We start from the raw sequence: 50,524 nt of genomic DNA, 5'->3' as shown, positions 1-50,524 counted from the left end.
TTTACCCGCGGCGTCCGGGCCGGTATGGCCTTCGGTCAGCACGACGCGGGTGGAGGCCACGTTGAGCGACAGGCGCAGCATGGTGGACACCAGCAGCACCGCCGGGAAGGCGATGAAGTCGAGCGGCTTGACGGTATAGAGGGCGGTCATCAGGACGATGACCGAGAGCGAAATGTTGAAGCTGAACAGCAGATCCAGCATGAAAGCCGGCAGCGGCAGCACCATCATCGCCAGCATCATGACGATCAGGATCGGCGCAGCCAGCGCCTTGCCGTTTTTCAGCGGCACCCAGGCCGGCAGTTTCAAGGTGTTCAGTTTTGCCATAGTTACTGCAGTGTTCTACTTTGTGGTCCGCGCGGCTTCTTGGTCGCGGTGACCGGGTCCATTTCCTTGGGCACGTTCAGGTCGGTCGGCTCGACCGGCCTGTTGCCGCCAAACTGGCCGTAGGTGCGAAGCTGGAAGATGTACGCCAGCACTTCGGCCACGGCGGTGTAGAGCGCCTCCGGAATCTCGTCGCCGATTTCGGTATGGGTATGCAGCGCACGCGCCAGCGGCGGCGCTTCCAGCAGCGGCACCTTGTTCTCGCGCGCCACCTCGCGGATCTTGGCGGCGACATCGTCGAAGCCCTTGGCCACCACCTTGGGCGCGCCCATCTTGCCTTCCGTGTACTTCAGCGCGACGGCATAGTGGGTCGGGTTGGTGACCACCACGTCGGCCGTCGGCACCTCCGACATCATCCGGCGGCGCGCCATGGCGCGCTGCATCGCGCGGATCTTGCCCTTGATGTGCGGGTCGCCTTCGGACTCCTTGTGCTCCTGCTTGACCTCTTCACGCGTCATGCGCAGCTTCTTGCCGTAATTCCAGATCTGGTAAGGCACGTCCAGGATGGCAATCAGAATCAGCGCCGACACCATGGTGATGAAGCTGATCCACATCAGATGGGCCGAATGGCTGCTGGCGGTCTTGAGCGACTCCACGCCCAGGCCCATGACGGCATCGATCTGGCCGCGGATCACTATCCAGGCGACGGTGCCCACCAGCAGCGTCTTGAGTACCGCCTTGACCAGCTCCGCCAGCGAATTCAGGGAAAACATGTTGGTGATGCCGCTGATCGGATTGAGCTTGCTGAACTTCGGCGCCAGCGACTCGACGTTGAACAACCAACCTCCCAGCATCAGCGGAGACGCTATTGCAGCCAAAGTCATCAGGAATGCGAGAGGAATTGTCGCCACGACAATTTCCATGAAATGCGCGCTGAACATGTTGAACAGCACGACAGGATCGAAAGCGGCCGCGCGCTCGAAGCTCATGGTGGCGACCATCAGGCGGTTCAGGCTGGTCACCAGGGGACCGCTGAACATCCAGACGCAGCTGCCGCCCACCAGCAGCAGCACGCAGGTCGCCATTTCGCGCGAACGAGGTACATCACCCTGCTCACGAGCACGCTCAAGGCGTTTACTCGTGGCGGGTTCTGTCCGCTCCATGTCGCTGTCGTCGGCCATCTGCCGAATCCCCCTGCAAAATCATCGTTCCCGGTTGATAGACGGATTTCGAGAACAATAGGCAGGATTATTGGCGAGCGGGCTGCGGAATCATCAGGGGAATAGGAGGACAAACGTCCCCCATTTCGGACTAGGCAAAAACGCAATGCTCTGCCTGTGGCAGAACGACGCGTATCGAAATGGCAAGATCGTTTGGCAGAAAAACGGGCGGCGGCCGCACCAGCGGCAATTTCCCCAAGGAAATCACCCCGGCGCCGTCCTTGATGCATTCAACACAACAACATGGGGCCGCCCTTGCGGACGGCGCCCCGTCAGAAGCCCAGGCTTTCCAGCAGGTCGTCGACCTGCCCCTGGTTGGCGATCACGTCCTTGCCGGCCGGATCGATCTGGGGACCGTTCAGCAGGCCGGTGTCTTCGCGCTTGAGGTCGCCCGGCGAGTAATCCACCAGCAGTTGCACCAGTTGCGACTCCAGCTCATGCGCCAGCTGGGTGACGCGCTTGATCACCTGGCCGGTCAGATCCTGGAAGTCCTGCGCCATCATGATGTCGAGCAATTGCTGCTTGGTCACGCTGCTGTCTTGCCCGACCTGCGCCAGGAAAGCCGACGTCCTGGCGCCCAGGGCGCGGTAATCGGCTTCCGAGAAGCTGCCGGCGCCGGCCGCATCCCATTGCGCCTTGAGCTCGGCCGCGCCGTCGCCGATGCGTTCCTGCAACGGGCTGGCCAGCTCGGTGGCGGTCAACACACGTTGGGCCGCCTGTTCGGTCATGCGCGCCACGTACTCCAGGCGATCGCGCGCGTCCGGCATGTCGCTCGCGGCCCGCTCCAGCAAGCGGTCGAACCCCAGGCCGCGCAGGCTGTCGTGCAGGTTGCGCGTCATGTGGCCGATGCGGGCCAGCACCACGTCGCTCATGGCGCCGCCTTCATCAGCCTGGACAGGCTTCACGCTGGCGTCCATATCAGCCACCTGCGGCCATCTTTTCGAAGATCTTGCCCAGTTTCTCGTCCAGCGTCGCGGCAGTGAACGGCTTGACAACATAGCCGTTGGCGCCGGCCTGGGCCGCCGCCACGATGTTTTCCTTCTTGGCCTCGGCGGTCACCATCAGCACCGGCAGCTTGGAGAGGGCCGGATCCTTGCGGATTTCCTGCAGCATGGTCAGGCCGTCCATGTTGGGCATGTTCCAGTCGGAGACGACGAAATCGAACTGGTCGCTGCGCAGCTTTTGCAGCGCCTGCACGCCGTCTTCAGCCTCATCCACGTTGGTATAGCCCAATTCCTTGAGCAGGTTGCGCACGATGCGGCGCATAGTCGAAAAGTCATCGACGACTAAGAACTTGGTATTGGGACCCGCCATGCTAAGACTCCATCTATTCAATTGATCTTGGTTAACGGCAAGCGCACATGCAAACTTGAACCGTCCACCGTCTTCTCGCGTACGTGCGCACCGCGCCCGCACGCCCCTCTCCTGCGCCACGGCATTGTAGTGCAGCGACCGTGAAAATGGCAGCGGAATCGGCGCCGCCAGGTATTTCACACCCGCAAGGCGCGGCTTCCGTGTTCCGCCAGCCACGCCAGAACCCGGCCCGGCATGGCCTGCAGCGACAGCACTTCATGGGCGGCGCCAATCGCGATGGCCTCGCGCGGCATGCCGAACACGACGCAGGAGGCCTCATCCTGGGCAAAGTTGTAGGCGCCCGCATTCTTCATTTCCAGCATGCCCTGGGCGCCGTCCTTGCCCATGCCGGTCAGGATCACGCCGACCGCGTTCTTGCCGGCGCAGGCCGCGGCCGACTGGAACAGCACGTCCACCGAGGGACGGTGACGGTTCACCGGCGGCCCCTGGTCGAGCTGGGTCATGTAGTTGGCGCCGCTGCGCACCAGCTTCAGGTGCGAGTGGCCGGGAGCGATGTAGGCATGCCCCGGCAACACGCGCTCGTTGCCGGCGGCCTCGATCACCGAGATCTTGCACAGGTTGTTCAGGCGCTGGGCGAAGGAACGGGTGAAGCCCTCCGGCATGTGCTGGGTGATCAGGATGCCCGGACAATCGGAAGGCATGCGGATCAGGAATTCCTTGATGGCTTCGGTGCCGCCGGTGGAGGCGCCGATGATGATCAGCTTTTCGCTACTGGTCAGCGGATTGCGGATCTGCGGCAGCGCCTCGCCGGGCGTAGCGCCCTGCTCGCCCGGACGCGGCGCGCGTGCGCGCACACGCGCCTTGGAGGCGGCGCGGATCTTGTCGGCGATCATGTCGGCATACTCCTGCATGCCGCTCTGGATCGAGATCTTGGGCTTGGTGACGAAGTCGATGGCGCCCAGCTCCAGCGCGCGCAGGGTGATTTCCGAACCGCGTTCGGTCAGCGAGGACACCATCACCACCGGCATGGGCCGCAGGCGCATCAGTTTTTCGAGGAAATCCAGGCCGTCCATGCGCGGCATTTCGACGTCCAGGGTCAACACGTCGGGATTGGTCTGTTTGATCATCTCGCGGGCGATGATCGGATCCGGCGCCACGCCTACCACTTCCATGTCGGGTTGGCTGCCGATGATTTCGCGCATCACGCTGCGAATCAGCGCGGAGTCGTCAACGATGAGAACTTTTATTTTCATAGTCATGCTTTCGTATTGCCTGCCACACTTGCGTGTCGTGGCGTCCTGCGCACACCGACAAGAAGATGCCGTCGTTCAGAACAGGTCGACCTCGCCGCCCACCGGTTTGGTAACCAGTTTGCTTGCGTAGGCTTTTTCCCGATCCGCCAGTGTGTTGTTGTGCAGCTGTTTGAGTTTTTTGACCAGCACCTTGCCAGTCCGTGGAAAAAAATAGACCTTGCGCGGCCACACGTCATTGAGATCCTCGGCCACGACGCGGATGTGCTCGTCCTTCAGGTAGCGGCGCACGAACTCGGCGTTGCGCTCGCCTACGTTGATCGCTGAAAAACCGCGCAGCACGTTGCCGCCGCCGAACACCTTGGCCTCCAGGTTGTCGCGCCGGGCACCCGCCTTGAGCACGTCGTTGATGAGGATTTCCATGGCGTAGTTGCCATAGCGCGCCGACGCCGACACCGGGCTGCCCTCATCGCCGCCGCCATCGGGAAGCATGAAGTGATTCATGCCGCCGATGCCTGACACGCGATCGCGGATACAGGCCGACACGCAGGAGCCCAGCACGGTCACGATCATCATGTCCTTGTGGGTAAAAAAATATTCTCCCGGCAGGATCTTGGCGGCATCGCAGTCGAACGTGCGGTCGTAGTAGAGGTTGGACGCGAACTGGTCCGGCGCCTGGCTCATGCCTTGCTCCTCGCGCCGCGCTGGGCCGCATTGAGCTCATAGACCGTCTTGCCCTTGAGCTTGAGCGAATCCGACACGTAGAGGAAGTTCTCCGAATGGCCGGCGAACAGCAGGGCATGGGGCTTCATCAGCGGCACGAAGCGCGACAGGATCTTGCTCTGGGTCGGCTTGTCGAAATAGATCATCACGTTGCGGCAGAAGATCACGTCGAACTGGCCGCTGATCGGCCAGCCGTCGGCCAGCAGGTTCAGCTGCTTGAAGGTGATCAGCTTGCGCAGCTCGGGGCGGATGCGCACATAGCCCTCATGGCTGCCTTTGCCGCGCAGGAAGAATTTCTTCACCCGTTCGGGCGACATCTTCTCGATGCGCTCCATGGGATAGACGCCATTGGCCCCGGTGGCCAGCACGTTGGTGTCGATGTCGGTGGCGACGATCTGCACCGGCGGCGTCAACGTTCCGTAAGCCTCGCAGGCGGTCATCGCGATGGTGTAGGGCTCTTCCCCGGTGGACGCGGCCGAGCACCAGATGGTGGCCGGCTCCTTCAGCGTCTTGAGGAAGTCGCCCAGGATGGGAAAATGGTGCGCCTCGCGGAAGAACGACGTCAGGTTGGTGGTCAGCGCGTTGGTGAAAGCCTCCCACTCCTCCGAATCCTGGGTGCGCTCGAGCATGTCGAGGTACTGGTTGAAGGATTGGATCCCGGTGGCGCGCAGCCGCCGCGCCAGGCGGCTGTACACCATCTCCTGCTTGCTGTCGGCCAGCGCGATGCCGGCACGTTGGTAGATAAGTCCACGGACTCGTTCGAAATCACGGCCGGTGAAATCGAACTCCTTGCCGGATGATTCGCCCTTGCTTGGCACCGTAGGCTTCACTGTGTTTCCTTCAATCGCGCAGCGCGCCAACCGGCGCGCTGCATAGTGTCTGCCGCCGGCTGCTGCAGGCGGTCCCCCCTTTGTCGAATAATCTATCAGCCGCCGGACGGGGTCAAGCGATCGAGCCTTGGAAATGAAACGCTTTTACCCCGCTATTGCGCCAAGTCAACTGGCCCTTGCCGTGCCTCGCTCAGGCGCGCGAGATGCCGCCGCGGGCAATCCGGCAGAATTCCTGAGCGCTGCGGGCAGAGGCTTGGCCGGCGCCGGCGTCGCCACCGGTGCGGCGGCAGGCGCGTGGCTGGAGCGATAGCCGACGCGGAAACCGCCCCAATGCTTGCCGTTGACGTACACCGGAACAGACAGGTCATGCATCACTTCGCCGGTGTCGCGCTTGTAGGTCTGCAGCAGGAAAGGCTTGGTGTTGGAACCGCAGCGCCTGCCGGTGCGGTCGGTGAAGATGCGCTTGGTGCGGTTGTTGACCAGGTCGACGTCGTAGTTGCCGGTCAGCGGCTGGGAGAACTTCTTGTTGTGGGTCGGGAAGTAGCCGTTGTTGTCCACCGCGCCGGCGTAGGCCAACTGCGGCATGCGCTCCAGGATGGCCTCCTGGATGGCCGGCAGCACACGGTCGGTAAAGGCGTCGAACTGGGTCGAATGCTTTTGCGGGGAGGTATTGGGGATGGGCTTGTAGGTGCGGTCGAACAGCGCCGACTCGGCAATGCGGCCGGCCTTGATCGACTCCTCGAACAGCCGCCCCACTTCGCGCGCGCCCTCGGCGGCGGCAATGCGGATCGCGTCATGGGCGCTGCGCGCGCCGCTCTCGGCAATGGCCTCGAACACGGTCTCGGCGCGCTCCGAGAGCGTCATCGCCGACGCCGCCACGCGCGGCAATTCCTCATCGGTCTGCAGCATGCCGTTGCGAATGGCGGTGATCGACTCGGCGATGTTCTGCGTGGTCTGGACATGTTCGCGCGACGCCAGCGCGATCTCTTCGATCTGCTCCTGCGACTGCCCGGCGGAGCGCTCGATGCTGTTCAACAGCACGTGCACCTTCTCCACGTTCTGCGCGGCCTCCAGCACGCGTCCGCTCAGCGCATTCATGCCGGCAGCTGCGCGTTCGGCCTCTTCGCTGATCCCGCGCACCATCACGCCGATGTCGTCGGTGGCCTCCTTGGTGCGCTGGGCCAGCTGACGCACCTCGCCCGCCACCACCGCGAAGCCGCGCCCCTGCTCGCCGGCGCGCGCCGCCTCGATGGCCGCGTTCAGCGCCAGCAGATTGGTGCGCGCGGCGATCTCGCTGATGACCTCGGTGATGCCGTGGATGCGGCGCGATTTTTCCTGCAACTGCGCCATCATGCCCGAGGCCGATTGCGCGTCGGTGCGCGCCTGCCCGATTTGCTGCAAGCCGCGATCGACTTCGGCGCGCCCGCTCACGCTCTCCGAACGCACCTCGGCGGCGATCGCCGAAGCGCGCTCGGCGTTGGCGGCGATCTGCTCGGTGGTCGCGGCATTCTGCTCGGCGCTGGCGGCGATATTGTTAGCGGAGTCGACGTCCTTGCTGATCTTGTTCTTGATGGAGTCGACGAAGAAAGAGGTCTCTGCCGCGCCGATCATGATGTGGTCGATCTCGTTGCCGACCTTGTCCACCAGTTGCGCGTCGCCCGCGTTGCCGCGCCGCTGCGTCAGGGCGAAGCCGAGCAGCGCCAGCAGCGCGGCCGCCGAGGATTGCAGCGGGACGCCCACGGCCTTGCCGACGCCGGCAGCCTCCAGCGCGAACGCCGCGCCGCAGCCCAGCGCCGCCCCCGCCAGCCACGGCAACAACCTGATGCTCCAAGTCCGCGCACCGGCGGCGGACGCCCCTGCCTTCAACTCTGCCATCGCTTGTCTCCTTGCGGGTATCCCGCTTGTATGCGCCTGCTTCGTGACAGGCATCGCGGCGTGCGTAATGAGCCGCATTGTCCGCAATGTAGATGACTTAGCTTACGCATAGCTTAAAAACGCACGCTTGTTCGAATACCAAGATTCGCCGCAGGAAGGCGCAGGCGGCGCCATCCGGATTGTCGCGATGACATCGCGAGCAGTCCGCCGGCATCGCCGGGCTCAAGCATTTCACGCTGGCGATCCCAGGCGCGATGCGGCTCTCCCTGCCAAAGAAAAAGCGGCCTTCGGGCCGCTTTTTCTGGAACAGATGCGCGCTCAACGCCAGCCGCGATGCCAGCCGTACTGTGGGTGGCGCCAGCCCCAGCCGTAATGTTCATGATAGGCCCAGACGTAGCCGGGACCGGGCGACACATAGGTCGGGGCAACGTAGACCACTCCCGGCGGCGCGACGTAAGCCGGATGAACCGGCTGTACCGGCTGCACGATGCAGCCGCTCAAGGCAAGTGTCCCGGCGATGACGGGGATCAATAAAAGGGATTTCATGCGATGCTCCTGATCTTGTTTGGCGATGGGCTGGGCCGGATTGCTCCGGCATCCACGTTGTATGCCGTGGTGATCAGGTAACGCGCCGGGCCGCCGGACTGGGGACGTGAAATTGTGTGTTTATGTAACGCCGCGCCTGCGAATGATGGCATTCGCATCGCGATAAGGCAGCAGGATTCGGCCGCGCAAAACAGAAAAGGGTTACAAGCAAATTTGCTTGTAACCCTTCGATTTTCTGGTCGGGACGGAGTGATTCGAACACTCGACCCCTTGCACCCCATGCAGGTCTGAATTCGCCGCAAACTGGCTTAAATCGGGACTTCATCACTATTCTGTCTAATATACAGTGCGCAAGCAGAGGGTCGGTAAGGCACATCCTGCGCGCCTATCGTCTTCTATATTAGACAGCGCGGACAGGCCGCCAGGGCTCATGGTCGCCTCTTTTCCTTGGGCTTCACCAGGCGGCGCCCTATCCCGAATGGCGTCTCCACCTCGACCGTTTTCCACTGGCGCCTCTCGGCCGGCGTTTCCTCCGGCGGCTTTGGCGGCTTCTTCTCCTGCAGCTCCCGCTGCTCCCGGTATGGTTTCTTGAAATCGCTCAAGCCGGTCGGATTGGACTGAAAGTACAGGTATTCGATCTGCTTTATGTCCCGGTACCGCTGTGCAATAAAATGGTGCAGCCGCCGAATTTCCCACAGCGCGGCCCGCATTTCCGGCGAAGGCGCCCGCTTGTACAGCTCCGCCAGCTCCTCAACGGGCAGCGGATGCAGGTCCTTCGGATAGTCGGGCGGCAGTTTCATGACTGGAAAACCACTGTATGGCTAGCCAGTATATTCCAGCCTTTCCATCTGCTCAAAGGCTAGTTGCCAAATGCCAATCTGAACGCCTCGGCTAAAATAATGGGGAAAATGTAAAAGTTGGCAAACATGAAAAAAATAATCCTTGTGACACTTCTGCTTTCCATTGGGCTTGTAGCTGGCTGCCAGGAACCATCTACTCAGTTATCGGTACCGGCCTCGACGTTGAAAGAAATTGCGAAGGTCACCAATACAACTTCCTGGTGGGGCGGTCGGAGCAAATCGGAGGCATTTATTGTCAGGGCTGGAGGGGATCGCTGGTTTAAAAACTACCGCAAGCAATTCGCTCATCCTGGCGAGGATAAAGGCTACATTGCCGAAACCGTCGATGTGACAGGGCCCAAGCTTGGAAATTATTACGTCCGTGGATCGGGGCAGCGGGAAAAGAGCGACCACATGATACCGCCGCAATGTGCAGAGCTTTCCACGATGGCCCCGACCACGCAGATTTATTGCGGATTGTCGGCGTGGAATGCTTATTTGGTGACGTCCGACCCGGGCCATAAAGCCACCCTGCTAGCCATTGCTGACCACGTCCTCAAGGAACAGAAAGACGGAAAATTCGAGTGGACGAAGGAAATCCCCTCACGCGACTTGAAGGCGCCATGGATTTCTGCCCTCACCCAGAGCGTGGCCACTTCTCTCTTCCTGCGCGTCTACCAGGAGACCCGTGACCAGCGCTACATGGATGCGGCAACCTCTGCATATCGCTGGCTGACGGTTCCATTGGAGGAAGGCGGGGTTTTATCCATAGACCACGGAAATCTCTGGCTGGAGGAATATCCCAACATTCGCACGCCGAGTCACGTCCTCAACGGGCACATGCTGTCGCTGTTTGGAGCATGGGATTACTATCGCGTGACCGGTGACCAGCAGGCAAAGTCGATCGTTGAACGCGGGCTTGCATCGGTGCCGCCGAGCATCAACAAATACGATACCGGTTACTGGCTAACCTATGACCAAGTGAATCAAGGCGATTTCATCAACGGCGACTATCTGGCCTGCATTATCGCGATGTTTGACGCCGCCGCCGCGATCTCAAAAAATCCATTTTTCAGCGACACAGCAACTCGCTGGAAGGATTATCAGACGAATGACCGGCTGTTTGTCCATCTCGCAGCCGAGGCCTACAAAAATTCCCTCAAAAAATAAAAAAGCCCCCGAACCCCACCAATCACGGTGAAGTTCGGGGGATAGTCAGGGCGGCGCCATGCCATTCTGGCGGATGAACGCCTGCGCGGCGCGCGCGGTGCCCGCAGCGTCCTCGGCCTGGTTGATCAACGATTTAACAGCTGCGTCCAACTCTGGAGAAAGTACCCGGCCGCCGGCACCGGCTGCATCGCTGCCGGCGGCGCCACTGGCTTGGGCGGCTCCGGCAGCACCGGCGCCGCACCATTGGGGGCCGAGGCGCAACCGCTTAGGCTTGCGCAAATCAGCGCGCACTTGTGCCATTTCATCATCATGTCCTTTCTGGATGTTGGCCGAGACCAGCGCCTGCTCGGCGCCGATGGCCCTGTTCTGTTCGCGCCGCAGCTGGATCGCGGCATCGTTGGCGTCCTTCTGCTGCTGCACCTGCAGATCCCACTTCTTCTGGATCCGGCCGGCGCCATGCAGCTCGCAGCCCAGGCACAGCGCCGCCAGCAGCAGGATCCAGTAACACCAGGATGGGACGATGCCCAGCAGCCCCTTGATCGCCGCCCAGGTCATGGCAGCACCTTGAGCGCGCGGTCGTAGATGGCCTTGCGGTCGGTGAAGCCGTTGGCGTCGCCGATGGCCACCGTCTTCTTGCCGCGGTTGACCACGTCGCTCACGCCATCAATGTCGCCGGCATCGGCCCACTTGGCCAAACCATGGGTCTCCCAGAACCAACCGGCGGCACGGCAACCGTTGACGGGTTCGCACAGCAAGCGCGGCTGCTCCACGCAGTCCACGTGTAGCGCCAGCATGGCGGCCAGGTGGTTGTTGTAGCCGGTAATCTGGATCGGGCCGTGGCCCTTCCAGAACTTGCCTGGCGTGCTACCGTGCGCGGCCGCGATGCGCACGGCCTCCGGGTTGGTGTTGCCCAGGTCGACGCGCCCGTCGTAGGCGGCGCCGCTGGCCAGCTCCTCCATGAACTGGAACTGCCCGGATTCGTGGCCGACCTGCGCCAAGAAGGCGGCGACGCGCAGGCGCGTGTCGATGCCGAATTCCGCCATTGCGGCATTCAGCGGATCCAGAAACAACGATGCCCGCGCGGCGGCGGGCATGATGGTCTTCAACTGCTGGAGGGTCAGCGTCATGGTGTGCGCTCCTTCACGTCGCTGGCGCGCCGGTTGCGGTAGAACCAGCCGCCCCAGAGCAGGCCAGCGGCGCCGATGTTGGAAATGACTTCGGCCGGCTGGGGCCGCGTGTAGGCATAGAGCGGCCCCAGCAGAACGCCGGCGGCGCCCACGCCCAGCAGGATGTAGAACACCCGCACGGCGTGGTTGCTGCTCCGGTCCATCTTGTTGATTCGGAAAAGGCAGTGCGCCAGCAGCAGCACGCTCGCCAGCAGGTTGATGACCAGCAGCGGGTTGGCCTCGACGTAGTCGAGGATGGCGATGATGTGGGCGATCATGGGGCGGTCTCCTGTCCTGGTTTCCCCCCTCCGAAGCGCGTGCGCAGCTGCTCCAGCGCCAGCGGCACGATGGTCTGCGCGCCGATGCCGCAGGCGAAGGCGCTGAACCATCGGATCTGGTCCGGGATCTTCGCCGCCCAGGCCAAATACTCCGGTGCCGCGGCGGCCAGCACCGGGCCGCCGTATCCGCCGACGATGGCGCTCGTGAAGATCGAGACCAGCATGCGGCCCGGCGACACCTGACGCATGAACGACAGCGCGACCAGTCCGCCGGCCAGGCCGACCAGCAGCAGGTCATACTGCAGGCCAAGGAACGAGCCGGTGATCGTGATGGTGCCGACGGCGAAAGCGCTGGCCCCCGCCATGGCGCTTGATGTTGGTTCCGGCATTGAGCCCCCAAAAAGAAAAGGCCCTCAATGGGGCCTCGATGCTATGGTGATTTATACAACTCGCTGGAAAATTCTCCGGTACCAGCTTTCCCCACCAGATGGCAGGTAGCGAACGTAACAACTCATGTCGATGTTGCCGGCTCGGGAATGACTGTCGAACTTGGGCTCCAGATCGCCATCAAGGGAAATCTTTTGGGGGAAGGCTCCTCCGTTCGCGATCTGTGCAATGAGCGCCGCGGCCGACATATGAGCTCCTGCTGCATCGACGAAGTAACATGCATTCGTCATGTCCCACATGCGCCAGGCACTTCCATGAAGCGTTTCCAGAACAAAGTGGCCATCATCGAAACCGTTCTGCGCTCCATTCGTGACGACATTGACCGCTCGTGCGGTCTTCCCAAAAATTCCGATGTACCAGGCCGCGAGACTGGCGATGACGCCACACCGGTTCCGCCACTTGCCGTTGATGCCCCTATTGCTGATGACCTGATAGTCCCAGTCCCCATCACGGGTCGACAACATCTGTTCATCTTCCGAGCCATGCAGGTGGTTGTGGCACATGCCGCTTATGAACGAGTAGTAGTCGAAATTCGGGCTGTCCCATGAAAGCTTGTTGATGGAGATGCCGGTGTCCAGATCTATGAATCGATAAAGCCCCTGTTGCGAGCAGTCATAGGAAACGCCCCCAAAAACATAGCTGCCGGCCCGCATGAGCGCGCTGGTCGAAGAAAGCGCCGCCCCATTGGCTGCCATCGGAGCCGGAGCTTCGACCCCGTTGGCGAGGTATCTGACGATCTTCATAGGCTATCAACCTTTCGGCGCCTCTGGCCAATCAATGTCCATGGGATAAGTGGCCTGTTGACCGATACGGCTCAGGGCCACGCGATATTGCTTCCATGCAGTCAGCTCCGCCTTCTCGGCATCGGTCGCGATCTCCAGGTCCACGGCGTCCTGCAGCGGGGCGATCGCGTTAGCGGCCGCCGCGAGCAGCGTTGCACGCTGCAGCAGGGCCTGCGCCGCCAGCTGTTCGCTGGTCGGGGGCAGCTGGTCGGCCAGCACCGGCATGCCGTCGGCATCAGCCACGATCCGCTTCCCGGTCGCCTGGCCGGCCATGACCTCGTTGTACCGCTCCTCGGTGATCGCCTTGGCGTCTGCCGGGATGTCGGTGCCGTTGATAGCTTCGCAGTAGAAGCCGCTGGTGGTAGCAGAATAGAAATAGTCCATGTCAGTTTCCGATGGCCATGAAGTAGTGGCTGCTAGCAGCAGATCCTGTAAATCCAGTAAAGCCGTTGTTAGTGGGGCTTACGCCAAGTGTGGTAGGCGGATTTCCCGAGTTGGAACCCGTGCTCATGGCGAACACGTTGTTCGGGAAGGTGATAGGAAAGCTGTTGACGAAACCGCCATTGTTGAAATTCCCGACGCCCCATTGAAGAATCAGGCCGCCGGGCAGCCTCTTCCATCCGTTTGCGGAAATGGATCCCCCAAACACCGTTGAGGCGCTGAGCTGCGCCGTCCCCCCCACCGCATACCAGCCGTTCGTGCCGTTGCTCTCCAGCGTCAGGGTGTCCCCGGCCCCCAAGGCCAAGCTCGTGACCGATGAAGAACCGGTGGTGATCGTGTCGCTGCCGGCCCGCGATACCGTTCCGGTGCCGGCGTTGATGTTCATGAACTCGATGCGGCGCCCAGCTGCTACGGCCGACGCCGCCGGCAGCGTCTGGGTGGTGGCGCCGGCAGCATTCAGAATCACCGAGCCCCCACCAATTGATGCCGCTAGGGTGCCGGACGCGGTGATGATGTTCACCGAGCTGGCCTGCAAGTTGTTGTACAGGGTGTCGGCCGTGGCCTTGCTGATTTTTTGCTGCAATGTCTCAGAGAGGATCGGCGCACCGGGATAGGCGCTGATGTTGCCGGAGACAATGGTGGTCTGGCCGTTCGCCACGGTCACGACATACAGGCCGACAAAGCCCGCATCCGGCGCCGGGGTCACCTGGCTGCCGGTGGCGGCGGCGATACCCGGCTTGGCGTTGAGCGCCACGGATCCCTGCCGGAAGGTGTTGCTCGTCTGTCCGGAGTTGTTGGGGCCGCTCCAGGGCTGGGACGGGTTGCTCGAGTTGTAGAACTGCAGCACCACCGGCGTGCTGCCAGTCGTCGGGTCAACGCTGATGTCCTGCTCGGCGAAGGAGGCTTGCACCAGGTAGTTGATAGATTGGCCGGCGGTGGGCGGCGCCGCGCACGTCAGCTGCGTCGTATCCAGCTGGATGCCCTGCTTCACGATCTGGTGCGTGGTGTCCACAGGGAGGGTGCCGTAGACCGTGCTCTCCAAGGCCGCCAGCGCGTAGATCTCGCCAGGCGCGACGTTGACCTGCATCGACGCTGGAGAGGTAGGCGTCACCGCCATGCCGCTCACGGTGGTGCTGGTGCCGATGACGGCGGCAGTCAGCTTGCCCAGGGCGACCATGTTGTCTTGGGCCTGGCGGGTGAACAGCCATTCGTAAATCGATTGTCCGATCTGGGTAATGACGCGGCGCATTTGCTCTCCGGAATAAAAAAAGCCGCCCGGAGGCGGCTTGTCGTTCATAAAATCTGAGGGGTCTACTGGATGCTGACCCACATCACGGTGCCGACTGGCTTGACCGCCTCGACCGCGGCGTAGATGTCCTCGTCGGTGGCGGACTGGTTGACCATGCTCAGCGACGCTGTATAGGACGTGGCCAGCGGCGTGTTCAGCGCGGATACTTTCGGCGCAGAGCAGAATGCCCCGCCGGCGGCGACGCCGGTTGCCTGCGGCCGATACGCCGTGATCATGGCCGTGTAGGGCACGGCCATCGATCCCATCCTGGCCACGCCGCAGTACCCGCCCGACTGGGGGGAGTTCAGGGCGCCGGTATCCAGCGGACGGTTCGGCTCGAAGATCACGGGCGTGCGCCCGGTGATGTCCTCAAGCACGCGCACCATCGCTGGCCGCGTACCGCGCCCACGGAACATGTTGATGATGATCCGGTTGCGGAAAGAGGCGTCGCTCTGCCCCAGCTTGCGCTGCAGCGCGGTGCCGAAGAAGTCGGCGGCGATCATGTCTAGCCATCCGTCGGTGGCCCACAGGATCCGGGTCTGAAGCTTGGCGTAGGCCCACAGCGAATAGGCGAAGCTGAGCGCATAGGCGACGCCATACAGAACCGCATCGAGGATCGGTGTGGTGTCGCCGAACCAGGGCGGCAGCAGCGCCTTAAGGCGCTTGAAAACATCGTCTTGATCGCCTGTCATTAGGTCACCGTGATGGTTCCGGCCTTCGCCGTTTGCTTCGCCGAGATGGCCAAGTCGGTGGTCGCGCCGTTGAGCAGCACGCCGCTGACGTTGGTCACGCCGGCCGAGGCCGCATAGGCGACGTTCGCCAGCTTCGTGTAGCTCAGCGAATTGCCCAGGCCCAGCGTGTTGATGTAGTTCTGCAGCGCCGCCGTCACCTGGGCGACCACATCGGCGTGGATATAGCCTGCCGCGGTGGTGATGGCCATGACCACGTTGGCGGTCACCGCGGAAGGGCCGAACACGCCGTAGGTAACCGAGAGCGGCCTCGCCGCCTCGATCGCGTTGGCCGCGCTGGCCAGGAATGTGCTGCTCGGATTGCCGGTGCCGTCGTCGACCACCGCGTAGAAGTAGCCGTTTTGGGTCAGGTTGCCCGCATAGGTCAGGTTTTCCACGATGACGGCACTGACGTTCTGCTGCAGCGACAAGACCGCGTACAGCACAGCCGCCTTAGTGGCCTTGGACAAGCTGTTGATGTACTGGATGAAGCGCGCACGTAGGGCCTCATCGCTTTCAGCGTCTTGGCCAGTGGTCAGCGCGGCGCCGTTGGTCACTGTGTCGATGCCGGGAATAGCCTGCGCGATGGTGTTGATCGAGCCGGCCGTGACGTTGCCGGCACTCCCTGCCACCACCGCGGCCACGGTCAGGCTGATCGAAGCAACCCCGTTGGCCAGCACATAGCCGCCCTGCGCGGCGCTGTAGGCCGGATTGGAGGTATCCAGCTGCACGGTGAACTGCTGGCTGCCGTCACCGGTCTGGACCAGCGCCCCTACCGGCACCAGCGCGGCGCCGCTGGCGGTGAAGCGCGAGAAGGTCACCGAGCCGCTGGCGGCCACTGCGGGCAGGCGCACCACGCCGTAGTCGGCCATCCAGGTGTCGAGGTCGGTGCCGCTGGCCGTTGCCGCCCGGGTGGTCACCAGCAGCGTCAGGATCAGGCCTTGCAGCCACAGCGCCACGCCGGCCGTAGCCTCCAGAACGGCGCGCAGCAGCGAGCCAATCGTGAGGTCGACCAACGCCGACGCCTTGCCTTGCACCGCGGCGACCTGTTCCTGGACCAGGGTGACGAAATCTTTGCTGGAAATGCTCATTGGTTCACGTCGAAGCTAAGAAAAACTGGTTTCTTGGTCTGCGAGTCGTTGTAACGAATCGACACGCTCATACCGCCCGAGATGGGCGCCACATCAATCTCCGGCGCCGGGGAGCGCGCCACGGCCGCCTCCATCAGGATCTGGCCCCGGATCAGCGCGCGCACCTTGGCAACGTCCACCAGCCGGCCAACCTGGCGCGGCAGGCCGGCGCCATAGGTCAGGTGGAACAGATAGTCGCCAGGGTCGTTCGGCGCGCCGTTCAGGCCCTGCACCGCCGGATTGGTCAGGAGGCGCCGCAGGACGCGCTGCTGGCCCAGCACCGTGCCGTCGACGGGCAGCAGGTCGCCCGAGGCGGAGACATCGAGGTCGCCGCCCCAGTAGTGGTAGAGATCGGGCATCAGGAGGCCTTTACAGTGCTGGTCATGTGCGCCGCGCCCGCCTGCTGCAGTGGCGGGTCGGTCTGCACGGCGGTGCCGTTGCTCTTGTGGGTATGGCTGTTGAACAGCGTGGCGAAGGCGGAATTCAGGATGTTCAGCAGCGCAGCGCCGGCGGCGCCCAAGTTGATCACCGGCGCCGTCACGTTGGCCTGGCCACCGGCCATCACGTTCACGTTGCCGGTGGCCTGGATCATGATGGTCGGCGCCGTGACGTCGACCTCCGCCTGGCCGTTGATGCTTGCCTTTCCGTCGTTGGTGGTCTTGATGAAGCCGCCTGACTTGTGCACGAGCCAGAATTCGCCGGACGGCACCGACATCGGCCGGTCAACGTCGTTGAAGAAACGGCCGCAGGCGATGGGCGTCTCGGCGTCGCCTTCCTGGAACTGCACCTCGATCTGGTCGCCGATGCCGGGCGCGAAAATCATGCCCCAGCCCTGCCCCACGCCCAGCGCGGCCAGCGGCAACCATCCGGTCTCCGTGTCATCGGGCTGCAGCTTCACCTTGACGGTGTAGTCGGCCGGGTTGTAGCTGCTGACCGTTCCCATCCTGGTCGCGGCGCGCGTGCCGTTTGCCAGTTGCGCTTGGCCGAGAATGGCGTTCTTCAGGTCTCCCATGCTCATAGCGTCACCACCGAGTCCGGAGCGTGGTTTTTGGCGTTCACGTGCATCACATAGCCCTCATCGAACGACATGCGGCGCACCACGCTGTCCGGGAAATAGGTCTGGTCCCAGGCGGTCGCCGTGCCCACCATCTGCACCATGTTGGTCACCTTCAGCACGTTGTCGGCCGGCATGGTCGCTGTCATCTTCATTTCGTGCGCCACCAGCTCCGCATAGAGCGACTGCGCGCGCTGGAGCGCCTGTTCTTGAGTCAGGCCCGGGATGGTGTAGCTGTAGATCTGGGCATCGCCGAAGGGCTTGGCCTGGCCGGCCTGGGTGCCCTTCCCCTTGTTCGGATAGGAAACCGTGAAACCCTTCTTCTGCTTGGAGTTCCACGACCGCACGACCACCTGGATGCCGCGCGATACCGTGAGCCCGCGCGAGAACTGCAGGGAGATGATGTTGGCCTCCGGCGAACCGCTGGTGTCCGTCGGTGGGATCCACTGGATCACGTAGGGGACGGAATTGACGTCCGGCTTCGGCCCGAAATACAGCGTCTTGCCGCTGACGTAGACGGAAAATTCTTCCAGATGCGCCAGATAGGTCAGGAGATCCCACTCGCTGCGCTGATCGGTCAAGTTGACGTGGTCGATCTCGTAATACTTGCCCACCTTTTCGGTGGTCTTAGTCACCTTGGGCGTCAGGCCATGCCGCACCGCTAGGTCGGTGGCGATCTCGGAGGCGGTCTTGTTGGGCCACTTCTCCGTCGTCTTGGCGTCGATGAATTCCGATGTCAGGTCGCGGCCGATCAACTCGATGCGGCCGGTCACTATGTCGTAGTCGATGTTGTCGACCCTGCCGTAGAGCACACTGTCGAGATCGGAGCAGCCAAAATTCGCGGGATCAGCGGGAAATCCGCCGAAGATCTCCACGAAAGCCGTCTTCTGCTGCGAGAACCAGTCAGCGCCGCGCGCCGGCGGCAACCGATTGGCCAGGAAGGTAATGCGGAAGGTGTCGGCGGCGTAGAAAGTATTGTTCTCCGCCTCCCAGCTCAGCCAGCCCTCGATGAGGGTATCGTTCAGCCGCACGGCGCCGCGCGGGCGCGACGCCCCCGGGACGACGGGCAGCACGTTCAAACTACGCATTCATCACCCCACCGGTGTTCTGGTTGTACGGCGGGATCACCACCGTCTGCACGTCGGCCACCACCGGATCCACCATCCCGTTGGCGCCGGCGATATTCGTCCAGCCCATGGCGTCGTTGTACTCGTTGGCGGCTACCCGGTAGAGGTTGCCGCCGGCCATGGTGATCGACTTCGTGCCCGAGTTGATCGTGCCCAGGTTCTTGCCCATGCGGCCGGACACCACGTCCAGCTGCTGGAGTATCGGCAGTCTGGTGGCCGCGTTGACCTGGCCCAAGATGCGCGCCGCATTCGCCGCGATCGGGTTGTTCGGCAAGATGCCGCCCAGCGTCGTGACGTTGCGCACGGTGTTGTTGACGGAGGCCATCAGGAGGGTCACGCGCGCGCGCACTGCGTTGAGCGGCTTGAGCACAGAATTGATCGTGCTCTGGGCTGCCTTGGCGAGGTCGGAGACCGCCGCGATGGCGCTGTTCAGTCCATCCATCAGCTCGGAGAGCTCGCTGTCGCCGATTTCATCGCACATGCCGCTCATGTTGATGGCGTCCTCGTTGATCATGTCGTCGACGTTCGCCGCAGCGATCTCGGTGACCGGCGTGGACAGGTCTTCCACCACCTCCACCGTGATCTGGTAGGGGATCTGGTAGAAGCGCTCATAGTCGGCCCGGAATTCCTTGATCACCACCCGATAGAAGAATTCCGACCACAGGAGAATGACCTCCTGGCCGGTGTCCTTCAGGGTGTTGACGTAGCGCGCGCGATCGAGCGCGGTTTCGCCGAAGAACAGGCCGCTCCAGCTGATGGGCGCGGGATCAGCGCCCAGCGCCTGCACCTCGCGCTTGCCGCCCACCATCTTGTGGATCACCAGGCGCTGCTCGCCCCCGAATGGAATCTTCTCCGGCACCTCATACCGGAAAAACTCGAAGTCCCCGAGCTGGACGATGGTGTCAGGAGTCATTTTCTGTTCCGAAAAGAAAACGGCCGCCCGAAGGCGGCCGCTGATGGCGCGGTGCTGCTTATTTCGTGTAGTTCATGCCCGGCTGCGGCAGCTGGCGGTTGAAATCGAAAGAGGCGCCGCTGGTGGGGCGGGCCATTTCCTTCGCCTGGTACTGCGAAACCACGCTGGCCAATTGACGGCCATCGAGGTTGATCTTGGTCTCTACCTGAATGGGGCGTTGCGTACCGCCGCCGCTCAGGTCTTTCTGGAACAGGCCGACGGCGCCCTCGCCGGCCTTGCCGCCCAGCCAGTTGCCCAGCATGCCGCCGATGACGGCGCCGGGAATCGCCCCGACACCGCCGAAGAGTGCCCCGATCGCGCCGCCAAGCGCTGCGCCGCCCATGCCACCAAGCGCGCCGCCGGCGACGCCGCCGTAGCCGCGGGCCTTCTGCTGCGCGGTGAGCTGGTCGTTGCTGGCGATCTGATAGGCGCCCAGCGCACCGTCGGCGAGAGCGACGATGCCGCCCAGCTTGAGGCCAGATATCGCGCCGGCGCGCGCGCGCCCGGCCATGCCAAGAGCTGCGGCAGCGCCGCCTGCGCCTCCAGCTGCGCCGCCGCCAGCCGCTGTTCCGATTGCACTGATTGCAAGCCGCAAAGCATTCAGCCCGGCGACGGCTACCATGATCGTTCCACCGATGGCCATGGCGGCGGATAAGGCGATGAACCCGCCGATCAGCAGCTTTGCCTTAGTCTGGTTCTCGCGGATCCAGTCGGCCGCCGCGCGCAACATCGGAATCAGGGTCTCTAGCGCCTTGTTCACGCCCGGCAGCACCACCAGGCCCAGCTCCACCATGAGGTTTTGCGTCTTGGCGAGGTAGTCCGCCACCCGCGAGTTGGGATCCTTCTTGAACTGGTCGATGGTCTGTTGCGCACCCATGGCGTTCTTGGCCAAGTTGGCGTCCCGCAGCAACTGCACCACCTGGGTGGTCATGATCGAGGCCTGCCCGGAAGCCGTCCGGTTCGACAGCAGGTCGTTGACCACCTTGATGATGGTGTTGTTGTCGACGTCCTTTCCGTGCTTGTTCTGGATCGCCGGAATCACAAACTGGCGCAGGGCGCTGGCCGGGTCGGCCTGCAGCATGGTTGCGAAAGCCTCATTCAGCTGCAGCCGGTTGCGCGTCTGCGGCTTTCCGCCGGTGGTGCCGATGTTCTGCTGCACAATCGTGCCCAGGCCCAGCTCGGCGATCTCGGACATGGCCGTCTTGGTGGTGCGGCCTGCGATCAGGTTCTGGTACATCGACATCATCGCGGTACCCGCGCGCGCGCCGCCCTGCTCCTGCAGCAGCAATGCCATGTTCAGCACGCCCTGATCGGACAGGCCCCGGAAGGCTGTGCCGCCTTGCTGCGAGAACTGGTCTAGATCCCGGAACTTCACGAAGCCGCCCGAGCCGGTGACCAGGCGCTGGGCCAGGTCGAGGTTGCGCAGGAAGCTGGCCTCGTCGTGCGTACCGCCGCGGCGGTCGATGAACTTCATGAGGGAGCGTGTCGCGCCCTCGTCGATGTGGTCGATCTTGCCGCCGAAAATGGCGCTGTTGGCCTTGTTCAAGGCCGCAATGTGCGGGGCCAGCCGCTTGGCGATATCGAAGTCACCGAAGAGGCCCACCGACTCGCTCAGGGTGTTCATCAGCTCTTTGGCCGAAACGCCCATCACGTTGGCGCTGCGCGCGAACTGGTCGGCCTGCCGATTCACCTGGTCGCCCAGGTTCATGGTCTTGAATTTCGTGAAAGCCAGCTCGTACTGGCGAGCTGCTTCCAGAGGGGCCTTGAACAGCGACAAGCCCAAAGTGCCCACGCCGGCGATCAGGCTGCCGGCCAGCGCCATCTTTTTGATAGACTGGAGCCGTTTTTCCAGCTTGGCAGCATCGGCCTCGGTGCGGAGGAAGTCCTTCGACAGCGCGGCCAGACCGAAGCTGGCGGCGTTGATGATCGAGATCTTGACACCGATCTTGTAGGCTTCAAACACTGGAAATCCTTCGAAAATATTGCATCAGAGGAAAGCTATGGCCCGTCGAATGTCGTTGCGCTACCGCGCCCAGGAATTCCTGGCTGATCGGGTTTCCTTTATCCAATACCCCGACGTGCGCGCCAGCGACGAGCGCGGCCGCCTGGCGCTGCCTTTCCGCTTCGTGGAATCGATGCCCTGGTATACCCGGGCGGCACTCATCTGCGTCGGCGTTGCCACCTTGTTGATCTGCAGCGCAGCCGCGCTGCTCGGCATTTATCTGCTCAAGGCCTTCATCAGCGGCATGCTGGGCGACTAGACGTCGTGGTCATATTCCAGATGCGCCGGGATCGCGCCTCCTCCTAAGATTCCCCGTACCGCTGCCGCGCCCAGCACCTTGACGATCTTCTCGTGGTTGTGCTCGACGGCCGGGCCCAGCACAGGGCGCGGCGGCTGCTTGTCGGTGCCGATCTCGAAATAGACCAGGTTCTGGTCATCCGAACCAACGACGCCCTCCAGCAGCGCCACCTCCTTCTTGATGGAATCGCGCATGTCGCCGCGACGCAGGCCCGGGTCGTCTGCCGTGAAGCCCCTGCGCACGCGATCAGCCTGCGTCGAGGCGGCCAGCGGCGCCCACGCCGGGAACGGCCCCACCGCGCCCTGGTAGTGCCCGACTTCTTCCTTGGCGGTCTTCTGGATGGCCGTGACCACTTCATCCAGCCCCTTGTGCAGCGACAGAGCCATGCCGGCCTGCAAGGTCAGGAGGTGGGTGGCCATCTTGCCGAAGCTGTCGAATTCCTTCATGGCCGCTTGATCTCCTCGAACTCTTCCCTGTCGAAATTGAAGCGCGTGCCGCCTTCCAGCTCCTGGAAGATGATCTGCATGGCGGCCATTTCCACCTTATCCAGGCGGAAGCCTGGCATGTCGCGCTCCAATATTCCAAGCGCAACGTGGAACGGAACCCCGTTCTTCATCAGCCAGCAGCGGCCTCGGAAGACGGGGTTCCGGACGAGTTTTTTACGTCTTCCTTCGCGGCCTCGGCCTCGACCTGCTCATTCAGGTATTGCAGCACGGCGGTGATGCCGTGGCGCCCCACCCGCTTGATCGCGCCCTCAATCTCCAGCGCTGTTTTCGGCTGAGCGCAAGGCTCGCCATCGATCGAGCTCACCATCACCGCCGGCATCACATAGGCGGTCAAGTAGGAGGCGTTCTGCGCGGCGTCGCCCAGCGCTCGGATGATGCGGCTTTCCGCAACGATGTCCGGCTCTTCGATCACCAGCACGCGGCCGAGGGCATCCACCACCGAGTTTTCCGGGCGCGAAGTCGGTGCTGATGCTGCTTTCGCCGGGGCTTCGGCGCCGGGCGCCGCGGTCTTGACGTTGGAAATTTTTGCCATCAGGCCACCTTGATGCGGCGCGCGGCCACGAACGAGAGCTTCTGGGAAATGGTGTTATCGCCAGCCTTGTCGCCGGCATCGTCGAACTTGAGCAGCACGCCCAGGTAGCGATACTGGCTGATCGAGCCATCCGGCTCCGCAATGGTCTCGGTCATCGTGCAGCTCTGCTCGTTGAGACCGTCGTAGTAGTCGGCCTCCAGCTGCGCGAAATAGTCGTCGAGAGTGCTGTTCTGGCGTTCGATGTCGAAGGTGCCGGACCAGCCATCCGGGAAGCGGACGTGACGGGTGATGCCGTCCAGGCCCTTGATCTTCTTGTCGGTGATGTCCTGCTTGGACGTAAATTTGGTGATCAGGCCAAAGGTCAGCGGACCGGTGGCCGACACGATATCGAGCGATACGTCGCGCCCGACGCTGAAACCGTTCAACGGCATGGTTTTCTCCAGGGGGAAAAGAAAAACCCCGCCGGGGCGGGGTTCTCAGGGTTGGCGCGCCGATCAGGCGGGCGTGGTGCTTACGCGGGTGACGGTTACCGACTGGCCGCCTTCCAGATTGACGATCAACTTCTCCACCACGCCGAGGTAGCGCGCCTTCACGTCCGCTTGCATGTAGCCGAGCGCGATGCGGTCTGGCGGATTGTTCTTGTCATCGCACTGGACGGAAAACTCGTCCAGCATCCCCTGATCGACCATGCTCTGCAGGAACTTGCTGATCGTGGAGCCGGCTTGGCGCCGCAGCGGGTCATCCTTCTTAACCGATTGCAACTTACCGATGAACATGCCCATCGCGCTGTTCAAGGTGAAGGCCAGGTAGTTCGTCATCCGGGTGTAGTTGTCGCCGTTGATGACCGGATTACTGCTGGCGTTGTGGCCGATCCGCGCACCGAAAGAGGCGCCTGCCGGGATCGGATTAGTGATCACGTCGATGCCAGCCTGCGCCAGTTGCTGCAATTCAGCGCTGCTGTATTGCAGGTTCTGCATACTCTTCTGGGTCGCCACGATGCCGTACATCGGCTTGTTCAAACTGGATTGCTCCGGCGACAAGTTAGCCAGGCGACCAGCCGAGAAGCCCTGCGGCGAAATCAGACGCAGCTGGTTGTTGGCGGTGTCCTGCCAGTAAATCCAGTCACCGAACAGCGGCTTGACGGCGTAGCTGTCGATACCTGCCGATGCCTTGACGGTCGCGGCATTCGCAATGCCATCGCCAGAGGGGCCGACGAGCACCATGTAGATGCCCTCGTCGAGGCCGAAGGCCACCTGGGTGGTCCAGCTGGTCGAGTCGTCACAGTCCGCCAGCAGCGCCACGCTGGTGTAGGTGCTGCGCAGCGCGTACATGCCCTTACGCGGGATGGTGTCCACGCCCAGCAGCACGCTGCTGGTGATTGTGGTCGCGCCATCGGTACCGCCTGCCAGCGAGCTCGTGCCGGCGGTGGGCGCCGTGGTGCCGGTGCCAGCCGTGGCCACGATCAACTGCGAGGGCCCGCGCAGGCCCGACTGGCCGGCATTGATCGCGGCGGCGATGTTCGCCCACAGCGCGGCGCCGGTTCCGGTGATGTTGTCGAAGGTCTCGGGCACGCGGTTGGGCATCGAGACCACGGCGCGCCAGGAGTTGGCAGCCGAGCCAGGCGACAGCGTCACCTGGGTGGTGTTGCCCAGCGTGCCGGTGTACTTGGAGGTGAAGGTGATGTTGGTCGGCGAGGTGCCGAGCGCGATCGTGGCGGCCAGGTCGGTGCCATCGGTCACACGCACGCAGCGGAAGTTGTTGGCGCCCTGCAGCGCCGCGACGGCCACCTGCGTGCCCATATCGTACTTGCGCGGCATGATGGCGCCGAACTGCAGGGCATAGCCTTTCATGTCCCCGATGGTGGTGGGCGCGTTCACCGGCCCCCATTGAGCGGTGCCGACGATGCCCAGGATATTGGTGGGCAGGCCGTTGATCAGGGTGTTCTGCGGCGGCAGGATCTGGACATAGACGTCCGGGACGATCAGCGCCGTGGTGTTGATCGCGCCCGCTTGGGAAACCGGCATGGAAGCCTCCGAAAAAGAAAAAGGCCGCACGAGGCGGCCTTACGGTGATTGCTGGAAAGAATTACTTGGTCTTGCCGCCGTCGCCGGCGTCGACGGGTGCAGGATCGTCCGGCACCTTCACGACGAAGGCGACCTGTTCGCCGGCCAGGATCTTGGTGATCGCGGCCGGGTCGGTGATCTGCGCGCCAATCGGGTAGTCGCCGAAGGGCTGGGTGGTGATCAATTTCATGGTGTTCCTCAGGGAGTGGTGTCCACATCGACACCGCCGACCACGAAGGCCTGCGGAGCGATGACGCTGGTGCCGCCGGTGGTCTGCGTGGTCGAGTAGTCGATCGCGTAGAACACGTCGCGGCGATAGATGCGCTGCTTCTGCATGCTGTCGTCCTGCAGGCTCTTCCGGTAGTGGAAGATGGCCAGGGAGCCGTCGGCCAGCATGGCGCGCAGCAGCGGCTCGATCGCCTGGTCGATGGCCGCGCCGAGCTTGTCGCGCTCATCGTGGCAGCTCGCCCAGGCCGTGATCTGGAAAACCTTCTGCTGGCGCCGCAGCTCGCGGATCATCGTGCCGCTCACGCCGACCCGCGCCACCAGCTCATGTGCGCCGGGCACCGTGACGACGGCGCCGGCGGCGGTCGCCGGCTGATCGACGCTGATCAGAGTCGCCAGCGCGGTGGCCAGGCCGGCCAGCGTGTTGCCCTCCTGCGCGGCCACGATGTACGGCTTGCCGTCGGCCAGGATGGCAACGTTCTGGCCCGCGCCCGGCACGCCCGAGAGCGTCACCGTCTGGCCGGTCACCTCGGCCTCGATGGTCGGATCCGGCAGGCTCAGCACTTGCCAATCCCGCAGCGTCACCGTGAGCACCTTCTCGGTGCCGCTGGGATAGACGCTGATGTGCCCCATCCCCGCGCCCAAGTCCTGCGCGAGGCTCTCCGGCTGCGGCCAGCCGGCATACACCTTGACCGGGAAGCCGACCACCGGCGACACCGGGTTGCTGGTGCCGCTCGGGTAGAGATAGGCCGCGATCTGGGCCACCAGCATGTTGCTGACGTCGGAAAGGTCAGCCATCTTTGATCTCGCCTTGCAGCTCCACGATCGGGTGTGCAAACGTGATCTTCGCCTCGCCGATCCTGCCGGTAGCGTCGATGCACCACTCGATGCGTTTGATCGGTGCCTCGATCTTCGTGCCGTCAGCATCAAGGACCTGGGTTCCGCATGCCGTACCGTCGCTGATGATTCGAATGTTTTTCATGCGTGCAACTCCGTGGATGTGATGCGCCAGCCCATGTCGGTGAGCTCCGCGCCCTGGCAGGCATAACGCCGGCCGAGGTCGTCGGTGATGATGTCGCCGGCGTTGATCACCACCCCGGGCGGCACCGAGGCCGGCAGCAGGATGCGCCAGCCGATCTGCTGCACGCTGCCCGGCAGCCCGGTTGCCGACCGCTCGCGCTGGCCGAACAGCAGGATCGAGGCCGGCCAGCCGGTGTCTGCGATGCTGCCGCCGGGTTCACCGACGACAACCTGGTCACCGGCGGTACCGCACGGGCCGCCGTAGCCGACGGCCCCTACTCCGCTCTGCGTCGCCGCGCGCGACAGCGCGATCCGGCGATTGCACTGCACGCACTGGATGGGCAGGTGCAGCTGCTGGCTGGCGATGAAGAACGTGCCTTGCGGGCCGACCAGGTAGTCGCCGGCCTGCGTCAGGCGAGCGTCGAAGAGGCCCCACCAGACGGCATTGCCGTACTTGTTGGCCTTTCCATACTTCATGTCCTCGGCGTTGAAGCTGGCCTTCAGCGTCACGCCGGCGGTGGCCAGCGGGTTGCCGGCGCCGGCCGGGCGAAACTGGACGTTGTCCATTCCCAGGCGCAGCGCTGCCTTGCCATAGCCGGCATAAATCTTGTCTTGGAGCTTCTCAGCGTTCATGGATCCCACCATTCGACCGTCTGCATGCGCTTGGTCATGCCGCGCTCGAAGAGCATGTTGGTGCCGTAGTCGTGGCACACGAAGGTGTGCGACGGCTTGCCGGTAGCTTGGTCGATCAGCGTCGACAGGCCGAAGTTATCGCGCTTGAAGTCGCACAAAAACACCGGCATCTTTTCCGGAAAATCGGCAGGACTGGGGCGCGCGGTGCGTTCCATGATCAGGATCTGGCCGTTCGGGCTGATCCAGCGACAAGCCGCGAACCAGCGCGAGAACGGCGTATCCATGACCCGGCGCCAGGTTTCCCACTCGACGATGTTCTGGAACTGGCCTGCGCCGTCCTCGATCTTGATCACGCAGTCGGGCAAGATCTTGCTGGAATAGACCTCCCTGCTCATGCCGCCGCCGATCTTCTCGTGACAGAGCAGGTGAAAGGCCTCCCGGTGGTTGGAGGCGTCGCTCATGCGCGCACCAGCGAGACGACCGGACCACCGCCGCACAAGCCAGGGCCGGCCGCAAAGCCGATGAAGCGGCACAGCTCAAGCCGCACGCGCTTGTACAGCGCGAAGCGGTCAGCGATTTCCAGGCTGTTGTGCTTCCAGACGGCGGCCTGGTCCGTGTCCAGGTTCTCGCGTGTGGCGAAGGTGTCGTCTTCGAGCTCGTTGAGGCGCGTCAGAAACTTGTCCGTCAGGACGGTCTCCTCGCTGGGCGTCAGGGTTGTCAGGCGCTTGTGCAGCGACATGATCACCATCCCGAACTGGCCGTAGACGATGTCGTTGTCGTCGGTGATGGGCATCGAGGTGCCGGCGAGCTGATAGCCCATGAAGCGGCGCGTGTCGGTCAGTTGGGCTTCTGTCAGCGCCATGGTCTTTCCTTTGTTACAGCAGGCCCCCGCTGCCGGTTTGAATCCAGGCGCTGCCGTTGTATTCGAAATCTGCCCAGCCGTTGATGGAGATGCCAACCAGGCCGGCGATCAGCGAGCCGAGCCCTGTTGCCTGGCGCACCACCCTGAACTTGGCACCCGGGTAGGCGTTCGCAGTGCCCAAAGACACCGTGCGCGTTACCGCCGTCCCGATGGTGCCGGTGACGATCTGCGTAGGCGCGTTCACCAGTGCTGAAATAGTCATATCGGCCGCCACAGGCGACTGCACTGCCAGCGGTCGTACCGGCTTCCAGTTCGTGCCGTCGCTGATCACGTAGTCGCCCGGGCCGCCGAAAAGGTCGGTCACCCACATGTATTTGCGCGGGTACAACGCCGCGCTGGGCAGACCGGCAATATTCACCTGGCCGGGCAGGATCAGGCCAAACGGGGCTTCGTTGATGTCCATCAGGTCTCCGTTGCCGAGAAAGCCTGTCCAGTGGTCGCGCCGTAAATGCTGATGGCGCGGTTCGTGCTGATGCTGAACGTCGCCCCGGCGGCCACGCGGTAGGAGCCGGCGGTGTCCGGTGCCGCATTGGCCCCGATCTCATTGATCCAGAGATCGGCCGAGCTGATGTTTTGCCCCTTCAGGCTCAGGCGCGCCGCGTTCGCGGCGGCCAGCGTCTGCGCGGTGCCGCCGGCGGCGATGGATCCGCTCCGGCTCGTTCCAGCCGGCAGCGGGTTCTGCCCCGTTGAAGTCATCAGCGTGGCATTGCCCGCTGCATCGATGGTGTATGGCCCGGAACGGTCCGACAAACGGTAGTAGCCGCCCGGGCCGGGCGAGTACCCTGTCGAGATGTCCGGCATGGCTTAGGCCGCCGGGGCAGCGTCCAGCAGCGCCTGCAGGTCGGCCTTCAGCGTCACGCCCGCGGGGATCTCGATGTTCTTTTCGGCCAGCGCCGCCTTGATCTGCTCGACCGTGTTGGGCTTCAGCGTCACGCCCGTGGGGTCTTCGACGAACAGTTCGTGCTCGCCGTCCTTGAAATCGCTCTTGTTGATGATGATGAAGCCGAGGGGATTGTCCTCGGAGGTCTCCGCCTTGATGCGGACGGTTTCGACTTGGCTCATGGTGGTCTCCAGCATAGAAAGGGCGGCCGAAGCCGCCCTTTCCTGGTTGTTGATGAAGCAGGCCTTGGATCAGCCCTGCATCACGGCGATGTGCGCGCGCTTGATAGCCTGGAAGCCCCAAGCCAGGCGCACGTGGTAGACCAGTTGCATGAACTGGCGATACACGGCCACATCGAAGACGATGCCCGACACCGGATCGGTGATCTGGATCACGTCATCGGCCATGTCCATTGCCTTGCCGTCCGGGCCGATCGGCATCTGCGGTGCGCGGGTGATCAGCTGGATGGCCGACTTCGAGAACGACAGGTTCGGAGTCGCGGTATTGCCCACGGTCACGTTGGTGGCGGCGGCCGGAATGGCCTGCAGCAGACCCGGCTCGGCCAGGGTGATCGTGCCCGGCGCCGAGATGCCCGTCGCGACACCGTACTTGTTCGAGTCGCCCGCAAACTGCACGGTGTCGCCGGCCAGGATAGTGCCGCTGCCGGTGATCAGGGGAATCTGGGTGGTTCCCACGGCGAAGCCGGCAGTGCTGGTGGTGTACGCGGTGCCGGTGCCCTTCGCCACCGGCACGATAGCCGCCGACTGGTGGAGATCCTGGCCTTCCAGACGGCCGATGATGCCCTGGCGCAGCAACTCGTCGGTGCCCGCCTCGTTCACCTTGAACAGCACGCTCTGTTTGCCGCGCAGGTTTGCGATGCCGGCATTGCCCAGCACCAGCTGCAGGTCGGTCTGCGGCGCGCCGTTGTCGTCCAGGATCTTGCGGGTCTGGGCGATATCGGACAGATCACCCGACGTGCCAAACGGCGCGGTTCCGGGAGTGCCGTAGGCACGCGAGGCGTTCTGGTAGCCGGTGGTGAACAGGTCAACCTCGACCTGGTTGGCCAGCGAACGGAAAGCCTGGGTGAACTGGTTGCGCAGAACGCCCATGTAGGTACCCGCGTTCAGCATGCCCTTTTGCTCTTCACCGTTCCAGCGCACCGGCGCGTGCTTCGACTTGCTGATGGTCATGCTGATGCTGTTCAGCGTCTGGTCACCGGTGTTGGGCGCGGTCACGCCCGGGGTGTTGTCCGCCAGGGTGGCCGGCGGAGTGATCGGGATGGTGATCAGCTCATTCAGCGCCGCGCGCTCCGCGCTTGAGTTGCGCGAGACCGCCGGAATCATCCCCACCATCTCGCGGGACACGATGTCCAGCGACTCGTACAGGGTCGGGATCAGGCCGGTCAGCGTGTTGGCACCCAGCATCGCGCCGGTCTTGTCCAGGTAATTGACCAGGTGTGCGTGGCCGATCTCGCCGAGGGCGCGCGCGTAGAGCTCCACATTGAAGCGAGCCGCGCGCGCCGCCTGCGCGACGGCCTCCAGGGGGGCGCTGGCCGCATGGGCGGTCCAGCTGATGGCAGCGACGGCCAGGGCCGCCAGCGAGAGGAAGATCTTTTTCATGGTGGGTGATTTCCAATAAAAAAAGCCGCCCCGAAGGACGGCTTGCAGTGCGAGGGATCGAGCCTCAGTCGGTGATCGTGACCTTGTCGCGCACGGTCTGGGCCTTGGCGCTGGGGTCGAGAGCATCGAATGCGGCTCGGGTCATGGTCTTGCCGGCTTGCTGGCGGTGGTTACCGCCGGCGCCGCCACCGCCGCCGCTGTTCCCGGTCGGGAACCAGTGCGGTGCGGTGTCTTTCATGCTGTCCAGCCATTCGGCAGGCGTAAACGGGGACTTACCGTCCTTGCCCAGCACCGGATGACCGTCTTCCCCCAGCTGGACGGCCTTGCCATCCTTGTCCAGGGTGAACAGCGTTCGACCGCGGAAGAGCGCGTCCTCGATGGCGTGCGGGTGCAGGCCAGCGGTGGAAGCGGCTGCGCGGATCGTGTCGTCGAGGACACGACCTTGGAAGGCGCTGGCGCGCTGCTCGGCGGCTGCGACCTTGTCGTCAGCTTCCTTGAGGCGGCGATCCGATTCCGTGCGCAGTTTCTCGGTGCGACGCTCGATTACTTCATTGATCTTCCCGTCAGCGATCAGCTGGGCCTCTTCGTCGTTCTCGAAGCGCGCCATCAGCTCGCGGATCTTGGTTGCGTCCAGGCCATCGAACTGCTTCAGCGCCTCCTTCAGCTTCTTCTGGTCGCCCAGAAGCTCGCCATTCTTCGTCTTCAGGCCGGATGTGGCATCGGCCACCGCGGCGTCGATCACGGCCTGAATTTCAGGCGTGATTTCAAGGCCACCGCTACCGCCACCGCCGTCGCCGGCCGCGTGGAAGCGGAAGAAGTTGAACAGGAGATTCTTCAGGAGCTTGCTGACGGAAAAGAAATGCATGGTTTATCCCCTTGGGATGGTTGAAAAAGCGGCCTCGCCGCGCAGAAACGAAAAAGCCCGGCCTGGCCGGGCTTGAAACAAAGGAGTGCAGCCCCGCCAGGCGGCGCTACGTGGTTGGTTCTGGTGTCTTGGCCGGCGCCGGCACGTCCTTCTTGCGCGCGGCGTCCTCCTCCTCGACGTTTCGGCTCGCCGCGATGACCTCGCCGGCCTGCAGCTGCGCGAAATAGGTCTCGAAGCTGATGGCGCCGCTTTGCAGCGCCGTGGTCAGTGCGAGCAGGTCGTCCGAGGACATGGGCATGGGGAAGAAGTCCCGGTTCAGCTCGAACACCACATCGCCGGTGAGCCCAGCCCACTCGAAAAGCACCACCAGCGCACGCTGGATCCCCATGGACAGGGTCTGCGCGGTGCTGGCCAGGACGGATTGCTCGCCGGCGCGGTGAATTCCAGCGGTTTCGGCCGCTTCGGCGGCCTTTTTCGCCGACTCCAGCATGCGCGCGCCAAGAATGGCGAGCTGCCGCTCCTTGCGTTCGAGGTTGTTCTCCAGCGCCTGCAGGCCCTGCCCCGTGAACTCCAAGTACGTCGCCTTCGCCTCCGGCTGCGGAAACACCCAGGCGGTCGCGCTGCCGATGTACAGCTTGTCGGGCGCCTCGCCATTCGGGCCGTTCTGTGGTGTGTAGCCGCTGACCACCGGGGTAGGCAGCCCGGCAAAGTGGCAGCCGTGCTCGTAGTCGGCGCTGACCATGTAGTGGGCAAAATTCATGTCCACAAGGTCCATCAGCGGCGGCAGGTCGCAGGTGGGCGTCAGGTCGTCAATGCCCATGATCCAGAACGGGATGCTGGTCAGTGCCTTGCCGCCCATCGTCGGATAGACGTCGCCGCCGATCTGGACGTCGACCTCCTTCCCGCTCTCGTCCTTCCTGATCTCGAATACACGCACGCGGTACTGCGCGGCGCCGCCTGCAATAGTTACCAGGTCGAGCACGCGATATTGCGTCACCGTGGTGTCTTCGTATTCGTCCTTCTGGTCCAGGCGCTGCTCGACCAGCACCACCATGGTGAGCTGGTGGACGTTATTGATCTTGCCGAAACGCCAGTTGATGATCGACTCGGCGCAGTACATGGCCAACGACGGTCGCAGGTTCTGCACCTTGGCGTCGGCCAGGGTGGTGCCCGGCGCAGACACTGGATAGTCAGCAAAGAGCCCAACACGGCCGACGGTGATGGCCTCCTCGCTCAGGCCCTTGGCAAGCATGGTCAGCGGTGTGCCGGACAGCGTGATGTCGTCCAGCATGTCCTTGGCCTCGTCGGGCGCGGTGATGGTCGGCGCCTTCCGGAACAGCATGCCCAGCATGCCCTCGATGGAGCGCCAGGTTGCGCCAAAGAACGGCGTGCGCTTCACCATGGCCTGATAGGCCGCGTTGTCCTGGTCTTTCAGGCGCGGCAGGTACGCTTCGCCGGCGGCATGCACCGCGCTCTGGCCAGCGGCTGCATCGCGGCAGCGCTTCCACGCCGGCGCCATGGCCACATAGTCAGGATGCTGATACTTAACGCCCATTACACTCCGCCTATGGTCACTCGTTGCATGGTGTTCTTCACAATCGGCCATTTCTTCACCAGAAAGTAGCCGTTGGCGTCGTTCGGGTGGTCGTGGCCGCTCTTTTTGTCCGGAAGGCCGTCAGCCCCCCAGACCTGCTGCTCCAGCGCCTCGGTGGTCACCGGGCAGCGGTGGGTATTGATCTTCCACCGGCGCTGGCCGGCGGCGTTCAGGATCATCGCGTTGTAGGCGTTGACTCGGTCCTTGATGGATGGATTGGACGGGTTCACGTCCACGGACAGGCCGGCGGCTCGCAGGATCGAGAGATCCGACTCGCTTGCGTTCTTCGTGCTGGTGTTGCCGCCGGAGGCGTCCGGATAAACCGTGACGTGATGCCCCTTGTCCTTGAACTCCTCCTTCAGGATGCGGGCCATCGTCGGCGTGTCGCGCACCTTGACGCGCTCGTCGACCGTCAGCGGAGCGCCAGCGCGGATCACGTTGATGCACGCCGTCATGTTCAGGACGTTGAAGTCCATCCCCACCCGGATCGGCTCGTTCTCAGCCAGCACTGCGTCGCTGTGGTTCGCCGCGCGATCGAAGTCCGGGTAGACGCTGCCGCTGGTCAGGTTCGTGAATTTGCCGCGCAGGTATGCATCGATCAGCTGCGGCGGGTAGGAGTCGAACAGCGACTGGATGTAGTCGTCGGGGAGGTTTAGCTCGTTGTCGTAGGTGCTGGCCTGGATCAGGCCGTAGGTACCGACCAGCTGCGGCCTCTCCCGGAGCGCCTTCACGAACTGCTCGTAGACGAACTTGAACCCCTCCGGCGTGGTGGTGACGTCGACGCCGTTCTGCAGCCCGTCCACCTTGTAGCGCATCCGGGCGATGATCTTGCGCCAGGCGGTCTGCGCCTTGATCTTGGTCATCACATCGAGTTCGTCGACCAGGCCGTGGCCGATCTTGAAGCCGACGATGGTCTCCGGCTTCTCCATGGACCTGCAGATGATGGTGCCGCGGTACCTGCGCCCCTCGAAGACGTCCATTTCGTGGTCGGCCTGCTTCACCTTCGTGCGCAGGCCCATGCCGGCAGCCACCTCCTCCATCGTGGGATAGAAGATGTCGCGGATCTGCGGGTAGGTCGGCGCGAAATAGCCCTGGGCGATGCCCGGCCAGCGCCAGAAGTGCTGCGCGATGCCCGCGCAGCCCACGAACGTCTTGCCGGAGCCGAAGCCGGCCACGTAGGCCTTGAACTTGTGCGGGAGCTGCAAGAACTCGGTCTGCGGCACGTTCAATTCAAAGCTGATCTTCCTCATGCTGGGGCTTCCGGGCGTCCTTGGTGACGAAGGTCACCTCCACGGGGCCGGGCGGCTCATCTTCGGGTTGCATCGCGTCCTTGTTGGCGCGCAGGAGGTTGAGGCCGATCTCGCTGGCGACGTTGGCCAGGCGCGTGAGAGTGCCTACGCCCTGGAGCGCGCGCAAGCTGATGAGGGGGTCGATGTCGTCGACCTTCTCCAGCTGCTGGTTCGCCAGCCTGGACAGCCGGTGCGCCGTGGCGGCGCCGAGTTCGGCGGCCGAGGCGAGGTGCTCGCTGGTGTTGCGCAGCTTTCGCGCCAGGTCGGCCACGATCTCCTGCTTGGCGTACGGCAGCGCGGCAATCTGTTGGCGGATGGCGTCCTGCTCGGCGTCGACGCGGGCCTTGTTAGTCGCCAGCTGTTTCAACTGCTCGGGGCTGCTGCTCTTGCCCTCGGCACGCGGCTTCAGCCGGCGGCGCAGCGAAGATTCGTTGACCCCGTAGGCGGCGGCCAGGCTGTTGAGCGATTCGCCCTCGACGAGGTGGCGCCGCTCGACCTCCAGCCACTGGTCTGGCGTGAGTGCGGATTTGCGGCCCATCGGGTACCTCGTGAATTCGGTTTGACCAGCCCCGCGCCGGTGAGCAACAGGCATTGCGCCCGAGAAGGAGCCCGGCTTCCATATCGTGCTGGCGTGCCGGCCATATTCCCGTGTCGCCGGCGGGCGGGTGTCGAATAAAAAAGCCCGCGACCGTTTCCGGCACGGGCAAGCTGGAACTCCAGAGGAGGCGCTGCGAAATCGATGGAGCGTCCACAGGGAATCGAACCCTGGTCTTTGGCTTGGAAGGCCGCCGCTCTGCCACTGAGCTACGGACGCATGGTGCCGGGTTACAGCGTCCCGGCGGCGGGTTGGGCGCGACGGGTCGCTCCCGCTGAAAATTTGAGTTGTCCTGGTATCGAAGGCCAATTTATCCGTAAAGGGGATGCCACCCCCAACTACCCGCTGCCCGCTCGGGGCCACATGCGCGGTACGCCGGCTCACATGGGGCCCAGCCATCGCCGGGCCATCGTTCCCTCAGCGGTTATTCGGCCGGGGTGAAATCGACGTAATACTTCTCGCCGGCCTTGAACTGGCCCAGCAGCGCGGGATTGGCGACGGTCAGGCTCACGGTGGCCGACGGCGAGAACTTGGCGAAGGTGTTGTCTTCGTCGCTGCCGTCTTCCGGATACTTGGCGGCCGGCACGGCGTTGAAGTGCAGCACCTCGGCTGCGGGGAACTGCTCGATCTTGTTCAACACCATCTTGGCACGCATCTTCGGCATATCGACTCCTGAAAAAGGAAAAGCCGCTCGCGGCGGCTCGAAATGGGCAACAAAAAAGCCCCGATCCGGAAGGAGTCGAGGCTTCGATGTGCTGTCTTCAAAAGCTCGGGGCGAGCGAAAACAGCCAGTGCTGCGAAATTTACCCGAACTGCATCCGCGTTGCAAGATTTTTCCGCAACAGCGGTTCCAGCGCCGCAACAGCCTCGGCGAAGGACGTTGGGAAATCGGCGTTCGGGAAGTGCCACACCCGGGCCAGGCCGAACTTCTTCTTGATGGCCCACTGGTGGCGCGGCACCAGGCTTTGCATCATGGCGTCAGTGGCCTCGGCGATGTCGTTGAAGTGGCGCGCCTCGGCCGGATCGCCGTCGCTCTCGCCGCGCGGCCCCTTGATACCCAGGTCGCGATCGTCCCGCCGCATCCAGTCCGCCCACACGTCGAGGCAATACTCGACACCATCGCGCTGGCGGTCATTCGATGCTGCCACCGGCCGCGCCGGCGCCCTCTTCGTCGGATTTGCCTGGTACATGTCCTGTTCCCTCTTTCTCGGTGTAGTGCCGGCAGCGCCGGCCGTGTTGCTGGTTCTTGCTGCAGGTGTCGCGGCCCCAAGCCTTGACGATGAACGCGCACCCCTTGCACGTCCTTTCCTCGGCGCGGAGCATCTGCTCCAGCGGGTCTCGGTACTGGCGGGACGGGAGAGCCGTCATGCATCCCGCTCCCGCTGTTTCGCGCCTCGGGCGATCTCGTCGCGCGAGCGCGCACCGAACGCGCGGGCGCGACCGCGGTACAGGCGCGTCTTGACGGCGATGTACTGCCGGCGCTCGCCCTCCAGGCGCACCAGCTTTGCCATGTTCCGGACCTTCATGCCGCCACCTCGCCGAAGAGGTCGACCTGCGGCCGCTCCACGCCCAGCGGCGTGATGGTCACCACCACGCGCGCGCCCTCGGCGTCCGGCTCCATGCGCTCGGCCACCATGCGGCGCACCCACTTGTCGTCCTCCATAGCCACGCCCTTGAGCGCGTCCAGCAGCACCTTGTTGGCGTTGTCCAGGTCGATGCAGCGCACAGTGTCGTCCCAGGTGGCGCCCTGCTGGCGCTGGCGCTTCTGCCAGTCCTGCGGCCTGGCCGGGTATAGTTGCACGTCGATCTGCACGCGGCCGGTGATCGGCTCGCGCAGGCCGGCGCCCTTGCACTTCCAGGCCACCGCCTGCTTGTAGGCCTCGGCCTCCTTCGTGACGTAGGTGATGGCCATGGCCGGCTTGCCGTTCTTGGCCGGGATGATGCGCGTGGCCCAGTAGGCGTTTGCAGAGACGGGATAGGGCAATGTGATGACGAAAGGCTTCATGTTTTCGATCTTTCGAAATTTCGCAATCAGTGGCCGCACGGCAGCGCGCCGTGCTCGTTGGTCTTGGCGCCGCAGGACAGGCAGCGCTTGGCCGCTGCTGCTTGGCTGTTTCGGATCGCCTCAACCAGCAGCAGCGCGTCGCGCACGTGCGCCGGCACGCGCTGCGTGATGATGGTCGGCCGGTCTTCGGCGGGGATTCCGGCAATCATTCGCCACCGCCTTCCTGCGCAGCGTCGTCGCCGATCAGCGCCTTGATCTGCCTGGTCGGCCAGCCGGTTTCCTCGTGGATGCGCACCATCAGCGGCGCGCTGATGGGGATGCGGCCGGCGCGCATGTTGCTGATGCTGACGCGGTGGGTTTCCATGCGCTTCGACAGTGCCGCGTCGTTCTTCAGGCCTAGGTGTTGGCGCACCTGGTCGAACAAGGTGGCGGCACTCATTGGGCGCCGCCCTTCTGCAGCGCCAGCAGCTCCTCACGGCAGCGGTAGCAGCGGCCACAGCCGCTACCGATGTTCAGCGATCCCTTGCAGTAGGTGCCCTGGCCCAGCGGAGGCGCATCGAGCAGCGCCTTGATCAGCCCGCGCACCACGGTCGGCGTGGCCTTCGGCTCAGGCGACGCCGACCACTGTCGCTCCAGCGACTTCCACTCGTCGGACTGACGGACATCGATGTCGAAGGCCATGCGCATGAAGCGCGCCGCCGCCTCATTTGCGGCTTGGTGGCCCAGGCCCTCGTCCTTTGCGGCCATAGCCACGTTGCAGTGCCAGGGCCAGGCGTAGGAGCTGTCGCTCTGGACCGCCGCCTTCAGCACCTCTAACGCGGCGGTAGTACTGGTGATGGCGACGGCCTTCTCGGCCGCATGCAGAACGGTACCGGGCGCCACGATCAGCAGGCCGAACGGATCGTTGCCGACATCGCGCGCGTCGCGGCGGACGCCGGTGAACGGGTTGAACAGCCACGCCACCAGGCCGTGGTAGATGCGGTACTGGCGCGCCTCCGACGGGTAGACATCGGCGAGCCCATCCTTGGGATCAAACTTCAGCAGGGCTGGCACCTGCTCCGGCACATCCTTTGCGGCTGCGTCGCCGGCATGGCCGCTGCCGCCGCAGGCCTTGCAATCCAGATGCGCGGTGTCCTCGGGCTGGCTGCCGTCGTTGCGGAAGATGCGGAGCTCGGCCGACTGAGATACGGCATCCACGGCAAGATGGCCATGGCGCGCGAACGGAACTAGGGCGGACAGCACCTCGGCAGCCTCGTGCATCGCGCGGCCGGCCAAGACTTCGGAGGCGCCGACCAGCGCGTTGGCGCATTCTTCGCGCTGCTGGCGGTCGAGGATCCGGCCGAACGCTTCGGCCAGGCGCGGCATCATCGGGATGTGGCTGGTGCCCGGCTCCTGCCAGGCCTGCGCGGCCAACTGCAGGGCCTGCGGCGACGCCGGCGGCCACTCGGCGTCGACCACGTTGGCGTCGGCATCCCCTGCCGGCGCGGCGGGTGGGGTGGCCGCGCCAGAAAGAAGTCGGCCCGCTTCATCAGCAGCCATGATCCCTTGCTCGTGACTTACGTAGATCAAAGTCAGCTTGTAGATCCCGTTCGGCATCTTTTCTTGAACCATCGAACGGAATCCTCCAAGCATCGTGCGCCCCGGCGCCACGGCTGCCGGAGCGGCACGAAGAACGGCCGCCTTCACTTCCTCGTAACCCAGCAGGTTCTTGACCAAACCGGCCACTTTGCCGTCCACGAGAAGCAGCGCGTCGCCGTCGTGGTTGCGGCTGAAGGCGTACGGAGCCGGCCCGCGCGGCGTCGCCATGCCGTCCATGTCGGGATCGCGGCGGTATGGCTGCGCCTCGTCCTCCGATGTCTCCAGCGCGGTGTCTGCGCCGAGCAACGCGCGCTCAACCACGGGGTTACTTTCGCTGGGGAACGGCCACCGAGCTTCGGCCTTTGATTTGCTGGTCATCTGCGAGACTGCTGCGCCTGCGCCCTGCTCTTCGGCCTTTTCCGCCCCATTCGGCATTTCGGCTTTATTCGGTGATTCGGTGTTTCGGCTCATGCTGCGCTCCTTGTTCGCTGTGCCCGGATCGTCGCGCCCGGGTGGGTTGGTGGATGGTTAAGTTTTGTTAAGTCAACATCGGGCTATGCCACTGTCGCCAGCTGCGGCTGACGGGCGCCGGCGGCGGCATTGGCGATGACGGATTCAAGGCGGCGCAGCCAGGCCTGCGGGTTGCCGTCCTTCTCGGGCGAGAACAGCAGATCGGTGCGCTGGTGCATGCGGATGTCGTGATCCATCTTCCGGGAGGCGTTTTCCCACTTCTCGGTGCCGTAGCAGACGCGGATGCCGCGGCAGACCAGGATCAGCCACTCGAGCCGGCGCAGTTCCAGAGTGATGCGCTGCCAGCTGGTGGCCTCGGTGCCGAAGTGGTAGGTGCACAGCCAGGTGCTGCCGCCGTTGGAGGCGGTTGCAGCGCAGGGGCAGCCGAAGGCTGCGCAGGCGGTCTTGTCGACGGTGGTGTCCTTCATGCTGCGGCTCCTTCAGGGGGTGGCTGCTTGCGACGGCGATCGATCTCCGCCTGGATGGCGTCGCGCAGTTGGGCGTAGCTCCAGCCGACGGGGGCGGTGATGCCCAGTTCGCGCGCCTTGGCGTCGGTGGCCTGCTCAGTCGCACGCCAGCTGTTGCCGTGACGAGGCGGTGGCGGATTCAGCTTCTCCACCACGATGGGCATGAGGTAGTGCGGATGGATGGTTTGCGGCGCGGGCTTGAACTGCCGAGCATGGTCGACCGCATCGGTGAGCAGCGCATCCGTGCACTCCTCGATCCCGGCCCACTCCACGGCCAGCGGATGCTGGGCGGTCATGGGCTTCACGCCCAGGCCACGCAGCAGGATGGCGATCCGGACGGCGCGCGGCAGCGTGGCGCCGCCAGGCTCTTGCCCGGAGTCGTCGTCATCGGGCGCGGTCTCGCCGGCGCCACCTACGGTTAAAGCTGACGATGACCGTATTGGTTTTATATTTTCTTTTCTATCTCCTTCTCCCTCTCCTTCTCTATTGCGATCGCCTAGCGATTCGGGGGGCGATGATTTTTTGGATCGGGGGGCGATAGATTTCTTATCGGGGGGCGAGTCGGGGGCCGATCCCAACAGGATGGCCACCACCTGCTTTTGAGTGAGCACGGCGGATTGGGGGGCGATCGCCTGCAGATGCGCGCAGGCCTCGACAATCTGGCCCTTGACGCCGCTGTCGTCGAACTCGGTTCCCCAGCGCTTGGCGTTGCCGATGCCGCCGGAAAGGCGGCTCAACAGCTTTCCGATCCATCCTTCCAGCGCCTTCTCGGCCACCACCGGGTGGTAGAGCAAGCCGTCGGAACATTTCACCCAGCCATGCAGCGCGCCGTCGCGCACGCCCTTCCACGCGCGATCAATCTTGCCGCGCTGGCTGTAGCCGGCCTGGTCGGCGATCCATTTGTCGTTATCAGGAATTGCGCCGGCAGGGACGTGTTGCCAGGATGCGCACCACAGCAGCATGGCTGCCCAGCAAGCCTCGGGCGTGTAGCTCGAGGCCAGTTCCGAGCCTTTCAGGCGCACGACGTCCAGGGGCATGAAGCGGTAGCCCGTGAGGTCGCAGTCGGCCGGCGTGAGAGGTTGAGGTAGATCAGCGCTGCTCATTGGATCTCTCGCGCGATATGAGGGACTTCCCGGGCGGCGACCTGAACGGCGGACTCAATGGTGCGCAGCTGCTGTCGCAGAGACGCAATCACCTCGTCGCGGCCCAATTGACGGGCGGCTGATTGGGCGGCGTTCCGGATCTGCCAGATCGTGGCGCCGGCGTCCAAGCCCAGGGCCTGGGCCAGCTCGCAGCGAACCGAATCCGACTGCGAGGCCTCGGCATCGGCGTCCTTGCGCGCCTCGGCGAGCCGCTTTTCGTACGCCTTGTGGGCGTCGTCGCCCGCTTTCTGTAATCGCTCGGTCTCTCGGGTGAAATTGGAAAATGCATAGTCGCGGTCGCGCAGCAGCTGGCCGACCTGCTCGCCCAGGCGCTCCCGGATGTCGAGGTTCATCGAATAGGTGTTTGCGTTGCTCTCGCGCAGGAGAGCGAGCTGGCGCGGCAAGCCGTCGATCAACAGCTTGATCCAGGCATCCAAGGGCAGGTTCTCCAGCGGGCGCATCGTCGGCCCCTTGAGCGTCCGCCATCCGGCGGCAGATCGGACAATCAGGCCGCAACCAGCCGGCAAGTCCGCCTTCGTGATCAGGCCCTCGGGCACGGCGAAGATGACGGCGCAGGCGAAGCGCAGATAGTCCGTCCACTTCCCCTTCGTGATATCGGCGCGAAAGTCCGCCACCGACACCTTGCACTCATAGGCCAAGGGCTGGAAGCGGCTGTAGCTGAAGGGCACGGAATAGACATCGGGCCTCGGGCTACCCGCCGGGCCGAGCTGCATATCGGTCCAGATCAGGCGCTCGGTCTTCCCGCGCAGGTGCTGCGCCAGATCCTCGGCCAAAGCGTCGTGGCTCCACTTCATGGCGCGCGCACCTCAACATTGGGGACAAAAAAAAGAGACATGTCAGGCCCTGGCCTGGGCGGCGGCAAAGCTCCGGCGCGCCAAGACCTGGGCGGCGCGGAACACGTTGTGGGGGATCTTGGCCAGCGCGCGATCGAGGCCATCAGCCGCGGCGCGCAGTGATTCCGCCTCCTCGGCGGTCACGGTCACCACGGGATCAGCGTCGAAGCGATTGCAGATCGAGGTTAGCGCGGCCTGGGCGGCGGTCAGGGATTCGGACTTGGCGCCGGCGTTGTCCAGCGTGGCGGTCATCAGCACCAGCTGGTTGTAGGTCTCGGCCGACGGGGCGCCGATCAGGGCTTCGACGCCCAGGCGCAGCTCGAGCGCCAGGTCATCGACCGTTGTGCGCATCATCGGCTGCTTGGCGAGGCGCGGCTTGTAGGGCTTGGCGCGCGTCATGCGCGGATCTCCCGCTGCATGTCGGCTTCCAGGTAGCGCGCGGCCAGGTACTTGAGGCCGGACAGCTCCTTCTGGCTGATGACGACCGAGTCGGAGGCCGCGACCTGCAGCCCGATGGCGGCGAGCAACTGGCAGGACTGCTCCAGCGACTGCTTGGCGCGGCTGACCGTGCTCGGATCCACCCCCATGCAATGCGCTGCATTCTCCTGCCCGACGTATGCAAGCCGCTGCAAGACCTCGGCCAGAATCCGTGCACCACCCTTGCGTGTCATTTCCACCGGATCCGGCGATGCTTTCTCGGCGGCAGTGGTCACGGTTGCACCTGATCGGGCTGGCGCGCAGCAGCAAGGGCTTCTTCGGGCGATCCGAACACGCCAGGATTCAAGCGGTATCGGGTGACGCGCATATCGAGGAAGTCTTCGATTTCTCGGCAGCGCTCAGGCGGTGCAAAGCCTTGGGCCACCCATTTCTGGACCGCCTGGGGCGTCACGCCACTGGCACCGCGGGCTTCGGCGATCTGGGTGATGCCTCGGGCCAGGGCGGTCTGGCTGCCTGCTAAGCGGACCGCCGTGGCGATGCCAGTTTCTTCAATCTGATCCATGGTTGTCGTAACTCAAGTTGATTACAACCGTAAGTTACAACACAACAGGGATCGTTACAACCAATTTTTGCAGTGCAAGTTACAACGTGTACTTGTAATCTTTCGGGATGGACAACATGAACGACCGCATCAGAAAAGCGCTGGAGCAGAAGAACGGCGGCAACCAGTCCGAGCTCGCCCGTTATGCCGAAGTGAGCCCACAGGCTGTGCAAAAGTGGATTGCCGGCGCGTCCGAGCCGCGCGGCGAAAATCTGCGAAAAACCGCTGAATTCCTGGGCCTGACAGAAGTTTTCCTGCGTTATGGCGCTGTCGATGGAAGCGAGCCGGCAGCCCCGATCCAGCCCATTCAGCGCTGGCCGTTCAAGGTTGCATACCAGATGTATGCCCTGCTCCCTCCCGATGAAAAGGAGCGGCTGGACGATGACGTGACGCACTTCATTGAGCGCTGGCACGCGAAGAATCCCGCAAAAAGTAAGAAAACGGGATAAGCCACCGGACCCGCGGCAAGGGCTCCTGCCCTTCCCGACCGCGAAAATCTATCAGTTTCCAAATAGAAAATCGGTATCACTTAACGAGTCAGATTGACGGTTCACATTCAGATAAGAAAATGTCCACGCGCCATAAAAACAAAATCCCGGGGAATCTAGGTATAGGTATCCAACAAAAGCCACTTACCGTAACGGCGCACGAACACGCCAAGGAGCAGGAAAGTATCCTTGCTGCGGTTGCGGAGTTTTACGGGCATGCTCTTGGCGGAGCAGCGATATTTTTACTGATGGCTGCTTTATCGTTCGGCCTCAGCAAGTTTGTTCATTTTTTGGAAGAACACCAAGCGTCGGTAGTGCAGATTTTTGTTTTCACCGCTCTTGAATATGCGTTGCTGTTCGCCGATGTGTTGCTTGTGCTAATCTTTATCTGGAACGCTATTTCTGGCGCCATCAAAAAGGTGTGGAAATGAAAGATCCCTGGAAAATCTTTATGAAGGCTGCGGCTGAGACTCCTAGGCTCTACTTTGCCCCGATCATCGGCCTCATTGATGGAGTCAAGCGCGCCCGCGCTGAGATGGCTAAAACCCAGGATGTCGTGGTTATACGGTCTGCCGACTCTGCAAAAAAGATAAAGGCTCTCGTCGACGCGGCTCCGAAATTTGCGACGCCTGCAAAGAAGAAGCGGGCACTTGCAATGAGCGATGTACGCATCCGCCGATATGAGAGAGCTACTGGCCGCAAGAAGGTTGCGCCGTCAACTGAGTTACACGAGTCAAGTTTCCAGGATCGAAAAAAAGCCTAAGCACTTGCGCTTGAAACAACCGCCTCCGGGCGGTTTTCTTACGCCCGCAATTTTATAAACGCATGTTTGGCATTCCCTTTTGCACTGAGCGAAAGGAAAAAACATGTGCTTTCTTCAATTCGTGATCGCTGTCCTGCGATTGCTCTTCCCATAAAACAGGCCGCCTTCGGGCGGCCTTTCCCCTTTCTACAACTTTTATTTTCAAATTCATTACAACTATATGTTGCAAACGTAAATCGCCTGTTGTAACCTTTGGTTGTAGTCACTTACAACCAAACGGGGCACGCGATGAACACCACCACCCAAGCAATCCAGCCAGCGCACCTTCCCACGGGCGCTTTCCTGCTGACCGACAGCTACAAGCCCGAGAACATTCCGTTCGCCCTGTGGGTGTCGGTGTGCGCGACCGGCTGGTCGCTGGCTGCGGTGACCTTGCCGGGGAGCGCGGTCGACCTGACCGAGGCGCTGGACGAGCGCTTCCTGGAGATCGCGCAGGAAAACGTGGAGTGGCAAGAGCTGTCCGGCCGCCGCGCCGGAGGTACCGATGCCCTGGTCATGACCCGCCGTGAGCTGGAGGCAGCATGAACAAGACCCAGCCCTGGCCCCGGCATACGCACGGCCGCCCCTTCTCCCTGGGCCAGTCCTACACCGGCGCAGAGGTGCGCGAATTCTTCGTCGGCGAAGGCCGCTGGACGGAGGTCAACGCGACCGGCCACGCTGGCTGCGCCTTCATCGTCACCCGGATGGAAGACGACGAGAGCACGCCGGCGCTGGAGGAGCGCGCCGCCTACATGATCCAGGCCGCCAACGTGCTGCCGGAGCTGGTGCAGGCGCTGCGCGCGTTGCTGGCCGACATCGATGAGTGTGACGTCGCGGACTGCCTGAGCAAGCAGATTACCGACGCGGCAGCTGCCGCCCTCGCCGCCGCAGGTGCCGCATGAGCGCCGCCATCAAGCCCACCGCCGGCCCGCTGGTGGTCGACACCAACACGCCCGATCTGCCCTTCCGCGTCTACAGCGAGACCACGCAGGGCAACGTCGGCTTCTTCCTGACCGAGGCCGACGCCCAGCGCTTCGCCGCGCATGAAGACTTGGTGCGCGTCGCCCAGCTGGTGCTGCGCGCGGCCGGCAGCCGTTCGATCAAGGACTGGCAGGTCATGCACATGGAGATCACCGAGGCCGCCGAGCTGGCCGAGAAGTTCTTCCCGGGCGGTGCCGCGTGAACGCTCTTTCCCTCCTCTTCCTCGCGCTGGTGGCGATCTTCGCCGGCGCCGAGCTTCCGCGCTTGCCGCGCCTGGCCTTCATGGGCGCTTGCGTCCTGGTGGCCGCCTACTTCGGAGTCCCACTGTGATGCCCTCTCCTATCATCGACTGGCGCACCGGCGCCGGCTTGCCGCGCCCGGGCGAACGCCGCCTGGCGCGCCGCATCTTCCAATGGACTGCCAACGTGGTGTCCGTCGCCGCCGTGGTGGTGATCGTCATGATGCTGCTGGCCGGCGCGAAGCAGGCGCCGAGCGCGCCCGCCGCCGGCCCGGCGCCGAAGGTGTGGAGGGGCGCGTGATGGCTACCGATAAGACCGGCGGCCCGGCCTTCCCGGGCGTCAATCCAGTCATGACCGGCATCGACAGCGACGGCGCCGAACGCTTCGAGAACGAGGCCAGCGGTGGCATGACGCTGCGCGACTACTTCGCCGCCCACGCGCCCATCGATCTTGCGTGGGCGAACGAGATTTTCTTCCGCCGGATGGGCCGCAATGCCGGCTGGCTGGAAACTCTGGAGCAGCTCGCGGAGCTGCGCGGCGCGTATGCCGATCGCATGATCCAGGAGCGCGCGAAATGAAGGCCGCCACCATCACCGCCCTCACCCTGCTGGTGATCGGCATCCTGCTGTTCATGACCGACGCTGACCGCCGCGCCGAAGAAGCCGGCGAGCTGCTCATGAACACGCGCCTGGTTCACAAGTTTCCGGCCGTCGAGGTCGCGGAGCTGGGCCTGCCGCTGGCGGGAGGGAACTGATATGGCCGACGACAAGTACAAGGCGGCCTGCGTCGAGTATTTCGCCGCGCAGGCCGAGGTCAAGGCGACCAGGAAGGCCATCGGCGAACACCTGGAGGCTTGCCGCTCGAAGGCGGTTGCAGACTGGAAGGCGGAAAACCCTGGCTCTTTCGAATTTGCACCGGCCGAGCAATGGCAGAAGTCCCCGCACCTGGCGGACGCCTATGCGCGCGGCAGCGATGGCTGGGACGAGTATTACCTCAACCACGACGACGACGTCGAAGGCTTCCTCGCCGAGACCTGCCAGCATTGCCTGCAGGCGCACCACGCCATCCAGGCGAAGAAGGCGGCGACCAAGCGCTTCGGCGTGGCCAAGCGCCGTATCACCGTGCTCGGGGGTGCAGCGTGAACGAGCCGATCCGCATCCGCGCCTCGTCCTGGGGTTCACTTTTTGATTGTGCGCATAGATGGGAAGGCGAGCACATCCTGGGCATGCGCAAGGCCTCGGGCTTCCGCGCGCAGCTGGGCACCGCCGTGCACGCCGGCACCGCCGCGTTCGACCAGGCCAATCTGGACGGCGCGCCGATCAGCATCGACGACGCGGCCGGCGTCTTCGTCGAGACCCTGCGCAACCCTGAGCAGGACATCGACTACAAGCAGGACGACCTGAAGCCCAGCGAGGGCGAAGCCATCGGCCTCAAGCTGCTGGCGCGCTACTGCACCGGCATCGCGCCCAGCATGGACTACCAGTCCGTCGAAATGGCGCTGGAGCCGCTGCTGATCGACTGCGGCAACGGCATCGTGCTGCGCCTGACCGGCACCATGGACCGCGCCCGCGTGGCGCGCGTCGACGGTCGCAAGATCATCCCCGATATCAAGACCGGCGCGCGCGTGATCGCCAACGGCGTGGTCAGCACGCAGGGCCGCGCGGCGCAGCTGGGCGCGTATCAGCTCATGTCCGAGAACACGGACGGCGAGCCGACGGACGGCGCCCAGATCATCGGCCTGCAGACGACCGCCTCGGCCAATGTCGGCGTGTCCCGAATCTTCGATGCCAAGCGCGTGATGCTCGGCACCGAGACGCAAAAGGGCTTCATCGAGTTCGCCGCGGTCATGTTCCAGACCGGCCTCTTCCCCCCCAATCCGCAGTCCCAGCTGTGCAGCCCGAAATACTGCGCGCGCTGGGGGCAGTGCATGTACCACGAATAACCACCCGTCCACCTGGAGAAGCCATGTCCCAAGTCAATACGCTCGCCGAAGTGAAACAAGGCGCCATGAAGAAGTCCGCCGCCGAAGTTCAGGCGATGCGCCCCAAGGATCAGATCGCCTATTTCCTTGACCAGAAGAAAGGTGATATCGCCAAGATGCTGCCGGCGCACCTGAACCCGGAACGCCTGATGAAGGTGGCCCAGATCGCGGCTACCACCACGCCGGCGCTGCTGAATTGTGACGTCCCCTCGCTGGTGGGGGCGATCGGCCAGTGCGCGCAGATGGGGCTGGAACCCAACACCGTGCTCGGCCATGCCTATCTGGTCCCGTTCAACACCAAACGCAAGGATGCCAATGGGAATGAGCGCTGGGTCAACTCGGTGCAGGTCATCATCGGCTACAAGGGCCTGATCGACCTGGCGCGCCGCTCCGGGCAGATCGTCAGCATCGCCGCTCACGAAGTCTGCGAGCGCGACAAGTTCGAGCTGGTCTACGGCCTCGACGAGAAGCTGAACCACACCCCATCGCTGGGCGAACGCGGCGCCGTTATCGGCTTCTACGCTGTCGCCAAACTGAAGGATGGAGGCCACTGCTGCGAGTTCATGAGCCTGCACCAGGTACAGGAAATCATGCGAGGCACGAAGAGCAAGGGCGGCTACGGCCCGTGGAAGGACAACTTCGTGGAAATGGGCCGCAAGACGGTGATCCGCCGCCTGGCCAAGTACCTGCCGCTGTCCATCGAATTCCAGCAAGCCGCCGCGCTGGACGGTATGGCCGAGGTCGGCCGCGATCAAGGCATGGGCACCATCGATGCGGATTTCCTGCTGCTGCCCGACGACGCTCCCGTCGTGGATCCAGAGACCGGCGAAGTGGCCGGCCAGCTGTCCGGCACCGCCCAGGTGAGCATGCCCCAAGGCACCGGCCGCCGCGACCCCGCCGAATTCAACGACCAGGATCAACAGAACTCAAGCGCGCCCGCAGCAGGCGGGACGACCGGCGCGGCCGCCGGCCCTGCTGGTGAGACCAGCCAGCAGGGCGAACAGGGCCAGGAGCAAGCCGGCGGCGCCGGCGACGCGGGCCTGTCCTACGCCAAGGTACGCGAGTCGATGGAGAACGCCAAGGATGTCGACGTCCTCGACGTCGCCGCCGACCTGATCGGCGAGCTGCCTGCCGACCAGCAGCAGGAGCTGCGCGACATCTACAAGGATCTCCGCAACAAGCTGGAGAACCCGCCCCAACCCGCCGCCGGCCGCCGCACCGCCGCTGCCAAGAACCACACCCACTACCCCGCCGAATAAGGAATCGACGACATGCGCACCGCCCTCTTCTACGACACCGAAACCACCGGCATCCCGGAATACAACCTGCCCTCGGATGACCCGGTGCAGCCGCACATCATCCAGCTGGCCGCCGACCTGGTCGACCTGGACACGCGCCGCTCGATCGCGGCCATCAACACGCTGATCAAGCCCACAAGCTGGGTCGTCCCGGCCGAAGTGGAAGCCCTCACCGGCATCACCACCGAGCGCGCGGCCATGTTCGGCCTGGATATCCGGGTGGTGCTGCCCATGTTCCTGAGCCTCTGGAACATGGCCACCGAATACCGCGTGGCGCACGGCGAGCAGTTCGACAACCGGATCACTCGCATCGCCATCAAGCGAGACGGCTCTTTCAGCGATGCCTTCGCCGACCAATGGAAGAAGGCGCCGGCCTTCTGCACCTGCCAGGAAGCCAAGACCATCGTGAACCTGCCGCCCTCCGAGAAGATGGCCGCGCGCGGCATGAAGGGGCCGAAGCTGCCCAACCTGGGCGAGGCCTACAAGTTCTTCACCGGCCAGGATCTGCAAGACGCGCACGATGCTGCCGCCGACGTGGCGGCCTGCAAGGTCGTCTTCTTCGGCATCGTCGAACACCGCCTGCGCCAGGCCGCCGCCTGATCCCCACCACCTGCCCGCAACTACGGAGAAACGAATGTTCCAACTCGACACCAAGATGGTGAAGGTCACCACCCTGAACTTCCGCAAGGAAAAGGACGAGAAAGGCGACGAGCACGGCGTGTGCGATATCGGCTTCTCGGCGCCGATGGAAAACGAGGTGCTCGACCACTTCAACCCGCTGTACCGCCCGGCCTTCTACACCGGCGACGACCAGGCCGACATGGTCAGCGGCGCCCGCCTGCCGAACCTCAAGTTCTCCTTCCCGCGCTTCTCACACAAGGGTTCGCTGGAAGGCTACACCTTCCTGGCGCACATCGGCGCCGGCGGCCCGTCGGAGGTCAAGCTGAACGACTCGACCGTCAACAAGGTGTTCTTCCTCCTGCAGGACAAGGGCGCGGTCGGCATGGACTTCATCGTCCGCGCCCGCACCCACCCGGCCGACGTGGGCAAGCTGTCCGAGCTGCTGGACACCGAGGTGCAGATCAGCCTGGTGCCGCCCGACGAAAAGAAGCAATTCGAGATCGAGCAGCGCAGGAAGGGCCAGCGCCGCGCGCTCGATGACGCCTTCTCCGGCGGCGGCGCGGCGGCCCAAGATCCGGACACCGAGACCGGCAGCCTGATCGGCGACGGTGATCCGGACGGCGACCAGGATCCCGAGGATTCGGATTTCCGCGAGGTCGATGGCACGCCAGCCAGCGATGCCGAAAACGGCGATCAACCCCAACACGACATCGAATAACACGCGGGCCGGCCGCCGCGCGCGGCCCCACCTGCTCACTCCAAGGAAACACTGCGATGAAAATCTCTCAGATCCAGGTCGACAACGTGCTGGGCGTGCGCTCCGTCGATATCAAGCTACACACGCCCGTGGTGCTGATCGCCGGCCGCAACGGCGCCGGCAAGTCCAGCATCCAGGAGGCGGTGCGCATGGCCGTGGGCGGCGAGGTCGTCCGCGCCAAGCTGAAGAAGGAATATCCGGCGGTGGTGCACGGCACGGCCAAGGCCGGCGGCGCGCTGGTGACGCTAGACGACGGCCGCAGCTACGCCTTCAACCTGCCCAAGGGCGCCACGCAGGTCAGCGACGGCCTGCCGACCGGCGAGGCCATCGCCGTGGCCCTGAACGGCCAGCGCTTCGCCGCCATGAAGGAGGACGAGCGCCGCGCGTTCCTGTTCTCGGCCACCGGCTGCAAGCTCGGCGCCGAGGAGATCAAGAAGCGCCTGCTGGCACGCAAGCTGGACGCCAAGCTGGTGGAAATGATCATGCCGGTCCTGCGCACCGGCTTCCCGGCGGCCAAGGACTTCGCGGCCGAGGAAGCGAAAAAGAAGAAAGGCGCATGGCAGCAGCTGACCGGCGCGCACTGGGGCGGCGTCGCCGCGGAGAGCTGGGAAGCTGAAAAGCCGGAGGTGATCCAGCCCGAGCACGGCAACGCCGACGCCTCGGCGCTGGGCCAAGAGATCGACCAGCTGAACAAGCAGATCGGCGAGCAGGCCGCCAAGCAGCGCGCGCAGGACCAGGCGAAGAAGCGCCGCACCGAGCTGCTGGAGCAGTCCAATAAGTCGCCGGAGATCAGCGGCTACCTGAAGAAGGCCGAGGAGGCGCTGGCCGAATATGAGCCGCAGGTGGTGGCGATGCGCCAGCGCGCACAGGGTGGCCGCCCGGCGGGTCTGGTACATGACCTTGCCTATGCGCTGCACGACCTGCGCGAGGTTTTCCCGGTGGCGTCTACCGGTGAGGACGATGTCCCCTATCAGGTCGCATGCGCAGCACTCGACGCCTACGAGGGCCGGCACGGCCCTATCAAGACCGTTGGCCAAGCCGACACCGAGGCGCAGAACTCGCTGCCCGAATACGAACGCGGCCTGGAGGTGCTGAAGAACCGCGTCACCAATCTCAAGCGCGACTTCGACGCGGCCACCGGCGCCGACCAGCTGATCGTCGAGCTGCAGGCGCAGGTCGACCTCGGCGTCGACTACGCGGCCGTCCTGGCCGAATTGGAGCAGCGCATCACGGTGCTG

Annotated in this window: 74 protein-coding genes and 1 tRNA gene (2 of these 75 running past the window's edge); 18 read left to right on the top strand and 57 right to left on the bottom strand. The window is 63.9% G+C overall.

Going from position 1 to position 50,524, the window contains the following annotated elements:
* The 10 genes from flhA to Herbaro_RS09540 all read right to left on the bottom strand — a co-directional run.
* On the bottom strand, nucleotides 1-324 hold the start of the coding sequence (gene flhA / locus Herbaro_RS09585) for a flagellar biosynthesis protein FlhA (RefSeq protein WP_275013588.1). Its footprint begins 1,785 nt before the window's first position; 324 of the gene's 2,109 nt are visible here — the first part of the coding sequence; its start codon is at nucleotides 322-324; the stop codon falls past the left edge of the window.
* A gap of 2 nt (nucleotides 325-326) precedes the next feature.
* Nucleotides 327-1,502: a flagellar biosynthesis protein FlhB gene (gene flhB, locus Herbaro_RS09580; RefSeq protein ID WP_275013587.1), complete on the bottom strand. Its 1,176-nt coding sequence runs from the start codon at nucleotides 1,500-1,502 to the stop codon at nucleotides 327-329.
* 311 nt (nucleotides 1,503-1,813) lie between these two features.
* Nucleotides 1,814-2,458: a protein phosphatase CheZ gene (cheZ, locus tag Herbaro_RS09575; protein ID WP_446719315.1), complete on the bottom strand. Its 645-nt coding sequence runs from the start codon at nucleotides 2,456-2,458 to the stop codon at nucleotides 1,814-1,816.
* A 1-nt stretch (nucleotide 2,459) separates the two neighbouring features.
* Entirely contained in the window at nucleotides 2,460-2,855 is a 396-nt protein-coding gene (cheY, locus tag Herbaro_RS09570) for a chemotaxis response regulator CheY (RefSeq protein WP_275013585.1), read from the bottom strand.
* A gap of 176 nt (nucleotides 2,856-3,031) precedes the next feature.
* Nucleotides 3,032-4,108 carry a protein-glutamate methylesterase/protein-glutamine glutaminase gene (locus Herbaro_RS09565; RefSeq protein WP_275013584.1) on the bottom strand — a complete coding sequence of 359 codons (1,077 nt, stop codon included), beginning with the start codon at nucleotides 4,106-4,108 and terminating at the stop codon, nucleotides 3,032-3,034.
* Between the two features lie 75 nt (nucleotides 4,109-4,183).
* Complete coding sequence (gene cheD, locus Herbaro_RS09560; protein ID WP_275013583.1) at nucleotides 4,184-4,789, bottom strand: chemoreceptor glutamine deamidase CheD; 606 nt, start codon at nucleotides 4,787-4,789, stop codon at nucleotides 4,184-4,186.
* Complete coding sequence (locus Herbaro_RS09555) at nucleotides 4,786-5,658, bottom strand: CheR family methyltransferase (protein WP_275013582.1); 873 nt, start codon at nucleotides 5,656-5,658, stop codon at nucleotides 4,786-4,788. The genes cheD and Herbaro_RS09555 overlap by 4 nt, the downstream gene beginning before the upstream one ends.
* Nucleotides 5,659-5,823: 165 nt before the next feature.
* Nucleotides 5,824-7,533: a methyl-accepting chemotaxis protein gene (locus tag Herbaro_RS09550; protein ID WP_275013581.1), complete on the bottom strand. Its 1,710-nt coding sequence runs from the start codon at nucleotides 7,531-7,533 to the stop codon at nucleotides 5,824-5,826.
* Nucleotides 7,534-7,851: 318 nt separating this feature from the next.
* Entirely contained in the window at nucleotides 7,852-8,079 is a 228-nt protein-coding gene (locus Herbaro_RS09545) for a hypothetical protein (RefSeq protein ID WP_275013580.1), read from the bottom strand.
* A 428-nt stretch (nucleotides 8,080-8,507) separates the two neighbouring features.
* Entirely contained in the window at nucleotides 8,508-8,879 is a 372-nt protein-coding gene (locus Herbaro_RS09540) for a hypothetical protein (RefSeq protein WP_275013579.1), read from the bottom strand.
* A gap of 126 nt (nucleotides 8,880-9,005) precedes the next feature.
* On the opposite strand from Herbaro_RS09540, the gene Herbaro_RS09535 reads away from it, so the two are divergent.
* Nucleotides 9,006-10,088, top strand: a complete 1,083-nt coding sequence (locus tag Herbaro_RS09535; protein ID WP_275013578.1) for a D-glucuronyl C5-epimerase family protein — start codon at nucleotides 9,006-9,008, stop codon at nucleotides 10,086-10,088.
* A gap of 45 nt (nucleotides 10,089-10,133) precedes the next feature.
* Here Herbaro_RS09535 and Herbaro_RS09530 read toward each other — a convergent pair whose 3' ends face one another.
* Genes Herbaro_RS09530 through Herbaro_RS09465 form a run of 14 tightly spaced genes read right to left on the bottom strand, consistent with a single transcriptional unit; the run spans nucleotide 10,134 to nucleotide 21,444 of the window.
* On the bottom strand, nucleotides 10,134-10,643 hold the full coding sequence (locus Herbaro_RS09530; RefSeq protein ID WP_275013577.1) for a hypothetical protein: 510 nt from the start codon (nucleotides 10,641-10,643) through the stop codon (nucleotides 10,134-10,136).
* A complete protein-coding gene (locus Herbaro_RS09525) occupies nucleotides 10,640-11,215 on the bottom strand; it encodes a glycoside hydrolase family 19 protein (protein WP_275013576.1) in 576 nt (191 codons plus the stop codon). Before Herbaro_RS09525 ends, Herbaro_RS09530 begins: the two co-directional genes overlap by 4 nt.
* Entirely contained in the window at nucleotides 11,212-11,532 is a 321-nt protein-coding gene (locus tag Herbaro_RS09520; protein ID WP_275013575.1) for a hypothetical protein, read from the bottom strand. The genes Herbaro_RS09525 and Herbaro_RS09520 overlap by 4 nt, the downstream gene beginning before the upstream one ends.
* Nucleotides 11,529-11,921: a restriction endonuclease gene (locus tag Herbaro_RS09515; RefSeq protein ID WP_275013574.1), complete on the bottom strand. Its 393-nt coding sequence runs from the start codon at nucleotides 11,919-11,921 to the stop codon at nucleotides 11,529-11,531. Before Herbaro_RS09515 ends, Herbaro_RS09520 begins: the two co-directional genes overlap by 4 nt.
* Before the next feature lie 51 nt (nucleotides 11,922-11,972).
* The gene (locus tag Herbaro_RS09510) at nucleotides 11,973-12,722 is read right to left on the bottom strand and encodes a hypothetical protein (RefSeq protein ID WP_275013573.1); all 750 of its coding nucleotides are present in this window, start codon (nucleotides 12,720-12,722) and stop codon (nucleotides 11,973-11,975) included.
* 6 nt (nucleotides 12,723-12,728) lie between these two features.
* Nucleotides 12,729-13,145, bottom strand: coding sequence for a tail fiber assembly protein (locus Herbaro_RS09505; protein WP_275013572.1), 417 nt, complete (start codon nucleotides 13,143-13,145; stop codon nucleotides 12,729-12,731).
* A 1-nt stretch (nucleotide 13,146) separates the two neighbouring features.
* A complete protein-coding gene (locus Herbaro_RS09500; RefSeq protein WP_275013571.1) occupies nucleotides 13,147-14,499 on the bottom strand; it encodes a gp53-like domain-containing protein in 1,353 nt (450 codons plus the stop codon).
* Between the two features lie 14 nt (nucleotides 14,500-14,513).
* Nucleotides 14,514-15,182, bottom strand: coding sequence for a UCP028438 family phage-derived protein (locus Herbaro_RS09495; RefSeq protein ID WP_275013570.1), 669 nt, complete (start codon nucleotides 15,180-15,182; stop codon nucleotides 14,514-14,516).
* Nucleotides 15,182-16,309 (bottom strand): baseplate J/gp47 family protein, encoded by a 1,128-nt coding sequence (locus Herbaro_RS09490; protein WP_275013569.1) that lies wholly within the window; start codon nucleotides 16,307-16,309, stop codon nucleotides 15,182-15,184. The genes Herbaro_RS09495 and Herbaro_RS09490 overlap by 1 nt, the downstream gene beginning before the upstream one ends.
* On the bottom strand, nucleotides 16,306-16,707 hold the full coding sequence (locus tag Herbaro_RS09485) for a phage tail protein (RefSeq protein WP_275013568.1): 402 nt from the start codon (nucleotides 16,705-16,707) through the stop codon (nucleotides 16,306-16,308). Before Herbaro_RS09485 ends, Herbaro_RS09490 begins: the two co-directional genes overlap by 4 nt.
* Nucleotides 16,707-17,366, bottom strand: coding sequence for a phage baseplate assembly protein V (locus tag Herbaro_RS09480; RefSeq protein ID WP_275013567.1), 660 nt, complete (start codon nucleotides 17,364-17,366; stop codon nucleotides 16,707-16,709). Before Herbaro_RS09480 ends, Herbaro_RS09485 begins: the two co-directional genes overlap by 1 nt.
* Nucleotides 17,363-18,490 (bottom strand): phage late control D family protein, encoded by a 1,128-nt coding sequence (locus Herbaro_RS09475; RefSeq protein WP_275013566.1) that lies wholly within the window; start codon nucleotides 18,488-18,490, stop codon nucleotides 17,363-17,365. Before Herbaro_RS09475 ends, Herbaro_RS09480 begins: the two co-directional genes overlap by 4 nt.
* Entirely contained in the window at nucleotides 18,483-19,442 is a 960-nt protein-coding gene (locus tag Herbaro_RS09470) for a hypothetical protein (protein WP_275013565.1), read from the bottom strand. Before Herbaro_RS09470 ends, Herbaro_RS09475 begins: the two co-directional genes overlap by 8 nt.
* A gap of 58 nt (nucleotides 19,443-19,500) precedes the next feature.
* On the bottom strand, nucleotides 19,501-21,444 hold the full coding sequence (locus tag Herbaro_RS09465) for a phage tail tape measure protein (protein ID WP_275013564.1): 1,944 nt from the start codon (nucleotides 21,442-21,444) through the stop codon (nucleotides 19,501-19,503).
* A gap of 49 nt (nucleotides 21,445-21,493) precedes the next feature.
* Between Herbaro_RS09465 and Herbaro_RS09460 the strand changes: the two genes are divergently transcribed.
* The gene (locus Herbaro_RS09460; RefSeq protein WP_275013563.1) at nucleotides 21,494-21,742 is read left to right on the top strand and encodes a hypothetical protein; all 249 of its coding nucleotides are present in this window, start codon (nucleotides 21,494-21,496) and stop codon (nucleotides 21,740-21,742) included.
* On the opposite strand, the gene Herbaro_RS09455 is transcribed toward Herbaro_RS09460, so the two are convergent.
* From Herbaro_RS09455 to Herbaro_RS09295, 33 genes are all read right to left on the bottom strand, one after another.
* On the bottom strand, nucleotides 21,739-22,227 hold the full coding sequence (locus Herbaro_RS09455) for an HK97-gp10 family putative phage morphogenesis protein (RefSeq protein ID WP_275013562.1): 489 nt from the start codon (nucleotides 22,225-22,227) through the stop codon (nucleotides 21,739-21,741). The two genes, Herbaro_RS09460 and Herbaro_RS09455, sit on opposite strands and share 4 nt — an antisense overlap.
* A complete protein-coding gene (locus tag Herbaro_RS09450) occupies nucleotides 22,224-22,346 on the bottom strand; it encodes a hypothetical protein (protein WP_275013561.1) in 123 nt (40 codons plus the stop codon). The genes Herbaro_RS09455 and Herbaro_RS09450 overlap by 4 nt, the downstream gene beginning before the upstream one ends.
* Nucleotides 22,347-22,396: 50 nt before the next feature.
* Nucleotides 22,397-22,819 (bottom strand): hypothetical protein, encoded by a 423-nt coding sequence (locus Herbaro_RS09445; protein WP_275013560.1) that lies wholly within the window; start codon nucleotides 22,817-22,819, stop codon nucleotides 22,397-22,399.
* On the bottom strand, nucleotides 22,819-23,250 hold the full coding sequence (locus tag Herbaro_RS09440; protein WP_275013559.1) for a hypothetical protein: 432 nt from the start codon (nucleotides 23,248-23,250) through the stop codon (nucleotides 22,819-22,821). Before Herbaro_RS09440 ends, Herbaro_RS09445 begins: the two co-directional genes overlap by 1 nt.
* Before the next feature lie 63 nt (nucleotides 23,251-23,313).
* Nucleotides 23,314-24,843 (bottom strand): phage tail sheath protein, encoded by a 1,530-nt coding sequence (locus Herbaro_RS09435; protein WP_275013558.1) that lies wholly within the window; start codon nucleotides 24,841-24,843, stop codon nucleotides 23,314-23,316.
* A 61-nt stretch (nucleotides 24,844-24,904) separates the two neighbouring features.
* On the bottom strand, nucleotides 24,905-25,072 hold the full coding sequence (locus tag Herbaro_RS09430; RefSeq protein WP_275013557.1) for a hypothetical protein: 168 nt from the start codon (nucleotides 25,070-25,072) through the stop codon (nucleotides 24,905-24,907).
* A gap of 8 nt (nucleotides 25,073-25,080) precedes the next feature.
* Entirely contained in the window at nucleotides 25,081-25,905 is an 825-nt protein-coding gene (locus Herbaro_RS09425; protein ID WP_275013556.1) for a hypothetical protein, read from the bottom strand.
* Nucleotides 25,898-26,089: a hypothetical protein gene (locus Herbaro_RS09420; protein WP_275013555.1), complete on the bottom strand. Its 192-nt coding sequence runs from the start codon at nucleotides 26,087-26,089 to the stop codon at nucleotides 25,898-25,900. The genes Herbaro_RS09425 and Herbaro_RS09420 overlap by 8 nt, the downstream gene beginning before the upstream one ends.
* Entirely contained in the window at nucleotides 26,086-26,760 is a 675-nt protein-coding gene (locus Herbaro_RS09415) for a hypothetical protein (protein WP_275013554.1), read from the bottom strand. The genes Herbaro_RS09420 and Herbaro_RS09415 overlap by 4 nt, the downstream gene beginning before the upstream one ends.
* Complete coding sequence (locus Herbaro_RS09410) at nucleotides 26,757-27,221, bottom strand: hypothetical protein (protein ID WP_275013553.1); 465 nt, start codon at nucleotides 27,219-27,221, stop codon at nucleotides 26,757-26,759. Before Herbaro_RS09410 ends, Herbaro_RS09415 begins: the two co-directional genes overlap by 4 nt.
* On the bottom strand, nucleotides 27,218-27,622 hold the full coding sequence (locus Herbaro_RS09405) for a hypothetical protein (protein WP_275013552.1): 405 nt from the start codon (nucleotides 27,620-27,622) through the stop codon (nucleotides 27,218-27,220). The genes Herbaro_RS09410 and Herbaro_RS09405 overlap by 4 nt, the downstream gene beginning before the upstream one ends.
* Nucleotides 27,623-27,635: 13 nt before the next feature.
* On the bottom strand, nucleotides 27,636-28,085 hold the full coding sequence (locus Herbaro_RS09400) for a hypothetical protein (RefSeq protein ID WP_275013551.1): 450 nt from the start codon (nucleotides 28,083-28,085) through the stop codon (nucleotides 27,636-27,638).
* Nucleotides 28,085-28,483 (bottom strand): hypothetical protein, encoded by a 399-nt coding sequence (locus Herbaro_RS09395; protein ID WP_275013550.1) that lies wholly within the window; start codon nucleotides 28,481-28,483, stop codon nucleotides 28,085-28,087. Before Herbaro_RS09395 ends, Herbaro_RS09400 begins: the two co-directional genes overlap by 1 nt.
* Before the next feature lie 3 nt (nucleotides 28,484-28,486).
* Nucleotides 28,487-28,744: a hypothetical protein gene (locus tag Herbaro_RS09390; protein WP_275013549.1), complete on the bottom strand. Its 258-nt coding sequence runs from the start codon at nucleotides 28,742-28,744 to the stop codon at nucleotides 28,487-28,489.
* 69 nt (nucleotides 28,745-28,813) lie between these two features.
* A complete protein-coding gene (locus Herbaro_RS09385) occupies nucleotides 28,814-30,181 on the bottom strand; it encodes a major capsid protein (RefSeq protein ID WP_275013548.1) in 1,368 nt (455 codons plus the stop codon).
* A 64-nt stretch (nucleotides 30,182-30,245) separates the two neighbouring features.
* Nucleotides 30,246-31,046 (bottom strand): hypothetical protein, encoded by an 801-nt coding sequence (locus Herbaro_RS09380; protein ID WP_275013547.1) that lies wholly within the window; start codon nucleotides 31,044-31,046, stop codon nucleotides 30,246-30,248.
* A 106-nt stretch (nucleotides 31,047-31,152) separates the two neighbouring features.
* The gene (locus Herbaro_RS09375) at nucleotides 31,153-32,601 is read right to left on the bottom strand and encodes a DUF4055 domain-containing protein (RefSeq protein WP_275013546.1); all 1,449 of its coding nucleotides are present in this window, start codon (nucleotides 32,599-32,601) and stop codon (nucleotides 31,153-31,155) included.
* Complete coding sequence (locus Herbaro_RS09370; protein ID WP_275013545.1) at nucleotides 32,601-33,890, bottom strand: terminase large subunit domain-containing protein; 1,290 nt, start codon at nucleotides 33,888-33,890, stop codon at nucleotides 32,601-32,603. The genes Herbaro_RS09375 and Herbaro_RS09370 overlap by 1 nt, the downstream gene beginning before the upstream one ends.
* Nucleotides 33,871-34,467 (bottom strand): helix-turn-helix domain-containing protein, encoded by a 597-nt coding sequence (locus Herbaro_RS09365; protein WP_275013544.1) that lies wholly within the window; start codon nucleotides 34,465-34,467, stop codon nucleotides 33,871-33,873. Before Herbaro_RS09365 ends, Herbaro_RS09370 begins: the two co-directional genes overlap by 20 nt.
* Before the next feature lie 202 nt (nucleotides 34,468-34,669).
* Nucleotides 34,670-34,743 (bottom strand) — tRNA-Gly (locus Herbaro_RS09360).
* Between the two features lie 205 nt (nucleotides 34,744-34,948).
* Complete coding sequence (locus tag Herbaro_RS09355) at nucleotides 34,949-35,188, bottom strand: hypothetical protein (protein WP_275013543.1); 240 nt, start codon at nucleotides 35,186-35,188, stop codon at nucleotides 34,949-34,951.
* 139 nt (nucleotides 35,189-35,327) lie between these two features.
* Entirely contained in the window at nucleotides 35,328-35,714 is a 387-nt protein-coding gene (locus tag Herbaro_RS09350; protein WP_275013542.1) for a hypothetical protein, read from the bottom strand.
* A gap of 174 nt (nucleotides 35,715-35,888) precedes the next feature.
* Nucleotides 35,889-36,035, bottom strand: a complete 147-nt coding sequence (locus Herbaro_RS09345) for a hypothetical protein (RefSeq protein WP_275013541.1) — start codon at nucleotides 36,033-36,035, stop codon at nucleotides 35,889-35,891.
* A gap of 11 nt (nucleotides 36,036-36,046) precedes the next feature.
* The gene (locus tag Herbaro_RS09340) at nucleotides 36,047-36,529 is read right to left on the bottom strand and encodes a RusA family crossover junction endodeoxyribonuclease (protein ID WP_275013540.1); all 483 of its coding nucleotides are present in this window, start codon (nucleotides 36,527-36,529) and stop codon (nucleotides 36,047-36,049) included.
* A gap of 26 nt (nucleotides 36,530-36,555) precedes the next feature.
* Nucleotides 36,556-36,738 (bottom strand): hypothetical protein, encoded by a 183-nt coding sequence (locus tag Herbaro_RS09335; protein WP_275013539.1) that lies wholly within the window; start codon nucleotides 36,736-36,738, stop codon nucleotides 36,556-36,558.
* On the bottom strand, nucleotides 36,735-36,968 hold the full coding sequence (locus Herbaro_RS09330) for a hypothetical protein (RefSeq protein ID WP_275013538.1): 234 nt from the start codon (nucleotides 36,966-36,968) through the stop codon (nucleotides 36,735-36,737). Before Herbaro_RS09330 ends, Herbaro_RS09335 begins: the two co-directional genes overlap by 4 nt.
* Nucleotides 36,965-38,578 carry a hypothetical protein gene (locus Herbaro_RS09325; protein WP_275013537.1) on the bottom strand — a complete coding sequence of 538 codons (1,614 nt, stop codon included), beginning with the start codon at nucleotides 38,576-38,578 and terminating at the stop codon, nucleotides 36,965-36,967. Before Herbaro_RS09325 ends, Herbaro_RS09330 begins: the two co-directional genes overlap by 4 nt.
* Before the next feature lie 83 nt (nucleotides 38,579-38,661).
* Nucleotides 38,662-39,045 carry a hypothetical protein gene (locus Herbaro_RS09320; RefSeq protein WP_275013536.1) on the bottom strand — a complete coding sequence of 128 codons (384 nt, stop codon included), beginning with the start codon at nucleotides 39,043-39,045 and terminating at the stop codon, nucleotides 38,662-38,664.
* Nucleotides 39,042-40,187, bottom strand: a complete 1,146-nt coding sequence (locus tag Herbaro_RS09315) for a DUF1376 domain-containing protein (protein WP_275013535.1) — start codon at nucleotides 40,185-40,187, stop codon at nucleotides 39,042-39,044. Before Herbaro_RS09315 ends, Herbaro_RS09320 begins: the two co-directional genes overlap by 4 nt.
* Complete coding sequence (locus Herbaro_RS09310) at nucleotides 40,184-41,041, bottom strand: MmcB family DNA repair protein (RefSeq protein WP_275013534.1); 858 nt, start codon at nucleotides 41,039-41,041, stop codon at nucleotides 40,184-40,186. Before Herbaro_RS09310 ends, Herbaro_RS09315 begins: the two co-directional genes overlap by 4 nt.
* Before the next feature lie 42 nt (nucleotides 41,042-41,083).
* Nucleotides 41,084-41,479: a hypothetical protein gene (locus Herbaro_RS09305; RefSeq protein WP_275013533.1), complete on the bottom strand. Its 396-nt coding sequence runs from the start codon at nucleotides 41,477-41,479 to the stop codon at nucleotides 41,084-41,086.
* Nucleotides 41,476-41,793: a CII family transcriptional regulator gene (locus Herbaro_RS09300; protein ID WP_275013532.1), complete on the bottom strand. Its 318-nt coding sequence runs from the start codon at nucleotides 41,791-41,793 to the stop codon at nucleotides 41,476-41,478. Before Herbaro_RS09300 ends, Herbaro_RS09305 begins: the two co-directional genes overlap by 4 nt.
* Nucleotides 41,790-42,080, bottom strand: a complete 291-nt coding sequence (locus Herbaro_RS09295) for a transcriptional regulator (RefSeq protein WP_275013531.1) — start codon at nucleotides 42,078-42,080, stop codon at nucleotides 41,790-41,792. The genes Herbaro_RS09300 and Herbaro_RS09295 overlap by 4 nt, the downstream gene beginning before the upstream one ends.
* Nucleotides 42,081-42,196: 116 nt before the next feature.
* Here Herbaro_RS09295 and Herbaro_RS09290 point away from each other — a divergent pair, with 116 nt between their 5' ends.
* From Herbaro_RS09290 to Herbaro_RS09215, 16 genes are all read left to right on the top strand, one after another.
* On the top strand, nucleotides 42,197-42,568 hold the full coding sequence (locus Herbaro_RS09290; protein WP_275013530.1) for a helix-turn-helix domain-containing protein: 372 nt from the start codon (nucleotides 42,197-42,199) through the stop codon (nucleotides 42,566-42,568).
* A gap of 119 nt (nucleotides 42,569-42,687) precedes the next feature.
* Nucleotides 42,688-43,038: a hypothetical protein gene (locus Herbaro_RS09285; RefSeq protein WP_275013529.1), complete on the top strand. Its 351-nt coding sequence runs from the start codon at nucleotides 42,688-42,690 to the stop codon at nucleotides 43,036-43,038.
* Complete coding sequence (locus tag Herbaro_RS09280) at nucleotides 43,035-43,370, top strand: hypothetical protein (protein WP_275013528.1); 336 nt, start codon at nucleotides 43,035-43,037, stop codon at nucleotides 43,368-43,370. Before Herbaro_RS09285 ends, Herbaro_RS09280 begins: the two co-directional genes overlap by 4 nt.
* 288 nt (nucleotides 43,371-43,658) lie before the next feature.
* Complete coding sequence (locus Herbaro_RS09275; protein WP_275013527.1) at nucleotides 43,659-43,955, top strand: hypothetical protein; 297 nt, start codon at nucleotides 43,659-43,661, stop codon at nucleotides 43,953-43,955.
* Nucleotides 43,952-44,311, top strand: a complete 360-nt coding sequence (locus Herbaro_RS09270) for a hypothetical protein (RefSeq protein ID WP_275013526.1) — start codon at nucleotides 43,952-43,954, stop codon at nucleotides 44,309-44,311. Before Herbaro_RS09275 ends, Herbaro_RS09270 begins: the two co-directional genes overlap by 4 nt.
* Nucleotides 44,308-44,592, top strand: a complete 285-nt coding sequence (locus tag Herbaro_RS09265) for a hypothetical protein (RefSeq protein WP_275013525.1) — start codon at nucleotides 44,308-44,310, stop codon at nucleotides 44,590-44,592. Before Herbaro_RS09270 ends, Herbaro_RS09265 begins: the two co-directional genes overlap by 4 nt.
* Complete coding sequence (locus Herbaro_RS09260; protein WP_275013524.1) at nucleotides 44,589-44,720, top strand: hypothetical protein; 132 nt, start codon at nucleotides 44,589-44,591, stop codon at nucleotides 44,718-44,720. The genes Herbaro_RS09265 and Herbaro_RS09260 overlap by 4 nt, the downstream gene beginning before the upstream one ends.
* Nucleotides 44,720-44,929, top strand: coding sequence for a hypothetical protein (locus Herbaro_RS09255; RefSeq protein ID WP_275013523.1), 210 nt, complete (start codon nucleotides 44,720-44,722; stop codon nucleotides 44,927-44,929). Before Herbaro_RS09260 ends, Herbaro_RS09255 begins: the two co-directional genes overlap by 1 nt.
* The gene (locus Herbaro_RS09250; protein WP_275013522.1) at nucleotides 44,929-45,207 is read left to right on the top strand and encodes a hypothetical protein; all 279 of its coding nucleotides are present in this window, start codon (nucleotides 44,929-44,931) and stop codon (nucleotides 45,205-45,207) included. The genes Herbaro_RS09255 and Herbaro_RS09250 overlap by 1 nt, the downstream gene beginning before the upstream one ends.
* Entirely contained in the window at nucleotides 45,204-45,383 is a 180-nt protein-coding gene (locus Herbaro_RS09245) for a hypothetical protein (RefSeq protein ID WP_275013521.1), read from the top strand. The genes Herbaro_RS09250 and Herbaro_RS09245 overlap by 4 nt, the downstream gene beginning before the upstream one ends.
* A 1-nt stretch (nucleotide 45,384) precedes the next feature.
* Nucleotides 45,385-45,771, top strand: a complete 387-nt coding sequence (locus Herbaro_RS09240; RefSeq protein WP_275013520.1) for a hypothetical protein — start codon at nucleotides 45,385-45,387, stop codon at nucleotides 45,769-45,771.
* Nucleotides 45,768-46,571, top strand: a complete 804-nt coding sequence (locus Herbaro_RS09235; RefSeq protein ID WP_275013519.1) for a PD-(D/E)XK nuclease family protein — start codon at nucleotides 45,768-45,770, stop codon at nucleotides 46,569-46,571. Before Herbaro_RS09240 ends, Herbaro_RS09235 begins: the two co-directional genes overlap by 4 nt.
* Nucleotides 46,572-46,594: 23 nt before the next feature.
* The gene (locus tag Herbaro_RS09230) at nucleotides 46,595-47,869 is read left to right on the top strand and encodes a phage-derived integrase/recombinase RecT (RefSeq protein ID WP_275013518.1); all 1,275 of its coding nucleotides are present in this window, start codon (nucleotides 46,595-46,597) and stop codon (nucleotides 47,867-47,869) included.
* Nucleotides 47,870-47,881: 12 nt separating this feature from the next.
* Nucleotides 47,882-48,508, top strand: coding sequence for a 3'-5' exonuclease (locus Herbaro_RS09225; RefSeq protein ID WP_275013517.1), 627 nt, complete (start codon nucleotides 47,882-47,884; stop codon nucleotides 48,506-48,508).
* 34 nt (nucleotides 48,509-48,542) lie between these two features.
* Nucleotides 48,543-49,247, top strand: coding sequence for a hypothetical protein (locus tag Herbaro_RS09220; protein ID WP_275013516.1), 705 nt, complete (start codon nucleotides 48,543-48,545; stop codon nucleotides 49,245-49,247).
* 56 nt (nucleotides 49,248-49,303) lie between these two features.
* Nucleotides 49,304-50,524, top strand: the 5' portion of a protein-coding gene (locus Herbaro_RS09215) for an AAA family ATPase (RefSeq protein WP_275013515.1). The gene runs 573 nt beyond the window's last position; 1,221 of the gene's 1,794 nt are visible here — the first part of the coding sequence; it begins with the start codon at nucleotides 49,304-49,306; its stop codon lies beyond the right edge, outside the window.

Source organism: Herbaspirillum sp. WKF16 (assembly GCF_028993615.1).
Lineage (GTDB): Bacteria > Pseudomonadota > Gammaproteobacteria > Burkholderiales > Burkholderiaceae_D > Herbaspirillum.
Note: the sequence above shows the minus strand (reverse complement) of the source record. Positions and strands in the feature narration are given on the sequence as shown.

Excerpts from the sequence above, each read along its gene's own strand:
- Herbaro_RS09565 (WP_275013584.1), bottom strand. The coding sequence starts at position 4,108 with ATGAAAATAAAAGTTCTCATCGTTGACGACTCCGCGCTGATTCGCAGC.
- Herbaro_RS09375 (WP_275013546.1), bottom strand. The coding sequence starts at position 32,601 with ATGGGCGTTAAGTATCAGCATCCTGACTATGTGGCCATGGCGCCGGCG.
- Herbaro_RS09400 (WP_275013551.1), bottom strand. The coding sequence starts at position 28,085 with ATGGACATCAACGAAGCCCCGTTTGGCCTGATCCTGCCCGGCCAGGTG.
- Herbaro_RS09265 (WP_275013525.1), top strand. The coding sequence starts at position 44,308 with ATGAGCGCCGCCATCAAGCCCACCGCCGGCCCGCTGGTGGTCGACACC.
- Herbaro_RS09485 (WP_275013568.1), bottom strand. The coding sequence starts at position 16,707 with ATGCCCGATCTCTACCACTACTGGGGCGGCGACCTCGATGTCTCCGCC.
- Herbaro_RS09415 (WP_275013554.1), bottom strand. The coding sequence starts at position 26,760 with ATGAACGCTGAGAAGCTCCAAGACAAGATTTATGCCGGCTATGGCAAG.
- flhB (WP_275013587.1), bottom strand. The coding sequence starts at position 1,502 with ATGGCCGACGACAGCGACATGGAGCGGACAGAACCCGCCACGAGTAAA.
- Herbaro_RS09285 (WP_275013529.1), top strand. The coding sequence starts at position 42,688 with ATGTCCACGCGCCATAAAAACAAAATCCCGGGGAATCTAGGTATAGGT.
- Herbaro_RS09385 (WP_275013548.1), bottom strand. The coding sequence starts at position 30,181 with ATGAAAAAGATCTTCCTCTCGCTGGCGGCCCTGGCCGTCGCTGCCATC.
- Herbaro_RS09330 (WP_275013538.1), bottom strand. The coding sequence starts at position 36,968 with ATGAGTGCCGCCACCTTGTTCGACCAGGTGCGCCAACACCTAGGCCTG.
- Herbaro_RS09450 (WP_275013561.1), bottom strand. The coding sequence starts at position 22,346 with ATGCCAGGCTTCCGCCTGGATAAGGTGGAAATGGCCGCCATGCAGATC.
- Herbaro_RS09500 (WP_275013571.1), bottom strand. The coding sequence starts at position 14,499 with ATGAACGACAAGCCGCCTCCGGGCGGCTTTTTTTATTCCGGAGAGCAA.
- Herbaro_RS09325 (WP_275013537.1), bottom strand. The coding sequence starts at position 38,578 with ATGAGCCGAAACACCGAATCACCGAATAAAGCCGAAATGCCGAATGGG.
- Herbaro_RS09495 (WP_275013570.1), bottom strand. The coding sequence starts at position 15,182 with ATGACAGGCGATCAAGACGATGTTTTCAAGCGCCTTAAGGCGCTGCTG.
- Herbaro_RS09345 (WP_275013541.1), bottom strand. The coding sequence starts at position 36,035 with ATGGCAAAGCTGGTGCGCCTGGAGGGCGAGCGCCGGCAGTACATCGCC.
- Herbaro_RS09270 (WP_275013526.1), top strand. The coding sequence starts at position 43,952 with ATGAACAAGACCCAGCCCTGGCCCCGGCATACGCACGGCCGCCCCTTC.
- cheY (WP_275013585.1), bottom strand. The coding sequence starts at position 2,855 with ATGGCGGGTCCCAATACCAAGTTCTTAGTCGTCGATGACTTTTCGACT.
- Herbaro_RS09440 (WP_275013559.1), bottom strand. The coding sequence starts at position 23,250 with ATGCCGTTGAACGGTTTCAGCGTCGGGCGCGACGTATCGCTCGATATC.
- Herbaro_RS09525 (WP_275013576.1), bottom strand. The coding sequence starts at position 11,215 with ATGACGCTGACCCTCCAGCAGTTGAAGACCATCATGCCCGCCGCCGCG.
- Herbaro_RS09420 (WP_275013555.1), bottom strand. The coding sequence starts at position 26,089 with ATGAAAAACATTCGAATCATCAGCGACGGTACGGCATGCGGAACCCAG.
- Herbaro_RS09295 (WP_275013531.1), bottom strand. The coding sequence starts at position 42,080 with ATGGATCAGATTGAAGAAACTGGCATCGCCACGGCGGTCCGCTTAGCA.
- Herbaro_RS09410 (WP_275013553.1), bottom strand. The coding sequence starts at position 27,221 with ATGAGCGACGCCTCCAACCACCGGGAGGCCTTTCACCTGCTCTGTCAC.
- Herbaro_RS09380 (WP_275013547.1), bottom strand. The coding sequence starts at position 31,046 with ATGCATTTCTTTTCCGTCAGCAAGCTCCTGAAGAATCTCCTGTTCAAC.
- Herbaro_RS09290 (WP_275013530.1), top strand. The coding sequence starts at position 42,197 with ATGAACGACCGCATCAGAAAAGCGCTGGAGCAGAAGAACGGCGGCAAC.
- Herbaro_RS09460 (WP_275013563.1), top strand. The coding sequence starts at position 21,494 with ATGTCGTTGCGCTACCGCGCCCAGGAATTCCTGGCTGATCGGGTTTCC.
- cheZ (WP_446719315.1), bottom strand. The coding sequence starts at position 2,458 with ATGGACGCCAGCGTGAAGCCTGTCCAGGCTGATGAAGGCGGCGCCATG.
- Herbaro_RS09480 (WP_275013567.1), bottom strand. The coding sequence starts at position 17,366 with ATGAGCATGGGAGACCTGAAGAACGCCATTCTCGGCCAAGCGCAACTG.
- Herbaro_RS09470 (WP_275013565.1), bottom strand. The coding sequence starts at position 19,442 with ATGACTCCTGACACCATCGTCCAGCTCGGGGACTTCGAGTTTTTCCGG.
- Herbaro_RS09320 (WP_275013536.1), bottom strand. The coding sequence starts at position 39,045 with ATGAAGGACACCACCGTCGACAAGACCGCCTGCGCAGCCTTCGGCTGC.
- Herbaro_RS09545 (WP_275013580.1), bottom strand. The coding sequence starts at position 8,079 with ATGAAATCCCTTTTATTGATCCCCGTCATCGCCGGGACACTTGCCTTG.
- Herbaro_RS09515 (WP_275013574.1), bottom strand. The coding sequence starts at position 11,921 with ATGCCGGAACCAACATCAAGCGCCATGGCGGGGGCCAGCGCTTTCGCC.
- Herbaro_RS09275 (WP_275013527.1), top strand. The coding sequence starts at position 43,659 with ATGAACACCACCACCCAAGCAATCCAGCCAGCGCACCTTCCCACGGGC.
- Herbaro_RS09390 (WP_275013549.1), bottom strand. The coding sequence starts at position 28,744 with ATGAGCCAAGTCGAAACCGTCCGCATCAAGGCGGAGACCTCCGAGGAC.
- Herbaro_RS09520 (WP_275013575.1), bottom strand. The coding sequence starts at position 11,532 with ATGATCGCCCACATCATCGCCATCCTCGACTACGTCGAGGCCAACCCG.
- Herbaro_RS09335 (WP_275013539.1), bottom strand. The coding sequence starts at position 36,738 with ATGATTGCCGGAATCCCCGCCGAAGACCGGCCGACCATCATCACGCAG.
- Herbaro_RS09505 (WP_275013572.1), bottom strand. The coding sequence starts at position 13,145 with ATGGACTATTTCTATTCTGCTACCACCAGCGGCTTCTACTGCGAAGCT.
- Herbaro_RS09315 (WP_275013535.1), bottom strand. The coding sequence starts at position 40,187 with ATGAGCAGCGCTGATCTACCTCAACCTCTCACGCCGGCCGACTGCGAC.
- Herbaro_RS09365 (WP_275013544.1), bottom strand. The coding sequence starts at position 34,467 with ATGGGCCGCAAATCCGCACTCACGCCAGACCAGTGGCTGGAGGTCGAG.
- Herbaro_RS09350 (WP_275013542.1), bottom strand. The coding sequence starts at position 35,714 with ATGTACCAGGCAAATCCGACGAAGAGGGCGCCGGCGCGGCCGGTGGCA.
- Herbaro_RS09340 (WP_275013540.1), bottom strand. The coding sequence starts at position 36,529 with ATGAAGCCTTTCGTCATCACATTGCCCTATCCCGTCTCTGCAAACGCC.
- Herbaro_RS09250 (WP_275013522.1), top strand. The coding sequence starts at position 44,929 with ATGGCTACCGATAAGACCGGCGGCCCGGCCTTCCCGGGCGTCAATCCA.
- Herbaro_RS09310 (WP_275013534.1), bottom strand. The coding sequence starts at position 41,041 with ATGAAGTGGAGCCACGACGCTTTGGCCGAGGATCTGGCGCAGCACCTG.
- Herbaro_RS09455 (WP_275013562.1), bottom strand. The coding sequence starts at position 22,227 with ATGAAGGAATTCGACAGCTTCGGCAAGATGGCCACCCACCTCCTGACC.
- Herbaro_RS09475 (WP_275013566.1), bottom strand. The coding sequence starts at position 18,490 with ATGCGTAGTTTGAACGTGCTGCCCGTCGTCCCGGGGGCGTCGCGCCCG.
- Herbaro_RS09530 (WP_275013577.1), bottom strand. The coding sequence starts at position 10,643 with ATGACCTGGGCGGCGATCAAGGGGCTGCTGGGCATCGTCCCATCCTGG.
- cheD (WP_275013583.1), bottom strand. The coding sequence starts at position 4,789 with ATGAGCCAGGCGCCGGACCAGTTCGCGTCCAACCTCTACTACGACCGC.
- Herbaro_RS09540 (WP_275013579.1), bottom strand. The coding sequence starts at position 8,879 with ATGAAACTGCCGCCCGACTATCCGAAGGACCTGCATCCGCTGCCCGTT.
- Herbaro_RS09510 (WP_275013573.1), bottom strand. The coding sequence starts at position 12,722 with ATGAAGATCGTCAGATACCTCGCCAACGGGGTCGAAGCTCCGGCTCCG.
- Herbaro_RS09425 (WP_275013556.1), bottom strand. The coding sequence starts at position 25,905 with ATGGCTGACCTTTCCGACGTCAGCAACATGCTGGTGGCCCAGATCGCG.
- Herbaro_RS09535 (WP_275013578.1), top strand. The coding sequence starts at position 9,006 with ATGAAAAAAATAATCCTTGTGACACTTCTGCTTTCCATTGGGCTTGTA.
- Herbaro_RS09245 (WP_275013521.1), top strand. The coding sequence starts at position 45,204 with ATGAAGGCCGCCACCATCACCGCCCTCACCCTGCTGGTGATCGGCATC.
- Herbaro_RS09395 (WP_275013550.1), bottom strand. The coding sequence starts at position 28,483 with ATGCCGGACATCTCGACAGGGTACTCGCCCGGCCCGGGCGGCTACTAC.
- Herbaro_RS09435 (WP_275013558.1), bottom strand. The coding sequence starts at position 24,843 with ATGCCGGTTTCCCAAGCGGGCGCGATCAACACCACGGCGCTGATCGTC.
- Herbaro_RS09220 (WP_275013516.1), top strand. The coding sequence starts at position 48,543 with ATGTTCCAACTCGACACCAAGATGGTGAAGGTCACCACCCTGAACTTC.
- Herbaro_RS09355 (WP_275013543.1), bottom strand. The coding sequence starts at position 35,188 with ATGCCGAAGATGCGTGCCAAGATGGTGTTGAACAAGATCGAGCAGTTC.
- Herbaro_RS09240 (WP_275013520.1), top strand. The coding sequence starts at position 45,385 with ATGGCCGACGACAAGTACAAGGCGGCCTGCGTCGAGTATTTCGCCGCG.
- Herbaro_RS09225 (WP_275013517.1), top strand. The coding sequence starts at position 47,882 with ATGCGCACCGCCCTCTTCTACGACACCGAAACCACCGGCATCCCGGAA.
- Herbaro_RS09430 (WP_275013557.1), bottom strand. The coding sequence starts at position 25,072 with ATGAAATTGATCACCACCCAGCCCTTCGGCGACTACCCGATTGGCGCG.
- Herbaro_RS09255 (WP_275013523.1), top strand. The coding sequence starts at position 44,720 with ATGCCCTCTCCTATCATCGACTGGCGCACCGGCGCCGGCTTGCCGCGC.
- Herbaro_RS09550 (WP_275013581.1), bottom strand. The coding sequence starts at position 7,533 with ATGGCAGAGTTGAAGGCAGGGGCGTCCGCCGCCGGTGCGCGGACTTGG.
- Herbaro_RS09370 (WP_275013545.1), bottom strand. The coding sequence starts at position 33,890 with ATGAGGAAGATCAGCTTTGAATTGAACGTGCCGCAGACCGAGTTCTTG.
- Herbaro_RS09445 (WP_275013560.1), bottom strand. The coding sequence starts at position 22,819 with ATGGCAAAAATTTCCAACGTCAAGACCGCGGCGCCCGGCGCCGAAGCC.
- Herbaro_RS09230 (WP_275013518.1), top strand. The coding sequence starts at position 46,595 with ATGTCCCAAGTCAATACGCTCGCCGAAGTGAAACAAGGCGCCATGAAG.
- Herbaro_RS09280 (WP_275013528.1), top strand. The coding sequence starts at position 43,035 with ATGAAAGATCCCTGGAAAATCTTTATGAAGGCTGCGGCTGAGACTCCT.
- Herbaro_RS09305 (WP_275013533.1), bottom strand. The coding sequence starts at position 41,479 with ATGACGCGCGCCAAGCCCTACAAGCCGCGCCTCGCCAAGCAGCCGATG.
- Herbaro_RS09405 (WP_275013552.1), bottom strand. The coding sequence starts at position 27,622 with ATGGCGCTGACAGAAGCCCAACTGACCGACACGCGCCGCTTCATGGGC.
- Herbaro_RS09490 (WP_275013569.1), bottom strand. The coding sequence starts at position 16,309 with ATGAGCATTTCCAGCAAAGATTTCGTCACCCTGGTCCAGGAACAGGTC.